This window comes from Pseudomonas sp. NPDC089401 (assembly GCF_044749485.1).
Classification (GTDB): Bacteria; Pseudomonadota; Gammaproteobacteria; order Pseudomonadales; family Pseudomonadaceae; genus Aquipseudomonas.
The window spans coordinates 56,740-113,976 of the sequence record NZ_JBIVIA010000014.1 but is presented as its reverse complement, the minus strand read 5'-3'; the positions used below and the strand labels follow the sequence as shown (position 1 = coordinate 113,976).

General features: G+C 64.6%; 49 protein-coding genes (1 of these 49 only partly in view). 37 read left to right on the top strand and 12 right to left on the bottom strand.

All coding sequences use genetic code 11. The features are described from left to right. Positions 1-22: 22 nt before the first annotated feature. From ACIP21_RS25360 to ACIP21_RS25350, 3 genes are all read left to right on the top strand, one after another. Positions 23-478 (top strand): hypothetical protein, encoded by a 456-nt coding sequence (locus ACIP21_RS25360; RefSeq protein ID WP_400693632.1) that lies wholly within the window; start codon positions 23-25, stop codon positions 476-478. Positions 479-601: 123 nt separating this feature from the next. After that, the gene (locus tag ACIP21_RS25355; RefSeq protein WP_400693629.1) at positions 602-856 is read left to right on the top strand and encodes a YkgJ family cysteine cluster protein; all 255 of its coding nucleotides are present in this window, start codon (positions 602-604) and stop codon (positions 854-856) included. 33 nt (positions 857-889) lie between these two features. Continuing rightward, positions 890-1,495, top strand: coding sequence for an START domain-containing protein (locus ACIP21_RS25350; RefSeq protein ID WP_400693627.1), 606 nt, complete (start codon positions 890-892; stop codon positions 1,493-1,495). A 182-nt stretch (positions 1,496-1,677) separates the two neighbouring features. Here ACIP21_RS25350 and gltA read toward each other — a convergent pair whose 3' ends face one another. Beyond that, a complete protein-coding gene (gene gltA / locus ACIP21_RS25345; RefSeq protein ID WP_400693624.1) occupies positions 1,678-2,967 on the bottom strand; it encodes a citrate synthase in 1,290 nt (429 codons plus the stop codon). 351 nt (positions 2,968-3,318) lie between these two features. Between gltA and sdhC the strand changes: the two genes are divergently transcribed. The 11 genes from sdhC (at position 3,319) to ACIP21_RS25290 (ending at position 17,517) form a co-directional block, all read left to right on the top strand. Then, the gene (gene sdhC, locus ACIP21_RS25340; RefSeq protein ID WP_400693621.1) at positions 3,319-3,705 is read left to right on the top strand and encodes a succinate dehydrogenase, cytochrome b556 subunit; all 387 of its coding nucleotides are present in this window, start codon (positions 3,319-3,321) and stop codon (positions 3,703-3,705) included. Beyond that, positions 3,699-4,067 (top strand): succinate dehydrogenase, hydrophobic membrane anchor protein, encoded by a 369-nt coding sequence (gene sdhD / locus ACIP21_RS25335; protein WP_400693618.1) that lies wholly within the window; start codon positions 3,699-3,701, stop codon positions 4,065-4,067. The genes sdhC and sdhD overlap by 7 nt, the downstream gene beginning before the upstream one ends. A 3-nt stretch (positions 4,068-4,070) precedes the next feature. Beyond that, the gene (sdhA, locus tag ACIP21_RS25330) at positions 4,071-5,843 is read left to right on the top strand and encodes a succinate dehydrogenase flavoprotein subunit (RefSeq protein ID WP_346643265.1); all 1,773 of its coding nucleotides are present in this window, start codon (positions 4,071-4,073) and stop codon (positions 5,841-5,843) included. A gap of 11 nt (positions 5,844-5,854) precedes the next feature. Next, positions 5,855-6,559, top strand: coding sequence for a succinate dehydrogenase iron-sulfur subunit (locus tag ACIP21_RS25325; protein ID WP_172231853.1), 705 nt, complete (start codon positions 5,855-5,857; stop codon positions 6,557-6,559). 246 nt (positions 6,560-6,805) lie between these two features. Further along, complete coding sequence (locus tag ACIP21_RS25320) at positions 6,806-9,637, top strand: 2-oxoglutarate dehydrogenase E1 component (protein WP_400693615.1); 2,832 nt, start codon at positions 6,806-6,808, stop codon at positions 9,635-9,637. A gap of 42 nt (positions 9,638-9,679) precedes the next feature. Further along, positions 9,680-10,903, top strand: a complete 1,224-nt coding sequence (gene odhB / locus ACIP21_RS25315; RefSeq protein ID WP_400693612.1) for a 2-oxoglutarate dehydrogenase complex dihydrolipoyllysine-residue succinyltransferase — start codon at positions 9,680-9,682, stop codon at positions 10,901-10,903. Between the two features lie 93 nt (positions 10,904-10,996). Further along, positions 10,997-12,433, top strand: coding sequence for a dihydrolipoyl dehydrogenase (gene lpdA, locus ACIP21_RS25310; RefSeq protein WP_400693609.1), 1,437 nt, complete (start codon positions 10,997-10,999; stop codon positions 12,431-12,433). A 172-nt stretch (positions 12,434-12,605) separates the two neighbouring features. Next, a complete protein-coding gene (gene sucC, locus ACIP21_RS25305) occupies positions 12,606-13,772 on the top strand; it encodes an ADP-forming succinate--CoA ligase subunit beta (RefSeq protein WP_023629628.1) in 1,167 nt (388 codons plus the stop codon). Further along, positions 13,772-14,656, top strand: a complete 885-nt coding sequence (gene sucD / locus ACIP21_RS25300) for a succinate--CoA ligase subunit alpha (protein WP_016393102.1) — start codon at positions 13,772-13,774, stop codon at positions 14,654-14,656. The genes sucC and sucD overlap by 1 nt, the downstream gene beginning before the upstream one ends. A 481-nt stretch (positions 14,657-15,137) precedes the next feature. Then, positions 15,138-16,451 (top strand): branched-chain amino acid transport system II carrier protein, encoded by a 1,314-nt coding sequence (brnQ, locus tag ACIP21_RS25295; RefSeq protein WP_400693606.1) that lies wholly within the window; start codon positions 15,138-15,140, stop codon positions 16,449-16,451. A gap of 316 nt (positions 16,452-16,767) precedes the next feature. Further along, positions 16,768-17,517: a DUF599 domain-containing protein gene (locus tag ACIP21_RS25290; protein ID WP_400693603.1), complete on the top strand. Its 750-nt coding sequence runs from the start codon at positions 16,768-16,770 to the stop codon at positions 17,515-17,517. 68 nt (positions 17,518-17,585) lie between these two features. On the opposite strand, the gene ACIP21_RS25285 is transcribed toward ACIP21_RS25290, so the two are convergent. Further along, the gene (locus tag ACIP21_RS25285) at positions 17,586-17,858 is read right to left on the bottom strand and encodes a hypothetical protein (RefSeq protein WP_400693600.1); all 273 of its coding nucleotides are present in this window, start codon (positions 17,856-17,858) and stop codon (positions 17,586-17,588) included. A 155-nt stretch (positions 17,859-18,013) separates the two neighbouring features. Here ACIP21_RS25285 and ACIP21_RS25280 point away from each other — a divergent pair, with 155 nt between their 5' ends. From ACIP21_RS25280 to ACIP21_RS25265, 4 genes are all read left to right on the top strand, one after another. Beyond that, entirely contained in the window at positions 18,014-18,490 is a 477-nt protein-coding gene (locus tag ACIP21_RS25280) for a PaaI family thioesterase (RefSeq protein ID WP_400693598.1), read from the top strand. Further along, positions 18,487-18,969, top strand: coding sequence for a PaaI family thioesterase (locus ACIP21_RS25275; protein WP_400693596.1), 483 nt, complete (start codon positions 18,487-18,489; stop codon positions 18,967-18,969). The genes ACIP21_RS25280 and ACIP21_RS25275 overlap by 4 nt, the downstream gene beginning before the upstream one ends. Positions 18,970-19,036: 67 nt before the next feature. After that, positions 19,037-20,941, top strand: coding sequence for a molecular chaperone HtpG (gene htpG, locus ACIP21_RS25270; protein ID WP_400693593.1), 1,905 nt, complete (start codon positions 19,037-19,039; stop codon positions 20,939-20,941). A 79-nt stretch (positions 20,942-21,020) separates the two neighbouring features. Then, positions 21,021-21,746, top strand: a complete 726-nt coding sequence (locus ACIP21_RS25265) for a dienelactone hydrolase family protein (RefSeq protein ID WP_400693590.1) — start codon at positions 21,021-21,023, stop codon at positions 21,744-21,746. Between the two features lie 132 nt (positions 21,747-21,878). Here the strand turns inward: ACIP21_RS25265 and ACIP21_RS25260 are convergent, their stop codons facing one another. Then, the gene (locus ACIP21_RS25260) at positions 21,879-22,742 is read right to left on the bottom strand and encodes a pirin family protein (RefSeq protein WP_400693587.1); all 864 of its coding nucleotides are present in this window, start codon (positions 22,740-22,742) and stop codon (positions 21,879-21,881) included. 116 nt (positions 22,743-22,858) lie between these two features. On the opposite strand from ACIP21_RS25260, the gene ACIP21_RS25255 reads away from it, so the two are divergent. Continuing rightward, positions 22,859-23,863: an amidohydrolase family protein gene (locus ACIP21_RS25255; protein ID WP_400693584.1), complete on the top strand. Its 1,005-nt coding sequence runs from the start codon at positions 22,859-22,861 to the stop codon at positions 23,861-23,863. Between the two features lie 170 nt (positions 23,864-24,033). On the opposite strand, the gene fabB is transcribed toward ACIP21_RS25255, so the two are convergent. The 5 genes from fabB to ACIP21_RS25230 all read right to left on the bottom strand — a co-directional run bounded on the left by fabB (position 24,034) and on the right by ACIP21_RS25230 (position 30,952). Next, the gene (gene fabB / locus ACIP21_RS25250; RefSeq protein ID WP_400693582.1) at positions 24,034-25,251 is read right to left on the bottom strand and encodes a beta-ketoacyl-ACP synthase I; all 1,218 of its coding nucleotides are present in this window, start codon (positions 25,249-25,251) and stop codon (positions 24,034-24,036) included. An 11-nt stretch (positions 25,252-25,262) separates the two neighbouring features. Further along, positions 25,263-25,778 carry a 3-hydroxyacyl-[acyl-carrier-protein] dehydratase FabA gene (fabA, locus tag ACIP21_RS25245; RefSeq protein WP_012315334.1) on the bottom strand — a complete coding sequence of 172 codons (516 nt, stop codon included), beginning with the start codon at positions 25,776-25,778 and terminating at the stop codon, positions 25,263-25,265. Between the two features lie 202 nt (positions 25,779-25,980). Beyond that, positions 25,981-27,918, bottom strand: a complete 1,938-nt coding sequence (locus ACIP21_RS25240) for a response regulator (RefSeq protein WP_400693579.1) — start codon at positions 27,916-27,918, stop codon at positions 25,981-25,983. Next, positions 27,915-28,805, bottom strand: a complete 891-nt coding sequence (locus tag ACIP21_RS25235) for an ABC transporter substrate-binding protein (protein ID WP_400693578.1) — start codon at positions 28,803-28,805, stop codon at positions 27,915-27,917. The genes ACIP21_RS25240 and ACIP21_RS25235 overlap by 4 nt, the downstream gene beginning before the upstream one ends. After that, a complete protein-coding gene (locus ACIP21_RS25230) occupies positions 28,805-30,952 on the bottom strand; it encodes a TonB-dependent receptor plug domain-containing protein (protein WP_400693575.1) in 2,148 nt (715 codons plus the stop codon). The genes ACIP21_RS25235 and ACIP21_RS25230 overlap by 1 nt, the downstream gene beginning before the upstream one ends. Positions 30,953-31,173: 221 nt before the next feature. Here ACIP21_RS25230 and ACIP21_RS25225 point away from each other — a divergent pair, with 221 nt between their 5' ends. From ACIP21_RS25225 to sixA, 3 genes are read left to right on the top strand one after another with little or no spacing between them, the layout of a single operon-like run. Next, entirely contained in the window at positions 31,174-32,199 is a 1,026-nt protein-coding gene (locus tag ACIP21_RS25225) for an NAD(P)H-dependent glycerol-3-phosphate dehydrogenase (protein ID WP_400693573.1), read from the top strand. Between the two features lie 45 nt (positions 32,200-32,244). After that, positions 32,245-32,592: a DUF4389 domain-containing protein gene (locus ACIP21_RS25220; RefSeq protein ID WP_400693570.1), complete on the top strand. Its 348-nt coding sequence runs from the start codon at positions 32,245-32,247 to the stop codon at positions 32,590-32,592. Next, a complete protein-coding gene (sixA, locus tag ACIP21_RS25215) occupies positions 32,589-33,047 on the top strand; it encodes a phosphohistidine phosphatase SixA (protein WP_400693568.1) in 459 nt (152 codons plus the stop codon). The genes ACIP21_RS25220 and sixA overlap by 4 nt, the downstream gene beginning before the upstream one ends. A 161-nt stretch (positions 33,048-33,208) precedes the next feature. Here sixA and ACIP21_RS25210 read toward each other — a convergent pair whose 3' ends face one another. Further along, the gene (locus ACIP21_RS25210) at positions 33,209-34,444 is read right to left on the bottom strand and encodes a hypothetical protein (RefSeq protein WP_400693565.1); all 1,236 of its coding nucleotides are present in this window, start codon (positions 34,442-34,444) and stop codon (positions 33,209-33,211) included. Positions 34,445-34,677: 233 nt separating this feature from the next. Here ACIP21_RS25210 and ACIP21_RS25205 point away from each other — a divergent pair, with 233 nt between their 5' ends. From ACIP21_RS25205 to ACIP21_RS25185, 5 genes are all read left to right on the top strand, one after another. Next, complete coding sequence (locus ACIP21_RS25205; RefSeq protein WP_400693563.1) at positions 34,678-35,046, top strand: hypothetical protein; 369 nt, start codon at positions 34,678-34,680, stop codon at positions 35,044-35,046. Between the two features lie 92 nt (positions 35,047-35,138). After that, entirely contained in the window at positions 35,139-35,927 is a 789-nt protein-coding gene (locus tag ACIP21_RS25200) for an alpha/beta fold hydrolase (RefSeq protein WP_400693561.1), read from the top strand. Next, complete coding sequence (locus ACIP21_RS25195) at positions 35,924-36,778, top strand: alpha/beta hydrolase (protein ID WP_400693558.1); 855 nt, start codon at positions 35,924-35,926, stop codon at positions 36,776-36,778. Before ACIP21_RS25200 ends, ACIP21_RS25195 begins: the two co-directional genes overlap by 4 nt. A gap of 109 nt (positions 36,779-36,887) precedes the next feature. Next, entirely contained in the window at positions 36,888-37,682 is a 795-nt protein-coding gene (locus ACIP21_RS25190; protein WP_400693556.1) for a DUF4892 domain-containing protein, read from the top strand. Between the two features lie 12 nt (positions 37,683-37,694). After that, positions 37,695-38,741 carry an AI-2E family transporter gene (locus ACIP21_RS25185; RefSeq protein WP_400693553.1) on the top strand — a complete coding sequence of 349 codons (1,047 nt, stop codon included), beginning with the start codon at positions 37,695-37,697 and terminating at the stop codon, positions 38,739-38,741. A gap of 142 nt (positions 38,742-38,883) precedes the next feature. Here ACIP21_RS25185 and ACIP21_RS25180 read toward each other — a convergent pair whose 3' ends face one another. Further along, complete coding sequence (locus ACIP21_RS25180) at positions 38,884-39,789, bottom strand: LysR substrate-binding domain-containing protein (protein WP_400693551.1); 906 nt, start codon at positions 39,787-39,789, stop codon at positions 38,884-38,886. Positions 39,790-39,900: 111 nt separating this feature from the next. On the opposite strand from ACIP21_RS25180, the gene ACIP21_RS25175 reads away from it, so the two are divergent. From ACIP21_RS25175 to ACIP21_RS25145, 7 genes are all read left to right on the top strand, one after another. Beyond that, positions 39,901-40,899, top strand: a complete 999-nt coding sequence (locus tag ACIP21_RS25175) for a zinc-dependent alcohol dehydrogenase family protein (RefSeq protein WP_400693548.1) — start codon at positions 39,901-39,903, stop codon at positions 40,897-40,899. 175 nt (positions 40,900-41,074) lie between these two features. Further along, a complete protein-coding gene (gene kdpF / locus ACIP21_RS25170; protein WP_033696222.1) occupies positions 41,075-41,164 on the top strand; it encodes a K(+)-transporting ATPase subunit F in 90 nt (29 codons plus the stop codon). Between the two features lie 9 nt (positions 41,165-41,173). After that, complete coding sequence (kdpA, locus tag ACIP21_RS25165; protein ID WP_400693546.1) at positions 41,174-42,868, top strand: potassium-transporting ATPase subunit KdpA; 1,695 nt, start codon at positions 41,174-41,176, stop codon at positions 42,866-42,868. A 10-nt stretch (positions 42,869-42,878) separates the two neighbouring features. Continuing rightward, positions 42,879-44,933 carry a potassium-transporting ATPase subunit KdpB gene (gene kdpB / locus ACIP21_RS25160; protein ID WP_400693544.1) on the top strand — a complete coding sequence of 685 codons (2,055 nt, stop codon included), beginning with the start codon at positions 42,879-42,881 and terminating at the stop codon, positions 44,931-44,933. A 10-nt stretch (positions 44,934-44,943) separates the two neighbouring features. Further along, positions 44,944-45,495 carry a potassium-transporting ATPase subunit KdpC gene (kdpC, locus tag ACIP21_RS25155; protein WP_400693541.1) on the top strand — a complete coding sequence of 184 codons (552 nt, stop codon included), beginning with the start codon at positions 44,944-44,946 and terminating at the stop codon, positions 45,493-45,495. Positions 45,496-45,663: 168 nt separating this feature from the next. Further along, entirely contained in the window at positions 45,664-48,318 is a 2,655-nt protein-coding gene (locus tag ACIP21_RS25150) for a DUF4118 domain-containing protein (protein WP_400693538.1), read from the top strand. Continuing rightward, positions 48,315-49,010, top strand: coding sequence for a response regulator (locus ACIP21_RS25145; RefSeq protein WP_400693535.1), 696 nt, complete (start codon positions 48,315-48,317; stop codon positions 49,008-49,010). Before ACIP21_RS25150 ends, ACIP21_RS25145 begins: the two co-directional genes overlap by 4 nt. A 132-nt stretch (positions 49,011-49,142) precedes the next feature. Here the strand turns inward: ACIP21_RS25145 and ACIP21_RS25140 are convergent, their stop codons facing one another. Continuing rightward, on the bottom strand, positions 49,143-50,048 hold the full coding sequence (locus ACIP21_RS25140; RefSeq protein WP_400693532.1) for a LysR family transcriptional regulator: 906 nt from the start codon (positions 50,046-50,048) through the stop codon (positions 49,143-49,145). Between the two features lie 62 nt (positions 50,049-50,110). Then, positions 50,111-53,041 carry an aminotransferase gene (locus ACIP21_RS25135; RefSeq protein WP_400693529.1) on the bottom strand — a complete coding sequence of 977 codons (2,931 nt, stop codon included), beginning with the start codon at positions 53,039-53,041 and terminating at the stop codon, positions 50,111-50,113. A 191-nt stretch (positions 53,042-53,232) separates the two neighbouring features. On the opposite strand from ACIP21_RS25135, the gene ACIP21_RS25130 reads away from it, so the two are divergent. The 3 genes from ACIP21_RS25130 to ACIP21_RS25120 form a co-directional block, all read left to right on the top strand. Then, a complete protein-coding gene (locus ACIP21_RS25130) occupies positions 53,233-55,410 on the top strand; it encodes a TonB-dependent receptor (RefSeq protein ID WP_400693527.1) in 2,178 nt (725 codons plus the stop codon). Between the two features lie 387 nt (positions 55,411-55,797). Beyond that, positions 55,798-56,517, top strand: coding sequence for a gluconate 2-dehydrogenase subunit 3 family protein (locus ACIP21_RS25125; protein ID WP_400693524.1), 720 nt, complete (start codon positions 55,798-55,800; stop codon positions 56,515-56,517). Between the two features lie 36 nt (positions 56,518-56,553). Beyond that, a protein-coding gene (locus ACIP21_RS25120; RefSeq protein WP_400693522.1) for a GMC family oxidoreductase crosses the window boundary here: on the top strand, positions 56,554-57,237 show its 5' end (the start). It continues 1,086 nt past the right edge of the window; 684 of the gene's 1,770 nt are visible here — the first part of the coding sequence; it begins with the start codon at positions 56,554-56,556; its stop codon lies beyond the right edge, outside the window.

Genomic DNA, 57,237 nt, shown 5'->3' with positions numbered 1-57,237 from the left:
CAGCCTGCCTTTTCTGGTGTCCATGAGCCTGTTGCGTTGCCTTGCCTTGCTTTTCTGCCTTGCGCCCCTCTGGATATCCCCGGGTATGGCCCAGGCTGCGCAACCGGCCGCCCAGGCCAAGGCGCTCGACAAGAGCAAGTCGGCACAGAAGCCTGTGGCCAAACCTGCCAAACCAAAATCCAAATCCAGGCCTGTGCGCAAGCCGGTCAGCAAGGTGGTGGCGCAGCCACTGCCCAAGGCCAAGCTCGACCTGAGCCTGCCAACCGACATGGTCAAGAACCTGCAGCCCGAGGTTGGTGATGCAACCTTGCGACGCAAACCTTTGCTGCCTGCCATGTTTACCGAAAAGCCAGAGGACAGTGACAGTCCGTTCCAGCTCAACGGCCGGCTGATCAGCAACGAAATGCAACTGCAGTTGCGCAACGACGCCCGCCGTGACGTGGATGGTGCGGCGATCGAATTCCAGTTTCGCAACTAGCCACAGCCAACTGACTGCCGGGTCACGGCAGATTTCATCGGCGGGGCAATTTCAAACGAATGTTTGAGGCGTTACTATCCAGGGACGTTCGTCCCGTTTTGCTTCTGGGAGTCCTGAATCACCATGAATTGCCGAGAGGGTTGCGGTGCCTGCTGCATCGCCCCGTCCATCAGCTCTGCGATGCCGCGCATGCCCGAGGGCAAGCCGGCAGGCGAGCGCTGCCTGCACCTGACCGTCGACAACCTCTGCGACCTGTTCGGCAAGCCCGAGCGGCCGGCCGTGTGTGGTGGCTTCAAGGCGGATATCGAGGTGTGCGGCAATGATCGCGACGAGGCAATCAGGATTCTGGGCTGGTGGGAGCAGATGACGGCGGCGTGACAGGTTGGGTCTTCGACAACAAGGAACAAGACGATGAGATCGATCAAGCGTATTGCACTGCTGTGTGGCCTGGGTGTGGTATTGGCGCCAAGTGCCTGGGCCGAGAGCTGGCAGGTGGCCAAGGACGAGGAGGGGATCAAGGTTTCCCTCAGCGAAGTGGCAGGCTCCAAGTACAAGGCCTATCAGGGCGTGACCCTGATCAAGGCGCCGCTGGCCAAGGTGCAGGCACTGCAGGAGGATGTGGCGGGGGCTTGCAAATGGATTCACGAGTGCCAGTCGCAGAAGCTGCTCAAGCATGAGGGTGACCAGAGCTGGACCTACACCCAGTTCAACACGCCATGGCCGGTGACGCCGCGTGATTCGGTGCTGCACATCACCACCATCAAGGGCGCCGATGGCAGCCTGACCCGTAACCTGGTCGAAGAGCCGACCTATATCCCGGAAGAGAAGGGCTTCGTGCGGGTGGCGAAGGTCGAGGGCTTCTGGAAGCTGGTGCCCAAGGGCGACAGCACCGAGGTGACCTATCAGGTGCACACCGAGCCAGGCGGCAGCGTGCCGGCGATGGTGGCCAACAAGTTCGTGGTCGATGCGCCGTTCAATACCCTCAAAGGGCTGCGTGAGCGGGCCGAGAAAAACTGAGGTTGATGGGTTGGCTGCGCCGGCCTCTTCGCGGGTAAACCCGCTCCCACATTGATCGCGCAAGCCTTGAGTCTAGTGGTATCCCTGTGGGAGCGGGTTCACCCGCGAAGAGGCCGGTACAGGCTGGCACAAATGAAAAAGGCTGCCCGAGGGCAGCCTTTTTGCGTTCGGCTTGTAAAAGCTTACTTGCGGTCTTTCAGCTCGACGATGTCGCGTGCCAGCTCGCCGGTGTACAGCTGGCGCGGACGGCCGATCTTGTACGGGCTGGAGAGCATTTCCTTCCAGTGCGAGATCCAGCCCACGGTACGTGCCAGGGCGAAGATCACGGTGAACATGCTGGTCGGAATGCCGATCGCCTTGAGGATGATGCCCGAGTAGAAGTCGACGTTCGGGTACAGCGAGCGCTCGATGAAGTACGGATCGGTCAGGGCGATCTCTTCCAGGCGCATGGCCAGTTCCAGCTGCGGATCGTTCTTGATGCCGAGCTCGCCCAGGACTTCGTCGCAGGTCTTCTTCATCACGGTGGCGCGCGGGTCGCGGTTCTTGTAGACGCGGTGACCGAAGCCCATCAGCTTGAACGGGTCGTTCTTGTCCTTGGCCTTGGCGATGAACTTGTCGATGTTCGAGACATCGCCGATTTCATCGAGCATGGTCAGCACCGCTTCGTTCGCGCCGCCGTGGGCAGGGCCCCACAGCGCGGCGATGCCGGCGGCGATACAGGCGAACGGGTTGGCGCCCGAAGAGCCCGCCAGGCGCACGGTGGAGGTGGAGGCGTTCTGCTCGTGGTCGGCGTGGAGGATGAAGATCCGGTCCATCGCCTTGGCCAGCACCGGGCTGATCGGTTTGATCTCGCACGGGGTGTTGAACATCATGTGCAGGAAGTTCTCCGCGTACGACAGGTCGTTGCGCGGGTACATCATCGGCTGGCCCATGGAATACTTGTAAACCATCGCGGCCAGGGTCGGCATCTTGGCGACCAGGCGCACCGCGGAAATTTCGCGGTGTTGCGGGTTATTGATGTCCAGGGAGTCGTGGTAGAACGCCGACAGGGCGCCGACCACGCCGCACATCACCGCCATCGGGTGAGCGTCGCGGCGGAAACCGTTGAAGAACGACTTCAGCTGCTCGTGAACCATGGTGTGGTTCTTCACGGTGCTGACGAACTGGGCCTTCTGCTCGGCATTCGGCAGTTCGCCGTTGAGCAGCAGGTAGCAGGTTTCGAGGTAGTCGGATTTCTCGGCGAGTTGTTCGATCGGGTAGCCGCGGTGCAGCAGCACGCCCTTGTCGCCATCGATGTAGGTGATCTTCGACTCGCACGAGGCGGTCGCCATGAAACCTGGGTCGAAGGTGAAGTGACCTGTGGCCCCCAACCCGCGGACGTCGATTACATCAGGACCAACGGTGCCGGTTAAAATGGGCAGCTCGACGGGGGCAGCGCCCTCGATGACCAACTGCGCTTTTTTGTCAGCCATGTGGCCTCCTATTAATGCTTGAAATCATCAGACAGCCCCCCACGCAGGGCCCGCACCACTATAGAGAAGTAAATTCGAATGTCAATTTGCCTAAAGGCTGGTTGAAAGCCCCTCTGAAGCCTGATTTTTCTAGAATTTCTCGCCCGTTTACGCCTTTTGCGCATTAAAGGCAATGCGCTATTTGGGCTACCCCGTCACGTTGTCATGAGCAGCCTAACTGTCTATACTCGGCACCCGACTCCCTGGGGCTTGCAAGCCCGAACTACTGGGGGTCGCCGTTCCCTGGGTGGTGGGTACCTGACCAGTACACTTACCAACAACTTTGCCCTGATTCGCTAGGGGCTCTTCAGTGTGAAAAAAGCCGTGAAAAGCCAACGACCTGTAAACCTAGACCTAAGGACCATCAAGCTCCCCGTCACCGCGTACACGTCCATCCTGCACCGTATCTCCGGCGTCATCCTGTTCCTCGGCCTTGCCATCATGCTTTATGCACTGGGCAAGTCGCTGGGTTCCGAGGAAGGCTTCGGTGAGGTGAAGGCGTGTCTGACCAGTCCGCTGGCCAAGCTTGTGACCTGGGCCCTGCTGTCCGCCCTGCTGTATCACCTGGTGGCAGGCGTACGCCACCTGATCATGGACATGGGCATCGGTGAGACGCTGGAAGGCGGCAAACTGGGCTCGAAAATCGTGATTGTCATCTCCGTGGTGGTGATCGTTCTGGTGGGAGTTTGGGTATGGTAACCAACGTCACGAACCTGTCGCGTTCGGGCCTCTATGACTGGATGGCGCAGCGCGTATCGGCGGTCGTTCTCGCGGCTTACTTCCTCTTCCTGATCGGCTACGTGGTCTGCCACCCAGGCATCGACTACACCCAGTGGCATGGTCTGTTCTCCAACAACGTGATGCGGATCTTCAGTCTGCTGGCCCTCGTTGCCCTGGGCGCTCACGCCTGGGTCGGCATGTGGACCATCGCCACCGACTACCTGACGCCAATGGCGTTCGGCAAGTCGGCGACTGCGATTCGTTTCCTGTTCCAGGCGGTATGCGGCGTTGCGATGTTCGCTTACTTCGTCTGGGGTGTGCAGATTCTCTGGGGTATCTGATCCATGGCTAGCATTCCAACCATTTCCTTCGACGCCATCATCATCGGTGGCGGCGGCGCCGGCATGCGCGCAGCGCTGCAGCTGGCACAGGGCGGTCACAAGACTGCCGTGGTCACCAAGGTCTTCCCGACCCGTTCGCACACCGTATCCGCCCAGGGCGGCATCACCTGCGCCATCGCTTCGGCCGACCCGAACGACGACTGGCGCTGGCACATGTACGATACCGTCAAGGGTTCCGACTACATCGGTGACCAGGACGCTATCGAATACATGTGTCAGGAAGGCCCGGCTGCGGTCTTCGAGCTGGACCACATGGGCCTGCCGTTCTCGCGTACCGAAACCGGCCGTATCTACCAGCGTCCGTTCGGTGGCCAGTCCAAGGACTTCGGTAAAGGTGGCCAGGCCGCCCGTACCTGCGCCGCTTCCGACCGTACCGGTCACGCGCTGCTGCACACCCTGTACCAGGGCAACCTGAAGGCCGGTACTACCTTCCTCAACGAGTACTACGCTGTTGACCTGGTGAAGAACCAGGAGGGCGCGTTCGTCGGTGTGATCGCAATCTGCATCGAAACCGGCGAAACCATGTACATCAAGTCCAAGGCCACCGTTCTGGCCACTGGCGGTGCCGGTCGTATCTACGCCTCCACCACCAACGCCCTGATCAACACCGGTGACGGTATCGGCATGGCCCTGCGTGCCGGCGTGCCGGTGCAGGACATCGAGATGTGGCAGTTCCACCCGACCGGTATCGCCGGTGCCGGTGTACTGGTTACCGAAGGTTGCCGCGGTGAAGGTGGCTACCTGATCAACGCCCACGGCGAGCGCTTCATGGAGCGTTACGCGCCGAACGCGAAGGACCTGGCTGGCCGCGACGTGGTTGCCCGTTCCATGGTCAAGGAAATCATCGCCGGCAACGGCGTGGGCCCGAACAAGGACCACGTGCTGCTGAAGCTGGACCACCTGGGCGAGGAAGTGCTGCACAGCCGCCTGCCGGGTATCTGCGAACTGTCCAAGACCTTCGCCCACGTCGATCCGGTCGTTGCGCCGGTTCCGGTCGTGCCGACCTGCCACTACATGATGGGCGGCGTTGCCACCAACATTCATGGCCAGGCCATCACCATGGACGAAGAAGGCAAGGACCACATCATTCCTGGTCTGTTCGCTGTAGGTGAAGTGGCGTGCGTATCGGTTCACGGTGCCAACCGTCTGGGCGGCAACTCGCTGCTCGACCTGGTGGTATTCGGCCGTGCTGCCGGCCTGCACCTGGAGAAGGCGCTGAGCGACGGCATCGAGCACCTCGACGCCAGCGACACCGACATCGATGTTGCCCTGAGCCGCCTGAACAACCTCAACGGGCGTACCACGGGTGAAGACGTTGCCAGCCTGAAGCGCGAGCTGCAGAGCTGCATGCAGAACTACTTCGGTGTATTCCGTACTGGCGAATACATGCTGAAGGGTATCGAGCAGCTGGCCGGCCTGCGCGAGCGCATCGCCAACGTCAAGATCAACGACAAGTCCCAGGCCTTCAACACCGCGCGTATCGAAGCGCTGGAGCTGCAGAACCTGCTGGAAGTCGCCGAAGCTACCGCCATCGCGGCCGAAGCCCGCAAAGAGTCCCGCGGCGCTCACGCCCGTGAAGACTTCGAAGACCGTGACGACGAGAACTGGCTGTGCCACACCCTGTACTACCCGGGTGAGAAGCGCGTTGCCAAGCGTGGCGTCAACTTTGCGCCGAAGACTGTTCCAGCCTTCGAACCAAAAGTCCGGACTTACTAAGGGTGGCTACTATGTTGAAAGTCGAAGTTTATCGTTACAACCCGGACACCGACTCGGCGCCCAAGATGGAGTCGTTCGACGTCGATACCGGCGGCAAGGACCTGATGGTTCTCGATGTGCTGGCGCTGATCAAGGAAAAGGACGAAGGTTTCTCGTACCGTCGCTCCTGCCGTGAAGGCGTTTGCGGTTCCGACGGCATGAACATGAACGGCAAGAACGGCCTGGCCTGCATCACCCCGCTGTCGGGCGTGGTCAAGGGCAACAAGCTGATCCTGCGCCCGCTGCCAGGCCTGCCGGTCATTCGTGACCTGGTGGTCGACATGAGCATCTTCTACAAGCAGTACGAGAAGGTGAAGCCATTCCTGCAGAACGACACCCCGGCTCCGGCCATCGAGCGTCTGCAGTCGCCGGAAGATCGCGACAAGCTGGACGGTCTGTACGAGTGCATCCTGTGCGCCTGCTGCTCGACCTCCTGCCCATCGTTCTGGTGGAACCCGGACAAGTTCCTGGGCCCTGCCGCCCTGCTGCAGGCCTATCGCTTCCTGGCCGACAGCCGTGACACCAAGACCCAGGAGCGCCTGGCGTCCCTGGATGACCCGTTCAGCGTGTTCCGCTGCCGCGGGATCATGAACTGCGTCAACGTTTGTCCGAAGGGTCTGAACCCGACCAAGGCAATCGGTCACGTACGTAACATGCTGCTGCAAAGCGGCACCTGATCCAAAGCGTTGTAACTGCAGTAAGCCGAGGTGCGGGTGGTGAGCCCGCACTGAGGTAAAACCTGGGCAAGGGCCCACAAAGCCCGCGCTCGATACCTATGAAGATATGAGACCAGCAGGGGCTTTCCGGGCTGGTACCCGGAAAATCAGCAGGATCCAAGTGGCGTGGTTCAGTCGCTTTATTCGGACTTTTCCAGGTTTGCTGTGGCTCTCGCCGATCAGTCCCCTAACCGAGGGTGACCAAGCATGCAAGAAAGCGTGATGCAGCGCATGTGGGATAGCGCCCACCTTTCAGGTGGTAACGCTGCATATGTGGAAGAGCTCTACGAGCTCTACCTGCACGACCCTAACGCTGTGCCAGAAGAGTGGCGCACCTACTTCCAGAAGTTGCCCGCCGACGGCAGCACCGCTACCGACGTTTCGCACTCGACGATCCGCGATCATTTCGTACTGCTGGCAAAGAACCAGCGCCGCGCCCAACCGGTTTCCGCCGGGAGCGTGAGCACAGAACACGAGAAGAAGCAGGTTGAAGTTCTGCGACTGATCCAGGCCTATCGTATGCGCGGCCATCAGGCTGCCAAGCTCGACCCCTTGGGGTTGTGGCAGCGCCCTGCGCCCGTAGACCTGTCGATCAATCACTACGGCTTGACCAATGCCGATCTTGATACGACCTTCCGTGCCGGCGACCTGTTCATCGGCAAAGAGGAGGCGAGCCTACGCGAGATCGTAGAAGCACTCCAGAAGACATATTGTCGCACCATTGGCGCCGAGTTCACCCACATCGTCGATTCCGAGCAGCGCAGCTGGTTCCAGCAGCGTCTGGAAAGCGTGCGTGGCCGTCCGGAATTCTCCGCCGACGTGCAGACCCACCTGCTCGAGCGCGTGACCGCCGGTGAAGGCCTGGAGAAGTACCTGGGGACCAAGTACCCGGGCACCAAGCGTTTCGGCCTGGAGGGTGGCGAAAGCCTGATCCCGATGCTGGACGAAATGATCCAGCGCTCCGGCTCCTACGGCACCAAGGAAGTCGTGATCGGCATGGCCCACCGTGGCCGCCTGAACGTGCTCGTCAACACCTTCGGCAAGAGCCCGCGCGAGCTGTTCGACGAGTTCGAAGGCAAGAAGATGAACGAGCTGGGCTCCGGTGACGTCAAGTATCACCAGGGCTTCTCCTCCAACGTGATGACCTCCGGTGGCGAAGTCCACCTGGCCATGGCGTTCAACCCATCCCACCTGGAAATCGTCTCGCCGGTGGTGGAAGGTTCGGTTCGCGCCCGTCAGGACCGTCGCAACGACACCGTTGGCGACAAGGTACTGCCGATCTCGATCCACGGTGACGCTGCGTTCGCCGGCCAGGGCGTGGTCATGGAAACCTTCCAGATGTCGCAGACCCGCGGTTTCAAGACCGGCGGTACCGTGCACATCGTGATCAACAACCAGGTCGGTTTCACCATCAGCAACCCGCTGGACTCGCGCTCCACCGAGTACGCCACCGACGTCGCCAAGATGATCCAGGCGCCGATCCTGCACGTGAACGGTGACGATCCGGAAGCCGTGCTGTTCGTGACCCAGCTGGCGGTCGACTACCGCATGCAGTTCAAGCGTGACATCGTCATCGACCTGGTCTGCTACCGTCGTCGCGGCCACAACGAGGCCGACGAGCCGAACGGCACCCAGCCGCTGATGTACCAGCAGATCACCAAGCAGCGCACCACCCGTGAACTGTACGCCGAGTCCCTGATCCAGGCCGGTCGCATCGACGCCGAGCGCGCTCAGGCCAAGATCGACGAGTACCGCAACGCCCTGGACAACGGCCTGCACGTGGTCAAGAGCCTGGTCAAGGAGCCGAACCGCGAGCTGTTCGTCGACTGGCGTCCATACCTGGGCCATGCCTGGACTGCGCGTCACGACACCCGCTTCGACCTCAAGACCCTGCAGGACCTGTCGGCCAAGCTGCTGGAGCTGCCGGAAGGCTTCGTCGTACAGCGTCAGGTCGCGAAGATCTACGAAGACCGCCAGAAGATGCAGGCCGGTGGCTTGCCGATCAACTGGGGTTATGCAGAGACCATGGCCTACGCCACCCTGCAGTTCGAAGGTCACCCGATCCGCATGACCGGCCAGGACATCGGCCGTGGCACCTTCTCGCACCGTCACGCGGTGCTGCACAACCAGAAGGACGCCAGCACCTACGTACCGCTGAAGAACCTGTTCCCGGGCCAGCCGCGTTTCGACCTGTACGATTCCTTCCTCTCGGAAGAAGCCGTGCTGGCGTTCGAATACGGCTACTCGACCACCACGCCAAACGCGCTGGTGATCTGGGAAGCCCAGTTCGGCGACTTCGCCAACGGTGCGCAAGTGGTGATCGACCAGTTCATCACCAGCGGCGAGCACAAGTGGGGCCGCCTGTGCGGTCTGACCATGCTGCTGCCACACGGCTATGAAGGGCAGGGCCCGGAGCACTCCTCCGCGCGCCTGGAGCGTTACCTGCAGCTGTGCGCCGAGCACAACATCCAGGTCTGCGTACCGACCACCCCGGCACAGATCTACCACCTGCTGCGTCGCCAGGTCATTCGCCCGCTGCGCAAGCCGCTGGTGGTCCTGACGCCGAAGTCGCTGCTGCGCCACAAGCTGGCCATCTCGACCCTGGAAGACCTGGCAGAAGGCTCGTTCCAGACCGTGATCCCGGAAATCGACGCGATCGATCCGGCCAAGGTCGAACGCCTGGTCCTGTGCAGCGGCAAGGTCTACTACGACCTGCTGGAAAAACGCCGTGCCGAAGGCCGCGAAGACATCGCGATCCTGCGTCTGGAGCAGCTGTACCCGTTCCCGGAAGACGACCTGGTCGAAATCCTGGCGCAATACAGCAACCTCAAGCACGCCGTCTGGTGTCAGGAAGAACCGATGAACCAGGGCGCCTGGTACAGCAGTCAGCACCACATGCGCCGTATCCTGGGCCGCCACAACAAGGCACTGGTCCTGGAATACGCCGGCCGCGACGCTTCCGCCGCGCCAGCCTGTGGTTACGCTTCGAAGCACGCCGAACAGCAGGAAAAACTGCTGCAAGACGCCTTCACTGTCTAACGCCTTCGCGCACCTGAAACCGAATTTAAGGAAACACAGATAATGGCTATCGAGATCAAAGCCCCAACCTTCCCGGAATCGGTTGCCGACGGCACCGTTGCCACCTGGCACAAGCAGCCGGGCGAAGCCGTCAAGCGTGACGACCTGATCGTCGACATCGAGACCGACAAGGTCGTCCTGGAAGTGCTGGCCACTGCCGACGGCGTGCTGGGCGCGATCGTGAAAGGCGAGGGCGACACCGTCCTGTCCGACGAAGTGCTGGGTTCGATCGTTGAAGGTGGCGCTGCCGCCGCCGCACCAGCTGCCGCTCCGGCCGCTGCTGCCCCGGCTGCCGCTGCCGCCGACGCTGGCGAAGACGACCCGGTCGCCGCTCCAGCCGCGCGCAAGCTGGCTGAAGAGAACGGCATCGACCTGGCCACCGTTGCCGGCACCGGCAAAGGCGGTCGCATCACCAAGGAAGACGTCGTCGCTGCCGTCGCCAACAAGAAGTCGGCCCCGGCTCCGGCTGCCAAGCCTGCCGCCGCCGCTGCTGCCGCTGCCCCGGTTGTCGTCGCCGCTGGCGACCGCACCGAGAAGCGCGTGCCGATGACCCGCCTGCGCGCCAAGATCGCCGAGCGTCTGGTCGAAGCCCAGTCCAACATGGCGATGCTGACCACCTTCAACGAAGTCGACATGACCGAAGTCATGGCCCTGCGTTCGAAGTACAAGGACCTGTTCGAGAAGACCCACAACGGCGTGCGCCTGGGCTTCATGTCGTTCTTCGTCAAGGCCGCCACCGAAGCCCTGAAGCGCTTCCCGGCGGTCAACGCCTCGATCGACGGCAACGACATCGTCTACCACGGCTTCGCCGACGTCGGTGTTGCGGTTTCCAGCGACCGTGGCCTGGTGGTACCGGTACTGCGTAACGCCGAATCGATGAGCCTGGCTGAGATCGAGAACGGCATCGCCACCTTCGGCAAGAAGGCTCGTGACGGCAAACTGTCGATCGAAGAAATGACCGGCGGCACCTTCACCATCACCAACGGTGGTACCTTCGGTTCGATGATGTCGACCCCGATCGTCAACCCACCGCAGGCTGCGATCCTCGGCATGCACAACATCATCCAGCGTCCGATGGCCGTCAATGGCCAGGTCGTGATCCGCCCGATGATGTACCTGGCGCTGTCCTACGACCACCGCCTGATCGATGGCAAGGAAGCGGTAACCTTCCTGGTCACCATCAAGAACCTGCTGGAAGATCCGTCTCGCCTGCTGCTGGACATCTAACCCTCTGGCTGCGTACCGTGCCGGGCCTGGCTTCGCGAGAAGCCATGCCGCGCGGTTCGCGGCTTGTAGCTTGTAGCTGATAAGGAATCTTTTATGACCCAGAAATTCGATGTAGTGGTGATTGGTGCAGGTCCTGGCGGCTATGTTGCTGCCATCAAGGCCGCACAACTTGGTCTGAAGACTGCCTGTATCGAGAAGTACACCGACGCCGAGGGCAAGCTGGCCCTGGGCGGCACCTGCCTGAACGTAGGCTGCATTCCTTCCAAGGCGCTGCTGGACAGCTCCTGGAAATACAAGGAAGCCAAAGAGAGCTTCAACGTCCACGGTATCTCCACTGGCGAAGTGAAGATGGACGTGGCTGCGATGGTTGGCCGCAAGGCCGGCATCGTCAAGAACCTGACCGGTGGCGTTGCCACCCTGTTCAAGGCCAATGGCGTCACCTCGATCCAGGGCCACGGCAAGCTGCTGGCCGGCAAGAAGGTCGAAGTCACCAAGCCTGACGGCACCACCGAAGTCATCGAAGCGGAAAACGTGATCCTGGCTTCCGGCTCGCGCCCGATCGACATTCCGCCGGCTCCGGTCGACCAGAACGTCATCGTCGACTCCACCGGCGCCCTGGAATTCCAGGCCGTACCGAAGCGCCTGGGCGTGATCGGTGCTGGCGTGATCGGCCTGGAGCTGGGCTCGGTATGGGCTCGCCTGGGTGCCGAAGTCACCGTCCTGGAAGCCCTGGACACCTTCCTGATGGCTGCCGACACCGCCGTGTCGAAAGAAGCCCAGAAGACCCTGACCAAGCAAGGCCTGGACATCAAGCTGGGCGCGCGCGTCACCGGCTCGAAAGTCAACGGCAACGAAGTCGAAGTGACCTACACCAACGCCGAAGGCGAGCAGAAGATCACCTTCGACAAGCTGATCGTCGCGGTCGGCCGTCGCCCGGTGACCACCGAGCTGCTGGCTTCGGACAGCGGCGTGACCATCGACGAGCGTGGCTACATCTTCGTCGACGATCACTGCGCCACCAGCGTTCCAGGCGTATTCGCCATTGGTGACGTGGTGCGCGGCATGATGCTGGCGCACAAGGCCTCGGAAGAGGGCATCATGGTCGTCGAGCGCATCAAGGGCCACAAGGCCCAGATGAACTACGACCTGATCCCTTCGGTCATCTACACCCACCCGGAAATCGCCTGGGTCGGCAAGACCGAACAAGCCTTGAAGGCCGAGGGTGTTGAGGTTAACGTAGGCACCTTCCCGTTCGCGGCCAGCGGCCGTGCGATGGCTGCCAACGACACCGGTGGTTTCGTCAAGGTCATCGCCGACGCCAAGACCGACCGCGTCCTGGGTGTGCACGTGATTGGCCCGTCCGCTGCCGAGCTGGTACAGCAGGGCGCAATCGCAATGGAATTCGGCACCAGTGCCGAGGATCTGGGCATGATGGTCTTCAGCCATCCAACCCTGTCCGAAGCGCTGCATGAAGCAGCGCTGGCAGTGAATGGCGGCGCCATTCACGTAGCCAACCGTAAGAAGCGTTAATTATAAGAAACCACGGCGGGCTGCCCGTCGTGAGTCTTGCGTGCATGACTCACCGCGGAACGTTCGCCGGACCGGACTACACGGGTAAACCCGGGGTCAATGGTCACAGGTGGTGCGGCGCCAGCAATGGCGCAGCGCCGAAGCGCAGTACCTAACGAAGACGGTAAAAAGCATGAATCTTCACGAGTATCAGGGTAAGCAGCTGTTCGCTGAATACGGCCTGCCAGTTTCCAAGGGTTTCGCAGTCGACACCCCTGAAGCTGCAGCAGAAGCCTGCGACAAGATCGGCGGTTCCGAGTGGGTTGTAAAAGCCCAGGTTCACGCAGGTGGTCGCGGTAAAGCGGGCGGCGTCAAGCTGGTTCGCAGCAAGGAAGACGCCAAGGCGTTCGCTGCACAGTGGTTGGGCAAGAATCTGGTGACCTACCAGACTGATGCCAACGGTCAACCCGTCTCCAAGATTCTGGTCGAGTCCTGCACCGACATCGCCAAAGAGCTGTACCTGGGCGCTGTCGTCGACCGCTCGAGCCGCCGTATCGTGTTCATGGCCTCCACCGAAGGTGGCGTGGACATCGAGAAAGTCGCTCACGACACTCCTGAGAAGATCCTCAAGGCTACCATCGACCCACTGGTTGGCGCTCAGCCGTTCCAGGGTCGCGAGCTGGCATTCCAGCTGGGCCTGGAAGGCAAGCAAGTTCAACAGTTCGCCAAGATCTTCGTAGGCCTGGCCAAGCTGTTCAAGGATCACGATCTGGCCCTGCTGGAAGTGAACCCGCTGGTGATCAAGGCCGATGGCGACCTGCACTGCCTCGATGCCAAGATCAACATCGACGCCAACGCCATGTACCGTCAGCCGAAGCTGAAAACCTTCCACGACCCGTCCCAGGACGACGCCCGTGAAGCCCACGCCGCCAAGTTCGAACTGAACTACGTTGCCCTCGAAGGCAACATCGGCTGCATGGTCAACGGTGCCGGCCTGGCCATGGGTACCATGGACATCGTCAACCTGCACGGCGGCAAGCCAGCCAACTTCCTCGACGTGGGCGGCGGTGCTACCAAGGAGCGCGTTACCGAAGCGTTCAAGATCATTCTGTCCGACAGCAATGTCGCGGCCGTTCTGGTCAACATCTTCGGCGGCATCGTTCGCTGCGACATGATTGCCGAAGGCATCATCGGTGCAGTGAAAGAAGTCGGCGTGAAAGTTCCGGTCGTCGTTCGCCTCGAAGGCAACAACGCCGAACTGGGCGCTAAAGTACTGGCAGAAAGCGGTTTGAACATCATTGCGGCCACCAGCCTGACCGACGCTGCTCAACAAGTTGTCAAAGCTGCGGAGGGCAAGTAATGAGCGTCCTGATCAATAAAGATACCAAAGTCATCTGCCAGGGCTTCACCGGCTCGCAGGGTACTTTCCACTCCGAACAAGCCATCGCCTACGGCACCAAGATGGTTGGCGGCGTGACCCCAGGCAAAGGTGGCACCACCCACCTGGGCCTGCCAGTGTTCAACACTGTGAAAGAAGCCGTGGAAGCTACCGGCGCTGACGCTTCGGTCATCTACGTTCCGGCTCCTTTCTGCAAGGACTCGATCCTGGAAGCGGCCTTCGGCGGCATCAAGCTGATCGTCTGCATCACCGAAGGCATTCCTACCCTGGACATGCTGGATGCCAAGGTCAAGTGCGACGAGCTGGGCGTGACCCTGATCGGTCCTAACTGCCCAGGCGTGATCACTCCGGGCGAGTGCAAGATCGGTATCATGCCAGGCCACATCCACCTGCCAGGCAAGGTCGGTATCGTTTCGCGTTCCGGCACCCTGACCTACGAAGCTGTGAAGCAGACCACCGACGCCGGCTTCGGCCAGTCGACCTGCGTCGGCATCGGCGGTGACCCGATCCCGGGCTCCAACTTCATCGACATCCTTAAGCTGTTCCAGGAAGACCCGAAGACCGAAGCGATCGTCATGATCGGTGAGATCGGCGGTTCGGCTGAAGAAGAAGCCGCGGCCTACATCAAGGCCAACGTGACCAAGCCAGTGGTTTCCTACATCGCCGGTGTTACCGCACCTGCGGGCAAGCGCATGGGCCACGCTGGCGCCATCATTTCCGGCGGCAAGGGAACTGCGGACGAGAAGTTCGCTGCGCTGCAGGACGCCGGTGTGAAAACCGTGCGTTCCCTGGCTGACATCGGCAAGGCCTTGGCCGAGCTGACTGGCTGGGAAGCCAAGAAGTAATTTAGCGACACCCCCCACGCGCACAGAGGCCACCTTCGGGTGGCCTTTGTCGTTTCTGGGTGTTGCGTATGCCTGTGCCGGCCTCTTCGCGGGTAAACCCGCTCCCACAGGGATCACCACCTTCAGGTCGGGTGGTTATTCCTGTGGGAGCGGGTTTACCCGCGAAGAGGCCGGGCCTGCAAAGAGGATTTTTCGATGGGTTAGATAGGAATTTTGAAGCAGACGATTGTTTCAATCCGAGGATAATTCCCACAGTCATCGGTCACGCAGACGACAAACATGTACGCACATCGGACAAGCAGCACTGTATCAGTGCGTTTACCGGGTAAAACGGTTAATCTACGCGTTCACTCTGTGCCCGTACCCCAAAAGGGAACGACACGCTAAACGGGTCTGGCCTACCAAGCCGGGCAGCATTTCCCCTCATCCAAAGGGAAATCCCCTCTCGAATCCCGATTTCAGCAGTGTGGTACTACCCTAAATGAAAGTTCTGAAAGGCCAGGATATCCTGGCGCTTGGCTTTATGACGTTTGCGCTTTTCGTAGGCGCCGGCAACATCATCTTCCCGCCTATCGTCGGTCTGCAGTCTGGCCCGCACGTATGGATGGCGGCCCTGGGCTTCCTGGTCACTGCGGTTGGCCTGCCGGTCATCACCGTGGTCGCCCTGGCCAAGGTCGGTGGCGGCATGGATGCCCTGAGCAGCCCGATCGGCAAGTTCTTCGGTGGCCTGCTGGCGGCCGTGTGCTACCTGTCGGTCGGCCCGCTGTTCGCCACCCCGCGTACCGCGACCGTGTCGTTCGAAGTGGGCGTCGCGCCGCTGACTGGTGAAAGCCCGACTGCGCTGTTCATCTACAGCCTGGTGTACTTCGCCGTGGTGCTGGCCGTGTCCATGTACCCGGGCAAGCTGCTCGACACCGTCGGCCGCTTCCTCGCGCCGTTGAAAATCATCGCCCTGGCGGTGCTGGGTATCGCTGCCTTCGCGCTGCCGGCCGGGACCATTGGCGAAGCGCAGCCGGCCTATGCCGCCGCAGCGTTCTCCAAGGGCTTCTCCGATGGCTACCTGACCATGGACACCCTGGGTGCCCTGGTGTTCGGGATCGTCATCGTCAACGCCATCCGCTCGCGCGGCGTCGAGTCGCCGAAACTGATCACCCGCTACGCCATCATCGCCGGCCTGATCGCCGGTGTCGGCCTGGCCCTGGTCTACATCAGCCTGTTCCGCCTCGGTGCCGGCAGCCACGACATCGCCGCCGATGCCACCAACGGTGCCGCCGTCCTGCATGCCTACGTGCAGCACACCTTCGGCTCCCTGGGCAGTGGCTTCCTCGCCGTGCTGATCGCCCTGGCGTGCCTGGTGACCGCGGTCGGCCTGACCTGCGCCTGCGCCGAGTACTTCAGCCAGATCCTGCCGCTGTCGTATCGCGCCCTGGTGGTGATCCTGGCCGGCTTCTCGCTGCTGATCTCCAACCTCGGCCTGACCAAGCTGATCATGTTCTCGATCCCGGTGCTCACCGCCATCTACCCACCCTGCATCGTGGTGGTCGGCCTGAGCTTCGTGAAGGACCTGTGGAACTCGCCGACGCGCATCCTGGCGCCGGTGATGCTGGTGTCGCTGGTGTTCGGCGTGGTCGATGCAATCAAGGGCAGCGACATTGCCCATGTCCTGCCGGACGTCCTGGCCCACCTGCCGCTGAGCGACCAGGGCCTGGCCTGGCTGGTGCCTTCGGTGGTGACGCTGGTGGCAGCCGTGGCCTGCGATCGCATGCTCGGCAAGCCGCGCGAGGCGCTGGCCTGATGGCCTAGGTCGAAGCCCGAGGGCGGCACCGGCCACAAGCCGAAGGGTGCTCTCCAAGGGTCTAGACTCGAAAGCCCCGTATCCGCAAGGATGCGGGGCTTTTTGTTACCTGTGCCGGCCTCTTCGCGGGTGAACCCGCTCCCACAGGTGCAGTGCTGCCTGTGAGGCTTGCACGGTCCCTGTGGGAGCGGGTTCACCCGCGAAGAGGCCCTCAGCACAAGTGCAAATTTCCGCGCACAGGGTGTGCCTTTTGCCGCTAGCCAACGTCGAATCCCGGACTCTACCCTTTGTGCACTTGGCCCCTCCGGAACCCTGCATGAACTTCATCCAAAGCAACCTCCACAACCTCCTGGCCGCCTGCTGGTTCGCGCTGTGCTGGGGCGGCTACACCCGTTACGCCATCTGGAAGGGCCGCGACACCGCGTGCCTGGCCAGCGTGCTGCACCTGTACCGGGAAGACTGGATGCGCCGCATGCTGCTGCGCGACAACCGCATCGCCGACGCCAGCGTGATCGGCAACCTCGAGCGCAACGCCTCGTTCTTCGCCTCCAGCACCCTGATCATCCTCGCCGGCATCCTTACCGTGCTCGGCGCCTCGGACCGTGCCCTGTCGCTGCTGGCTGACCTGCCGCTGGTACAGCAGGCCTCCCAGGGCATGTCGGAAATCAAGCTGCTGTGCCTGGCCATGGTGTTCGTCTATGCCTTCTTCACCTTCAGCTGGTGCATGCGTCAATACAACTTTGCGGCCGTGGTGCTCGGCTCGGCGCCGATGATCGGCGAGCGGCTGGTCAACGAACTGGAGCGCAAGGCCTTCGCCATGCGCGCGGCGCGGGTGTTGTCGCTGGCGGCCAACCAGTTCAACTTCGGCCTGCGTTCTTACTATTTCGGCATGGCCATGCTCACCTGGTTCATCAGCCCCTGGTTGTTCATGGTCGTAAGTGTCGGTGTGGTGCTCATTCTTTATCGCCGCGAGTTTCATTCCGATGTGCTGGACGTGATGGTATTCACGCCGACTGAAAGTGCCCCGACAGAAGGGCTCAAGGAAAGTTCCAATACGGTTAACTGAAACGTTTAATCGTTAAATGCCAGGCACAAAAAAACCCGACAGATGTCGGGTTTTTTTGTGTGGGCTTATTACTGCTTGGCAGGTTCAGCCGGGGTGGCAGGCGCCGGAGTAGCCGGGGCGGCTTCTTCAGCGGCTTTCTGCTCGGCTTCGGCCTGATCTTTGGCGGCTTCGGCGTTTTCCTTGGCGGCGTCGTTCATCTTATCCTGAGCATCACCCATCTTTTCCTGGGCTTGTTCACGGTGTTCTTGTGCGTCCTGGGCTTTGTCTTCGCTCGCTTTATCGCAAGCAGCCAGGCCCATGGCAGCAGCCAGCATCAGAGCAAAAGCAAAAGGTTTACGCATGGGGGTGTTTCTCCTTGGTGGAATAACTTGAGTTGTTCCTTCGAGTTCGGCCCCGGGGGATAAGTTCCGTGTGTTTGAAAGATATATAACGCAGTGTGCCAGATAGACTTTCCAGCGATTTTATGCCACAGCGGCGCTCATCACGGAAACAGCCTATGAACGATTCAAACTTGCAGGCCATGGCCGAGCGATTTCTCTCGGCGCTCAAACACTGTCAACGGCTGCAGATGCGTGTGGCCCATGCCGATGCCGATGGCATGACCCTGATACTGCCCTGGTCACCCGCGATCGTCGGCAACCCGCAGACCGGCGCCGTACACGGCGGCGCCTTGACCACGCTGATGGACACCACCTGCGGCATGGCCACCCTGTGCGTGCTACCGCGTTTCGAGGTGTGCCCGACCCTGGACTTGCGCATCGACTACATGCACCCGGCACAAGCCGGCAAGGACATCCATGGCCATGCCCAGTGTTACCGGGTAACCCGCGATGTGATCTTTACCCGTGGCAGCGCCTACCAGGACGACCCCGAGCAGCCGATCTGCCAGGTGGTCGGCACCTTCATGCGCCTGGGCCAGGAGATCAAGGGCGGCATCCGCTTCGGCAACAGCCTGAAGGAGGGCGGTGCATGATCCCTGAAGACATTCGCCGGCAGTTGAATGCCGCCCACGCCGTTGGTGATTACGGCCCCTTGCTGGCGTTGATCCCGTATGCCGGCCTGATCGGCATCGAGTGCCAGCGCCAGGGCGACGACCTGCTGTTTCGCCTGCCCGCCAATGCGGACAACATCGGCAACCCGTTGCTGCCGGCCATCCACGGCGGTGTCATCGCCGGTTTCATGGAGCTGTCCGCGGCGCTGTACCTGCTGATCTACAGCGAAAGCGCGAGCATCCCGAAAATCATCGATTTCTCCATCGATTACCTGCGCGCCGGGCACTTTCGCGACACCTACGCCCAGTGCCAGCTGTGGCGCCAGGGCCGGCGGGTGACCAACGTCGCGATCACCGCCTGGCAGGGCGACCGCCAGTCGCCGATCGCCACCGCCCGCGCGCATTTCAAGATCGAACCGGAAAAGCCCTTGAAATCGTCCGGGCAGCCCCCATCTGAATGACATCCGCCAAACGCAGGCCATACCGGCCGCCCGGCGCCACTGCCATCAGATCGGAGTTTTGAAGACCATGAGTGTGGAGACTCAAAAAGAAACGCTGGGCTTCCAGACCGAGGTAAAGCAGCTGCTGCACCTCATGATCCATTCGCTGTACTCGAACAAGGAAATCTTCCTGCGCGAGCTGATTTCCAACGCCTCCGACGCTGCCGACAAGCTGCGTTTCGAGGCGCTGGCCAAGCCGGAACTGTTCGAGGATGACGCCGACCTGAAGATCCGCCTGAGCTTCGACAAGGACGCCGGCACCGTGACCCTCGAGGACAACGGCATCGGCATGAGCCGCGAAGACGTGATCGCCCACCTGGGCACCATCGCCAAGTCCGGCACCGCCGACTTCATGAAGAACCTCACCGGCGACCAGAAGAAGGATTCGCACCTGATCGGTCAGTTCGGCGTGGGCTTCTACTCGGCCTTCATCGTCGCCGACAAGGTCGATGTCTACAGCCGTCGCGCCGGCCAGCCGGCCGCCGAGGGCGTGCACTGGTCGTCGAAGGGCGAGGGCGAGTTCGAGGTCGCCACCCTCGACAAGCCAGCGCGCGGTACCCGTATCGTCCTGCACCTGAAGAAGGAAGAGCAGGAGTTCGCCGATGGCTGGCGCCTGCGCAACGTGGTCAAGAAGTACTCCGACCACATCGCCTTGCCGATCGAGCTGCCCAAGGAGGCCGAGGCCGCCGAAGGCGAACAGGCGCCTGCGCAGGAATGGGAAACCGTCAACCGCGCCAGTGCCCTGTGGACCCGTTCCCGTTCCGAAGTGAAGGACGAGGAATACCAGGAGTTCTACAAGCACATCGGCCATGACTTCGAAAACCCGCTGGCCTGGAGCCACAACAAGGTCGAAGGCAAGCTCGAATACAACTCCCTGCTGTACGTCCCGGCCCGCGCGCCGTTCGACCTGTACCAGCGCGAAGCACCACGCGGCCTGAAGCTGTACGTGCAGCGCGTGTTCATCATGGACCAGGCCGAGTCGTTCCTGCCGCTGTACCTGCGTTTCATCAAGGGCGTGGTCGATTCCAACGACCTGTCGCTGAACGTGTCCCGCGAGATCCTGCAGAAAGACCCGATCATCGACTCGATGAAGACCGCGCTGACCAAGCGCGTGCTGGACATGCTGGAGAAGCTGGCGAAGAACGAGCCCGAGCAGTACAAGGGCTTCTGGAAGAACTTCGGCCAGGTGCTGAAGGAAGGCCCGGCCGAAGACTTCGCCAACAAGGAGAAGATCGCAGGCCTCCTGCGCTTCGCTTCCACCCAGGACGACAGCGGCGAGCAGAGCGTCGCCCTGGCCGACTACCTGGCCCGCGCCAAAGAAGGCCAGGACAAGATCTACTACCTCACCGGCGAGTCGTACGCGCAGGTCAAGAACAGCCCGCACCTGGAAGTCTTCCGCAAGAAAGGCATCGAGGTCCTGCTGCTGACCGACCGCATCGACGAGTGGCTGATGAGCTACCTCAGCGAATTCGATGGCAAGCAGTTCGTCGACGTCGCCCGTGGCGACCTGGACCTGGGCAAGCTGGACTCCGAAGAGGACAAGAAGGCCCAGGAAGAAGTCGCCAAGGACAAGGAAGGCCTGGTCGAGCGCCTCAAAGGTGCCCTGGGTGACAGCGTCGCCGAAGTGCGTGTGTCGCATCGCCTGACCGACTCGCCGGCGATCCTCGCCATCGGCGAGCAGGACCTGGGCCTGCAGATGCGCCAGATCCTCGAAGCCAGCGGGCAGAAGGTGCCGGATTCCAAGCCGATCTTCGAATTCAACCCGACCCACCCGCTGATCGAGAAGCTCGACAACGAGCAGAGCGAAGACCGCTTTGCCGAGCTGTCGCACATTCTCTTCGACCAGGCCGCGCTTGCGGCCGGTGACAGCCTGAAGGACCCGGCGGCCTACGTTCGTCGCCTGAACAAGCTGCTGGTCGAGCTGTCTGCTTGAGTTGATGCACATGAAAGCCCGCTTCGGCGGGCTTTTTTCATGGCGGATCGTTTAATGAAAGTGCCTTAAGGAGTGCTTGATGAGCAAGGTAATCGTCGAATCGCTGGTCTATCACCTGTCTGGCAAAACCTATGAAAGCCGCCTGGTCTATGAGCCGGGCGCGCTGGGTCGTCCGGCCCTGGTGATGGCGCCGAACTGGATGGGCATTGGCGAGGGCGCCGAGCGCATCGCCAAGGAAGTGGCCGAGAAGGGCTACGTGGTACTGATTGCCGACCTGTACGGGCAATCGGTGCGTCCGTCCAATGCCGACGAGGCAGGGGCGGCGATGATGCCGCTGAAGAACGACCGTGGCGAGCTGCGCAAGCGCATGCAGGAAGCCCTGGCGCAGTTGCTGGGGCAGTCCAAGGCGCTGCTGGAGCCAGGCCAGGTGGCGGCGTTCGGTTTCTGCTTCGGTGGCTGCTGTGCCCTGGAATTGGCGCGCGCGGGTGCCGACCTGAAGGCGGCGGTGTCGTTCCACGGCAACCTGGATACGCCAACCCCGGAAGATGCCAAGCGCATCAAGGGTTCGGTGCTGGTGCTGCACGGGGCTTCCGACCCGCTGGTGCCAGGCGAGCAGCTGCCGGCGTTCGAGGCCGAGATGAATGCCGCCAAGGTCGACTGGCAGTTGGTCAGCTACGGCGGCGCGGTGCACTCGTTCACCGACCCGCATGCCAATGTGCCGGGCAAGATGCAGTATGACCGCCGCACCTCGGAGCGAGCGTTCCGCGCGATGCACAACCTGCTGAGCGAAGTGTTCCCACGCTGAGGCCGCAGGGGGCCGCTGTGCGGCCCATTCGCGGGTAAACCCGCTCCCACAAGTACAGTGCAACCCTTGACGGCGATGCGTTCCCTGTGGGAGCGGGTTTACCCGCGAATGGGCTGCAGAGCAGCCCCAAAATCAGCGGGGCAGCTCGATCCGGGAGGTCTCCCCCGGCACCACCGGCCAATCCCCCGCAGCCCACCTGGCCCGAGCCCGCTCGATCAACTCCCCATCACTGGCCACGAAATTCCAGTTCATCCGCCGCGGCCCATCCAGCGGTGCCCCGCCAATCAGCACCAGCTGGCACTCCTCGTCCGCATACAATGTCACGTCCTCACCCTCCGGCAGCACCACCAGGCTGCAAGGTTCGACCTGCTCGTCGTCCATCAGCAAATCGCCATCGAGCAGGTACAGCGCCCGCTGCGCATGCTCGGCAGGCACCACCAGAGTGGTCGCCGGCTGCATCTGCACCTTCGCATAGAGGGTAGGGGAGAGGACTGGCACCGGTGATTCCAGGCAGAAACCGCTGCCGGCAATCATGCAGATCCGCACCCCCAGGCTGTCGCTGACCGGCAAGCTGGCGGCCGGATGGTGGCTGTAGCTCGGCTCGCCCTGCTCATGTTCGCGCGGCGACGCCAGCCACACCTGCAGCCCATGCAGGCGCGAGCCATGGGCCAGTGCATCCTCCGGGGTGCGCTCGACATGCGCCACGCCGTGGCCGGCAGTCATCCAGCTCACATCCCCTGGCAGTACATGCTGTTCCGAGCCCAGGCTGTCCTTGTGCAGAATGGCCCCTTCGAACAGATAGGTCAGGGTCGACAGGCCGATATGCGGGTGCTGGCGGATGTCCATGCCATGCCCGGGCGCATAGTCGGTCTCGAGCATGTGATCGAAGAACACGAACGGCCCGACGCTGCGACACTGGGCCGAGGGCAGTGGCCGCAGGATCGGCTGGCCCTCGACCGATTCGGCGCGTGGGCGGATGACCAGGGGGCTGCTCATGGGAGGCTCCAGCAAGGGTGGCAGATGCGCCCAGCATAGCGTTTTGCCGCGCATTGCTGAACCGTTGCGGGTGGGTGCCGGTCTACCCTGCTGAGGCTACCGACAGGAAACTGCCCATGATCGCCAGAGCGCTGGCCTGCATGTTGTTGTCCGCCTGGCTATGCCCGATGGCAGAGGCCCGTGACTACCGCTTCAGTGACGCCCACCTGCATTACCTGGACTTCTTCCAGGAAACCGAAGGCATGCCGGCGCTGCTCAAGGCCATGGACGAGGCCGGTGTGGAGCACTCGATGATCTCGGGCATCCCCGTGGCCAAGAAATGGCACGAAGACGAGCCCAAGCGCCCACGCTACTATGCCGGCGACGATGCCGATGCCTACTGGTACAGCGCCACGGATACCTATGTGGCGGCGGCGCTGGAAAAGCTGCCTGCCGATCAGAAAAAGCGTTTCCATCCGTTTCTGACTGGTTTCAACCCGGTGGACAAGAATGCCGTCAGCCATATCGAGCGCATGCTCGAACTCAACCCGGGCCTGTGGCAGGGCATCGGTGAAGTGTTCACCCGCCATGACGACCTGACCGCACTGACCAGTGGTGACACGCCACGGGCCAACAACGAGGCCATGACCCGCATCTATCACCTGGCCGCCGAGCGCGACATGCCGGTGCTGGTGCATTCCAACATCACCTCCAAGCGCGAACGCAATCCGCTGTACCTGGCGGAGATCGAGGAGCCTTTGCGCAATCACCCGCATACCCGCTTCATCTGGGCGCATGCCGGGAGCAGCATGGAGATCCACCGGCACCAGACGCAGATGGATTTTCTCCTGCCGGTGCTGACGCGGTTGCTGGCGGATTACCCGAACTTGTATGTGGATCTGTCGTGGAGCGTGCTGCAGCCATATTTGCTGGATGAGCAGGGCGTGCCGCGCCAGGAATGGCTGGCGCTGGTCGAGCGCTTCCCGGAGCGGTTCATGCTGGGGTCGGATGTGGTGGGGCGGTTTGGCAGTGTGGGCGAGCAGATGCACGGTTTCAGGCCGTTTCTGGATGCCTTGCCGGAAGATGTTGCCAACAAGGTAGCCCGGGATAACTTCCTGGCCGTCTTGCCCAAGCCGCGTTGACCTGTGCCGGCCTCTTCGCGGGTAAACCCGCTCCCACAGGAATAGCACAGGGCCTGAGGGCAATGATATCCCTGTGGGAGCGGGTTTACCCGCGAAGAGGCCGGCACAGGCAGGCACAAAAGAAAACGCCCCGAACCAGTCGGGGCGTTTTCATCTACCGCAGCAGCGTCTTACTTGCCTTCCCAGCGCTTGAGCACCAGGGTGGCGTTGGTGCCGCCGAAGCCGAAGCTGTTGCTCATCACAGTGGTGAGCTTGGCGTCTTCGGTCTTGCGCACGATCGGCAGGTCGGCCACTTCAGGGTCCAGTTCGTCGATGTTGGCGGAGCCGGCGATGAAGTCGTTTTCCATCATCAGCAGGCAGTAGATCGCCTCGTGCACGCCCGCGGCGCCCAGCGAGTGGCCGGACAGGCTCTTGGTCGAGCTGATCTTCGGTGCGTTGGCGCCGAACACTTCACGCACACCTTTCATTTCCGCAACGTCACCGACCGGAGTCGAGGTACCGTGGGTGTTCAGGTAGTCGATCGGGGTGTCGACGGTGGACAGCGCCTGCTGCATGCAGCGGATGGCGCCTTCGCCGCTCGGGGCGACCATGTCGTAGCCGTCGGAGGTCGCGCCGTAGCCGACGATTTCGGCATAGATCTTCGCGCCACGGGCCAGAGCGTGCTCCAGCTCCTCGACCACCACCATGCCGCCGCCGCCAGCGATGACGAAGCCATCACGGTCGGCGTCGTAGGCGCGCGAAGCCAGTTCCGGGGTTTCGTTGCGCTTGGTCGACAGGGCGCCCATGGCATCGAACAGGAACGACTGGCTCCAGTGCTCTTCTTCACCGCCACCGGCGAAGACGATGTCCTGCTTGCCCCACTGGATCTGCTCCAGGGCGGTGCCGATGCAGTGTGCGGAGGTGGCGCAGGCCGAGGAGATCGAGTAGTTGATGCCCTTGATCTTGAACGGCGTGGCCAGGCAGGCCGACACGGTGCTGCCCATGGTGCGGGTGACGCGGTACGGGCCGACGCGCTTGACGCCCTTCTCGCGCAGGGTGTCCAGCGCTTCCATCTGGTTCAGGGTCGAGGCGCCGCCGGAGCCGGCAACCAGGCCGGTACGCGGGTTGGAAACCTGCTCTTCGCTCAGGCCGGCGTCCTTGATCGCGTCCTGCATCGCCAGGTAGGCGTAGGCAGCGGCGTGGCCGACGAAGCGGTAGACCTTGCGGTCGATCAGTTCTTCGAGGTTGAGGTCGATGGACCCGGAAACCTGGCTACGCAGCCCCATTTCCTTGTATTCCGGGTTGTAGCGGATACCCGGACGGCTGTTGCGCAGGTTTTCGGTGACAGTAGCTTTGTCATTGCCCAGGCACGATACGATGCCCAGACCAGTGATAACGACGCGGCGCATGCGAATAACCCTTAGAAATTGTCAGTGGAGGTGAACACGCCGACCCGCAGGGCTTCGGCCGTGTAGATCTCGCGGCCGTCGACGCTGACCGAGCCATCGGCGATGGCCATGTTCAGCTTGCCCTTCAGGACGCGCTTGATGTGGATGTTGTAGGTGACTTTCTTGGCGGTAGGCAATACCTGGCCGAAGAATTTCACTTCGCCCGAACCCAGTGCCCGGCCACGGCCCGGCAGGCCTTGCCAGCCGAGGAAGAAGCCGACCAGCTGCCACATGGCGTCGAGGCCCAGGCAGCCCGGCATCACCGGGTCGCCTTCGAAGTGGCAGGCGAAGAACCACAGGTCCGGGGTGATATCCAGCTCGGCGACCAATTCACCTTTGCCGTACTTGCCGCCTTCTTCGCTGATGTGGGTGATGCGATCGACCATCAGCATGTTCGGCGCGGGCAGTTGCGCATTACCTGGGCCGAACAGCTCACCGCGACTGCAGCGCAGCAGGTCTTCCCGAGTAAAGGCGTGTTGTTTGGTCATGCGAGCTCCTCAATAACCCCCTGTGGCAGGGGACGAATCTTCCCGACCGGCCCGATACGAGTCCGGGGCGGTAGCCTACAGGTAGACTATTGCGTTGTGGTGAAAGTCACAGCGCACCTGGCGAAAGAAGTACAGGTGTGCACTGAAACGTCTATTTTCAGGGCCGAAGAAGGTCCTGTCCAGTGTTTAAGACTGCCGCACTTTAGCATTTATCGCCAGTCGCGGCTGTCCGGCCGGGTAACCAGCGCTGTAAAACCCGCTGCAACTCGGTGCGGCGGAACGGTTTGCTCAGGTAATCGTTCATGCCGGCGGCCATGCAGCGCTCGCGGTCGCCCTGCAAGGCATTGGCGGTCAGGGCGATGATCGGCAACTCGCCACCCCCCGGGAGCTGGCGGATGCGCCGGGTGGCTTCGTAGCCGTCCACTTCCGGCAGGCGGCAATCCATCAGCACGGCGGCGAAGCGCTGCTGGCCGACCTGGTCGATGGCCTGCTGGCCATCGTGGGCGACGCTGACTTCCAGCCCCAGGCTGCGCAACATGGCCTCGATGACGCTCTGATTGACCGGATTGTCCTCCACCAGCAGGATCCGCGCGCCGACCTCCACCAGGCCGCCGGCCAGCGGCGCGCCCGGCACCGCGGCCGGCGCCGGGGTGGCCAGGGGCAGCGGCATTTCCAGGGTGAAGGTCGAGCCCAGCCCCTCGCGGCTCTCGCCACGCAGCTTGCCGCCCATGCGCTCGGCCAGGGTGCGGGCGATCGACAGGCCCAGGCCGGTGCCGCCATAGCGCCGGGAAATCGAGCTGTCGGCCTGCTGGAAGGCGACGAACATCATCTCCAGGCGCTCGCTGTCGATGCCGATGCCGGTGTCGCGCACGCTGCAGGTGAACCACAGCAGCTCGCGGTCCAGCGCCTGCCAGTGGGCTTGCACCTGGACCTGGCCGCGCTCGGTGAACTTCAGCGCATTGCCCACCAGGTTCAGGAGGATCTGGCGGATCCGCGTCGGGTCGCCCGTCACCAGGGTCGGGGTGTCGCCGGCAGGCAGTTGCAGGTGCAGGTCCAGGCCGCGCTGCTGGGCGCTGTGCTGGAACGACAGCACGCTGCTGGCGATCAGCTCGCCGAGGTTGAAATCGATGTGCTCCAGTTGCAGGGTGGTGCGCTCGATCCGCGAGAAGTCGAGGATGTCGTTGATCACCTTCAGCAGGTGCCCGGTGGACTCGCTGGCCACCGCCGTGTAGTCGGCCTGCTCGCTGGTCAGCTGGGTGGTTTCCAGCAGTTGCAGCATGCCCAGCACGCCGTTCATCGGCGTGCGCAGCTCGTGGCTCATCATCGCCAGGAATTCCGACTTGGCGCCGTTGGCCTGTTCGGCCTCCTCGCGGGCCTGGATCAGCTCGGCGATGGCCTGTTTCTGTTCGGCGCTGGCCTGGTCCAGGGCGGCGGCCAGGTTGTTGATGTGGCGCGCCAGGTGGCCCAGTTCGCTGTCATCGACCACCGGTAGCGGGGCGTTGTACTCGCCCTGCTGGATGGCCTTCACCGCATGGCCCATGTCGCTGATCGGCTTGGCCAGGCTCAGGGCCAGGCGGCGCGCCAGGAGGAAGGTGAACAGCAGGGCGAACAGCGCCAGGATCGCCGCCTTGATGACGATTTCCTGCTGGCGCTGGCTGAAGGCATCGTCGGACATGCCGACGATCACCCGGCCCAGGTAGTCGTCGCCGATGGCCGGGGCCGGGGCAGGGGCCTTGCCCTGTTGCAGGAAGTCGCTGTCCAGGCGGATCTGTTGCAGGCGGATCGGCGCCTGGAACACTTCCACCTGCTGCGCGCGGTTGCTGCTTTCATCCGACTGCTCGACATACACCAGGATGTGGTTGCGGCTGTCCTGCACTTCCAGGAAGCGTACATGGGGGATGCTCAGGGTGGCGCGCATCAGCCCTTCGAGCACTTCATTGTTACCGGAGATGACACCGTATTCGGACGCCGGCGCCAGCTGGTTGGCGATCAGTTGCCCGGTGTGGTTCAGCTCCTGGCGCAAGTCCTGGATGCGCACGAAGGTGAAGAAGCTGATCAGCAGCAAGGTCAGCAGCAGCGCCGGGCCCAGGCTGATGATCTGGGTGCGGGTGTGGATGTCCCAGCTCAGGCGTTTGCTCATGGGGTGGGCTCTCCTTCGGCCAGGGCCTTGGCAGTGGCGGTCGGGTCGATCGGCTCGAGGCCCAGGGCGCGTGCCACCTGCTGGTTGCCGCTGACGCCGAAGCGCGCCGGGTACAGGCTGCGCGGCCAGCGCGCCGGGGGCTGGTCGAGCAACTGGTCGAGTACCGCCAGCCAGTCGTCCTGGTCGCTGAAGGTGCTGGCCAGGGCACCGGCGCGGACGAACCCGGCGTTGGGGCCGATCAATGCCATCTGCCGGCCGTAGCTGCTGAGCAGCACGTTCTTCGCGGTGGTGGAGTTGTACAGGTCGGGATCATCGATGCCCAGCAGCACGTCGCTGCCGCCCAGCAGGTGCTGCAACGGGCGGCTGTCGCGCTGGTCGGGCCAGTCCTGGGCGACGATCTCCAGGCCCAGCGGGCGGGCGGCCTGGCGCAGTTCGTCGAGCAGGAAGTGGCTGTGCTCACCGTACAGCACGCCAATGCGCTGGGCCTGTGGCAAGAGGTAGCGCGCCAGGCGCAGCTGGCGCGCCAGCGGCGGATCGCTCCACAGCAGGGTCAGGTAGGCGGGCCGCGACTTTCCCAGGCGCTGTTCGGCCTGCACCCGGTTGATGCGCATGGCCAGGGCCGGTGGCCCGGCGTTTTCGCCCAGGCGCCAGTCGAGGGCGGCATTGTCGAGCAGCACCAGGCGCAGGTCGGCCTTGAGCTGGCCGGGGCGGGGCAGTTCGGCGACCGTCTGGAAGCGCACCTGGTCGTGGCCCCGGCGTTTTTCCAGGGCCACGACGAAGCTGCGGATGCCGGGCTGGTCTTCGCCGCCGACCAGGAGGATTTCGCTGGCAGACAGCGAACCCAGTGGCCACAGGCAGAGCAGCAGCACCCGCAGCAGGCGGGCCATCAGAATTCCAGCTCCGCGCTCACGCTCAGGCGGTGGCGGCTGTCGTAGCGGTTCTGCTCGACCGTGGTCGGCTGGTCGTCCAGGCGCTGTTGCCACAAGGCCGCCAGCTCGAGGTTGCTGCCGGCGACCTTGAAGCGCTTGGCCACGCGCAGGTCAATGCGTTCGTAGCGGTAGGTGTTGAGGGCGTCGTCGCCGTAGTAGAACAGCGCGCTCGACCAGCCCGCGCCCCATTCGCGCATCCACCCGGCCGAGCCGCTGTTGCGCGCGCTGAGGCGGCGGTCGGCCGGGTTGCTGGCCCAGGCATCGACGTAGGCGTAGGTCAGGCGCAGGCGGTCCTGCTGGGTGGCGCGCCAGTCGAACTGCGCCTCGCTGCCGGTGAAGCGCGACTTGTTGGCATTGCTGGCGATGTACTGGTTGTTCTTCAGCGGCTCGCTGATCATGCCGGTGATTTCGTCGTAGAACAGCTTCACGTCCATGCTCAGGTCGATATCGCTGAAATAGCCGTTGTAGCCGAGCTCGCGCGAGCGCATGCGTTCCTGGTCGAGGTTGCCCGGGCCGCGGGTCTTGACGAAGTACTGGGCGTTGTTCTGGCCGAACGCGGCCGGGGTCAGGTTGCGGACCGTGTAGCTCCAGTTGACGTTGTTCTCGAACATGTCCGGCGACCGTACCGCCTCGGAGTACACCGCGCGCAGGCCATGGCGCGGGGTGATCAGGTAGTTGACCGCCATGCGCGGGGTCAGCGAGCTGCCCGAGAGCTGCGAATCCTCGAACATCGCCCCGCCCTGGACGATCCAGTGCTCGTCGGCGCGCCATTCCAGCTGGCCGAACAGGCGCCAGGTGCGGTCGTCGATGCTGCCGTTGAAGTAGGTCTGCGAATCGGCGCGGTCATAGCGGTAGTTCATGCCGCTGAGCAGGCGCAGGTTGTCGGTGAGGCTCAGGGTGTCCTGGATTTCCAGGTCGTAGCGGGTTTCCCGGGTGCTCTGGTCGACGTCGCCGCAGACCACGTTCTTGCCGCCCTGGTTGTTCCACTGGTCCTTGATCGCATCGACCAGCGCCTGTTCCACCGGGTTGCTGCTGTTGGGCGGGTTGTTGGCGCCGCGCGCGACCTTTTCGGCGAAGTCCGGGTTCAACTGCCACAAGCGCGTCAGCTCCGGGCTGAACGACAGCGCCGCGTCGCAGGCACGCCACACCTGCTGGCGGTCGAAATGCTGGGCCGAGCCCTGCACGTACAGGCTGTGCTCAGGGTTGAAGTCGATGTTCCAGCGCACCGAGCCGGCGTAGTCCTTGGCGTTGACGTCGGCGTTGTCGCCGCGCTGGGTGACGTAGGGGAACACCGCCTGGTAGGTGTAGGGCCGCTGGTTGCTGCCTTCCTTGGCCGCCAGCTGCCATTCCAGGGTCTGGTCCGGCGCCAGGGTGTGGCTGACGCTGAGGTTGAAGCGGTTCGCCCGGCGGCTGTCGCGGTAGTCCTGGCCGTACTGGTTGCTGTCGAAACCGTCGTCGCGCTGGCCCGACACCGACAGGCGCAGGTCGCCGCCGTCCCAGCCCAAGCCGTGGCTGAGGTAGTAGTCGTCGATGCCATCCTGGCCGCGGGTCAGCTTCATCCGCGTGCCGTGGCTGTCGGCCGGGTTGCGGGTGAGGATGTTGACCACCGCCATCAGCGCGTTGGCGCCGTAGCTGACGGTGTTGGGGCCGCGGAACACCTCGATGCGCTCGATGTCCTCGATCGCCACCGGGATGTCGCTCCAGTCCACCGTGGCCAGGCCCGCGCGGTACACCGAGCGGCCGTCGATCAGCACCTGCATGCGCCGGGCGTCGCTGACGTTGCTGCCGTGGTAGTTGACCGTCGGCTGGTTGCCGGCGCCGTAGCCGATCATCATGCCTGGCACCAGGCGCAGCAGCTCGGGAATGTCGCGGGCGCCGCTGGCACGGATCAGCTCGCTGTCGAGCACGGTCATGCTGCCCGGTACCGCCGCCGGGGATTGTTTCAGGCGCGTGGCGGTCAGAACCTGCGGCAGGTCGGTGTTGTCGACGAACAGGTCATCGGCCACGGCCGAGCCGCCGAGCAGGGCGGTCAGCAACAGCAGGCGAGGGTACGGGGGCGTGCCAGGGAACACAGGACAGCCTTGTCTCAGGATTGAAACAGGCATGGTAACTGACCTTGGGGGTTTTTCCAGTGATCTGCAGCGGATTTGCCGGCCTCTTCGCGGGTGAACCCGCTCCCACAGGTCATTCACAGGTTTTGAAACATGTGCAGGCTCTGTGGAAGCGGGTTTACCCGCGAAGGGACCGGCACTGATACTGGCTCTGTAGCAGGCGAGCCGTATAATGAGCGGGTCGCCACTTCATCAATGGCTTTAACGGATCGATTATGACTGAACAGCAACCTGTTGCAGTTCTGGGAGGCGGCAGCTTCGGCACCGCCGTGGCGAACCTGCTGGCCGAGAACGGTGTGCCGGTGCGCCAATGGATGCGCGACCCGGAGCAGGCCGAGGCGATGCGCGTCAACCGCGAGAACCCGCGCTACCTCAAGGGTATCCGCCTGAAGGACGGCGTCGAGCCGGTCAACGACCTGCTGGCTACCTTGCAGGCCAGCGACCTGGTCTTCGTCGCCCTGCCATCGAGCGCCCTGCGCAGCGTGCTGGCGCCCCACGCCGAGCTGCTGCGCGGCAAGTACCTGGTCAGCCTGACCAAGGGCATCGAGGCGCAGAGCTTCAAGCTGATGAGCCAGATCCTCGAGGAAATCGCCCCCCAAGCGCGCATCGGCGTGCTCTCCGGCCCCAACCTGGCCCGCGAGATCGCCGAGCATGCGTTGACCGCCACCGTGGTCGCCAGCGAAGACGAGATGCTTTGCCAACGCGTGCAGGCCGTGCTGCATGGCCGCACCTTCCGCGTCTACGCCAGCAGCGACCGCTTCGGCGTCGAGCTGGGCGGGGCGCTGAAGAACGTCTACGCGATCATCGCCGGCATGGCCGTGGCCCTTGGCATGGGCGAGAACACCAAGAGCATGCTGATCACCCGCGCCCTGGCCGAGATGACCCGCTTCGCCGTGAGCCAGGGCGCCAACCCCATGACCTTCCTGGGCCTGGCCGGGGTCGGCGACCTGATCGTCACCTGCTCCTCGCCCAAGAGCCGCAACTACCAGGTCGGCCATGCCCTCGGCCAGGGCCTGACCCTGGACGAGGCGGTCAGCCGACTGGGCGAGGTGGCCGAAGGGGTCAACACGCTCAAGGTGCTCAAGGCCAAGGCCCAGGAGGTGCAGGTGTACATGCCGCTGGTGGCCGGCCTGCACGCCATCCTGTTCGAAGGCCGCACGTTGAACCAGGTGATCGAGCACCTGATGCGTGCCGAGCCCAAGACCGACGTCGATTTCATTTCCATCAGCGGCTTCAACTGAGCCATCAGCGGCTTCAAATGAGCCGCGCAGAGCAAGGAGCGAGACATGAACGATACCCCCGAGCGCGCCCAGCGCGAGTCGATCATCCTGCGGGTGCTGTGGATGCTGGTGTTCCTGGTGGTCTGGCAACTGGCCGAGATCCTCCTGGCCGGCCTGGTGCTGGTGCAGCTGGTCTACCGACTGGTCTATGGCGCGCCCAGCGCCAGCCTGATGAACTTCGGCGACAGCCTCAGCCAGTACCTGGCGCAGATCGGCCGTTTCGGCACCTTCCACACCGATACCAAGCCATGGCCGTTCGCCGACTGGCCGGCACCGCGTGCACCGGAAGGCGAGGCACCGCACGCCGTGGCCCCGGCGCCGCATCCGGTGCGTGACGAGGAGCCCAAGCTGTGAAGCTGTGGGTGCTGCGCCATGGCGAGGCCGAAGCACGCGCCAATACCGATGCTGAACGACGCCTGACCGCGCATGGTCGCGAGCAGGTGTTGCACAGTGCGGCGCATCTGTTGGGGCAGCCGTTGCAGGCGATCATTGCCAGTCCCTATGTAAGGGCGCAGCAGACGGCGGCATTGGTGCATGACACTTTGGGGTTCGCCGAGCCGGTGCGAACGGTGCCCTGGCTGACGCCGGAGAGCAATGTGCAGCAGGTGATCGGGCAGCTCGAACGGCTGGGGCTGGAGCATGTGCTGCTGGTCAGCCACCAGCCGCTCGTGGGGACGCTGGTCGGCCTGTTGGAACACGGTCACCTTCAGCAGCCTGCGCCGTTGGGTACAGCAAGCCTGGCTGAACTGGAGGGGGACTGGCCGCTGGCGGGGCTGATGCAGGTGTGCAATGTGCATCATGCGCCTTGACCGAAGGCTGATCGGCTTTGGCTGAGGAGGGTTGGGCGTGACGGTAGAATCAGCACATGCGCGGGGCATGTGCTGATGGGGGCAGCGTAAATCTTGCCTGTCCAGTCATGCACCGTGAAGTGCCAGGCAGATCCATGGCGGGGCGCTGCTGTCCGGAAATGCTATTTTGTCCAACTGAACTTCATGATGAAAAACCCAGCATCTACGTCATTGCCAGCATTTATCACGGCGCGATGTATGAATTTGCCGGCGGGGGCTGTGAACGTTTCCGTTCTTCCTGGCCCTGGATTTTCGCCACCCGTGTATATCGGCAGGGGAAGCAGTCCGATGGAACCGAGGTGATCAAAAAACTCAATGAAATGTCCCGTTTTATGAACTTCCCGGTATTCAATCGATAAACTTCTGAATCGGTGGCCCAAACTTAACTCGACAATTGCATGGTTGATGATTGTGAGTGGCATCCAAGGCTGCGAATGGTTCCAGAAGCCTGTCTTCCACTGCCCCATTGAAGTCGCGCGTATAGGGTTGAATCGCATGCCTGTAGGTGACGTCATGACCACGCCGCTGACAAAATCCGTGCGTGAGAAGGACCTGAAGTCTTCAGGGCTGGTTGAGTTTCTAGCTATCTCAACGTCCAGTGGCGGAGCAGTGAGTGCTCTGGTTTCGTCGTTTGCCGAGTCGAACGCGACGGCGAGCGTCACCGTCAGTAGCGTCAAGCCTCCCAGTTTTTCCAACTCGCTACGAAGCAGGGACGCTGTTACGCCATTGATTATTTCTGCGGGAACGACCAGTTTCCCTTCGGCCGGGTAGAAGTCATGGCGCGTGCCATTGTCCAGAAACCCACTTGCCTTGATCCAGTACCGTTGATTCTCGGCCATTAGTGGCCAGGGTCTGGCCGTCACCGTCGCGTCAAGGGGAAATGTCGAAAGGTCCAGCACATCGCCAGTGGCTTGAGGTACGACAGGTATCGGGAGGTCGGTCTGTGCCAGTGTTCCTACATCTAGAGTCAGCGGCAATGATGGCTTCCCAGGATTGCCAGTCGTCACTACGACGTAGTGTACCTCGATGAGCTTGCTCTGGCTGGCCGCCACCACTCCCACCGGGACCTGGAACCTCACCCCACCGGCATTACCATTCTGCGGCGCGCTGCTCCAGGTATCTGTCGGATCATTGCCGATCCAGTTCACCGTGATCGAGTCGGTTTCCCTCATGCCGTCATATATCACTTGCACGGTTGCACCTGAGGTCGCATCGATCGGGTTCAGTTTGCCGGTTGGTGCCTGGGTTACCGATGGCGGAGGGTAGTCCTGTTGGGGCTGGCGACGCACTTTGAACATCAGGGGCTCGGAGGTCCGTAGCGCAGAGGATCGACTGGTGAGCGCGTTGAAATTTGTCATGGTGGCTTCTCAGTGCGGGGTGGAGGAGCCCAAAGTATCAGTCGGGTACAACCGAAGCGGAACTGGCATAAATGCCAGGTACGTGCGATACACAGGGAAGTTGAACTGCGGGTAGACCGATGCTCCGCAGCGCCAGGCAACTGTCATTTCTGCCAGTTGTCTGGTTTTCGACCCCACTGCTAGGGTTACCCTTATGACAGGCGCATGAACGTGCCAGGAAATGAGGACGCGCAATGGCTGGTCGGCGGTTGGAACTGGTGGCATCGCTGGACTTGCAGCCCACGGTGGACAAGGTGCGGAACGGCGTGGCGCTGGATTTTACCGAGTACAGCCTGCTGCGCGAAGCGACGGACGCCAAGCTCTATCAACTGCTGGCGCGGATTCCGCGCGCCCCGGCGCCACAGGCAGCGGAGGATCTGCACAGGCTGCAGGACGCCTGCCTGCGTGTCGCCCACCTGCTGCAGACCAGTTGCCTGGCCCTGCGCCGCCTGCGCCTGGAACACCAGGACCAGCGCCTGGCCCGCGACGCCCTGGAGGGTCAGTTGGCCTACATGCAGGCCTGCCTGCGCCGCTCCCTGGCCAGTTTCGACGACCTGGCATGACCTGATCACCCTTGCCGATGACCTATCCGGACGTTGCCGAGTGGCCAGGCAACACTGACAATGAGCCATCATCGCCGCCCGGACCCGCCGCCATGTCGCAGCAGATCTTCTTCGCCCATGCCAACGGCTTCCCTTCTGCCACCTACGGCAAACTGTTCGCGGCCCTGGCGCCGGATTACCAGGTGGCGCACCTGGACCAGCATGGTCATGACCCGCGCTTCCCGGTGGGCGAGAACTGGCAATTGCTGGTGGATGAACTGTTGCATCACCTGGCGCGACAGGACGCGCCGGTGTGGGGCGTCGGCCATTCCTTGGGCGGGGTGCTGCACCTGCATGCCGCGCTACGCCGGCCCGAGTACTACCGCGGCGTGGTGATGCTCGATTCGCCGGTGCTGACCCGCGCCGACCAGTGGCTGCTGCGCACCGCCAAGCGCTTCGGCTTCATCGACCGCATCACCCCGGCCGGGCGCACCCTCGGCCGGCGCGAGGCGTTCGTCGACCGTGACAGTGCCCGCGCCTACTTCGCCACCAAGTCGCTGTTCCGGCATTTCGACCCGGATTGCCTGGAGGCCTACCTGGAGCATGGGCTGCAGGCCGTGGAGCAGGGCTTGCGCCTGCGCTTCGACCCCGCCACGGAAATCAGCATCTACCGCAACATCCCCCACGCCAGCCCGGCCCCGGCGCGGCAACTGCAGGTACCGCTGGCCATGGTGCGCGGCGAGCGCAGCACGGTCATCCGCCGCCACCATGCGCTGGCCGTGCGCGGCATGCCCCTGGGTGAGTACCACAGCGTGCCGGGCGGGCACATGTTCCCGCTGGAGCGGCCCACCGACACCGCCAGCCTGATCAAGGGCCTGTTCGACCGCTGGAGCCAGGCGTGAGCGCGCAGGTCGAGGAAATCCGCCTGAGCCTGGGCCATATCGAGCTGGCCGCGCACCTGTTCGGCCCCGAGGATGGCCTGCCGGTGATCGCCCTGCACGGCTGGCTCGACAACGCCAACAGTTTTGCGCGCCTGGCGCCCCTGCTCAAGGGCGTGCGTATCGTCGCACTCGATCTGGCCGGTCATGGCTATTCCGAGCACCGCCCGCCGGGCGCCAGTTATGCATTGCCCGACTATGCCCACGACGTGCTGCGCGTCGCGGAGCAGTTGGGCTGGCAGAAGTTTGCCCTGCTCGGGCACTCGCTGGGCGCGATCATTTCCGTGCAACTGGCGGGAGCCTTGCCGGACCGGGTCAGCCACCTGGCGTTGATCGATGGCGTGATCCCGCCCACCGGTGCCGAGCAGGATGCCGGCGAGCGCCTGGGCATGGCCCTGCAGGCCCAGCTGCGCCTGGATGGCAAGCGCAAGACGGTCTATGCGAGCCTGGAAGAGGGCGTGCAGGCGCGCATGAAAGGCATGGTCGCGGTCAGCCGCGAGGCCGCCGAACTGCTGGCCCGACGCGGGCTGATGCCAGTGCCCGGAGGCTACAGCTGGCGCAGCGACAGCCGCCTGACCCTGCCATCGCCAGTGCGCCTGACCCAGGCCCAGGCCATGGCCTACGTGCGCCGTGTCAGTTGCCCGACCAGCCTGGTGGTGGCGGCCGATGGCATGCTGGCGCGCCACGGCGAGCTGCTGGAGCAGCTACCCTTCGAGCAGACCGTGCTGCCCGGCGGGCATCACCTGCACCTGAACGACGAACAGGGCGCGGCCCTTGTCGCAGACTGTTTCAATCGCTTCCTTGGCTTTGCTTGACTTGCACCGGCCAAGTGTCGAGGCTTGGCGGGTTGAACAGGGAGACAACCATGCAATTGCCAGACATCCTGGAGCTCTATTTCGGCGCTGAGCGCCGCCCGGGCCGCCGATGAGCGCCCCCGTTGCCATCCGCACCGCCTTCGCCGCCTGCCTGGCGCTGGCCAGCCCCTTGCTGTGGGCCGGTAGCCTGCCGGTACCCGCCGACGCCAAGGTGGTCGATCAGCGCCCTGCCGTGGAGCAGGAGCGCGTCTACCCACTGGGCCCACTGCGCAAGATCAGCGGCCGCCTGCGCGTCGAGGACAAGGTCGAGAGCCGCGGCCAGGTCAGCTCGGTGACCTACGAACTGCCCGTCGAGCGCACCGCCCGCGAAGCCTTCACCAGTGCCCGCGAGGCGCTCCAGCACGATGGCGGCTACCCGCTGTTCTGGTGCCAGGGCCGCGACTGCGGCGAGGCCAGCCTGTGGGCCAACGATGTGTTCGCCAACGCTCGCCTCAACGGCGGTGACGAGCAGCAGGCGTTCATCCTCCTGCGCCGCTCGGCCGAGCAGGCCGATACCCTGGTCGCGCTGTACAGCGTTACCCGCGGCAACCGTCGCGCCTACCTGCACGTCGAGGAGTTCGTCGCCGCCAGCCCGCTGGGTGAAATCCTGCCCACCGCGGCCACGGTGCTGCGCGAAATGCGCGACACCGGCAAGCTCGACTACCCTGATCTTGCCGCGCCCCAGGCCAGCTGGGTGTCGCTGCTGGCGCGCAGCCTGAACCTCGACAGCACCTTGCGCGCGAGCCTCAGTGGCGCCCAGGCCGAAGCCTGGCGCGAGCAGCTGGTCAAGGCCGGCGTGCGTGACGGCCGGCTCGAAGTCGGCAATGCGCCCACCGATGGCCTGCACCTGGAACTGATTCGTTGAGTGAGCGTGATCATGCCCAACAATGACCGCCTGCTGGTCCAGATCCTCCTGCTGGCGTTGCTCGGGGCTGCGCTGTGGGTGATGGCCCCGTTCATTTCCGCGCTGCTGTGGGGGGCGATCCTGGCCTTTGCCAGCTGGCCGCTGATGCGCCTGCTCACGCGGGTACTGGGCGGGCGCGAAACCCTGGCGGCGAGCCTGCTGACCACCGCCTGGATCCTGATCGTGGCATTGCCGCTGGTGTGGCTGGGCTTCAACCTGGCCGATCACATCCGCGATGCCACTGCCTTCGTGCGTGACGTGCAGGTCGACGGCCTGCCGGATGCGCCGGACTGGCTTGGCACCATTCCCTTCGTCGGCGAGCGGCTGGTCGGCTGGTGGCAGTCCCTCGACCAGCAGGGCGCCGCGCTGCTGACCACGGTCAAGCCCTACCTGGGCCAGGTCGGCAACTGGCTGCTGGCGCGCAGCGCGCAGATCGGCAGCGGCGTGCTGGAGCTGACCTTGAGCCTGGTCTTCGTGTTCTTCTTCTACCGCGACGGCCCGCGCCTGTCGGCCTTCGTGCTGAGCCTGCTGAACCGCCTGGTGGGCGAGCGTGCGGACTACTACCTGGAGCTGGTCGCCGGGACCGTGCAGCGGGTGGTCAACGGCGTGATCGGCACCGCGGCGGCCCAGGCGCTGCTGGCGCTGATCGGCTTCCTCATCGCTGGCGTGCCGGGGGCGATCGTGCTGGGGCTGGTGACCTTCATGCTCAGCCTGATCCCGATGGGGCCGCCGCTGGCGTGGATTCCGGCAACCGGCTGGCTGGCGTGGAAGGGCGAATACGGCATGGCGGTGTTCCTCGGTATCTGGGGCACCTTCGTCATCAGCGGCGTGGACAACGTGCTCAAGCCATACCTGATCAGCCGCGGCGGCAACCTGCCGCTGGTGATCGTGCTGCTGGGGGTGTTCGGCGGCTTGATTGCCTTCGGTTTCATCGGCCTGTTCATCGGCCCGACCTTGCTGGCGGTGGGCTACAGCCTGTTGCTGGACTGGAGCCGAAATTCGGCGCAGGTACAGTCTTGAGCCTGTACCGGCCCTTTCGCGGGTGAACCCGCTCCCACAACCCGAAGCCGGTGCATGCTCAATTTCTAAAAGCTGGCGCGAATCCCTGTGGGAGCGGGTTTACCCGCGAACACGGGCGTAGCCCGTGCCAGGCCGCGCGAAGTCAGCTCGGCTCCGCCAAGCGCCCATGAATGAACTCCACCGCCGCACGGATTTTTCCAATGGCGTACCGCGATTGCAGGTACAGCATGAAAATCCCGATCTGCTCGCTTCGCGTGACCGACAGCGGGCTCTCCAGCTCGATCGCAAGCAACTCGCCCGAATCCAGGTAGTGGCGCAGGCTCCATTCGGGCAGCAGCACCAAGCCACGGTGCCGGCAAGCCATCGTCAGCAGGCTGGCGCCGTCATTGCTGACGAAGGCGGGCGTGAGCGCCGGGTACACCCAGTCGCCGCCGTCGAAGGCCATCCATTTGAGGATGCTGTTCGGGCCGCGGTAGAGGAGCGCCGAATGACCTGCCAGGTCGGCCAGTGATCTGGGTGTCCCTCGGGCCGCCAGGTAAGCGGGCGAGGCCGCCAGGACAAAGCGATTGGGGTCGAGCCGGCGCGCCACCACACGGTGTTCCGGCTCGGCACCGCCACGGATGGTGATGTCGAACTGATCCCCACCCAGGTCCACCAGCTCGTCGCTCAAATGGACGTCGAGGAGGATATCCGGGTACTGCTCGCAAAAGTCCTGCAACACAGGCATGAGCTTCACCCGGCCGTAGCCCGGCATGCAGCTGATGCGCAGCGTGCCGCTGGGCGTGCTGCCTCGCTCCCTGACCAGCGCCTCGGCTGCGTCCAGCTGGGCCATGCCCATGCGGATGTGTTCGAGATAGAGCTGGCCTGCCTCGGTAAGCCTGACCGTGCGCGTGGTCCGGTGCAGCAGCTGCGCCCCCAGGGAGGCTTCAAGCTCGGCGACCCTGCGCGAAATCGACGAAGCCGGCACATCGAAGGCCTTTGCCGCTTCGGTAAAGCTGAGGGTTTGCGCAACCTTCAGGAAGTAGTTCAGGGCTCGCAGCTTGTCCATCGAAAGGGCCATTGTTGTCTTAAAGACAAAACATATTACTGATTATGACCATTTCGTGGGGTGGTTTTCCTGCTTAGCCTAGGCACCAACCCTGAACACGAGGAACACCCCATGCCAGCTCTGCTGCAAGCCCGTTACGCCGAACGTGGCGCCGTCCCGCAAGCCGTGATTGAAGCCGTGCCATTCGAACTGCCGGCGCTCAAGGCCGGTGAAGTGGTGCTTGAGGTCCTGGCGGCGCCGATCAACCCCAGCGATGTGCTGACCCTGACCGGGCAGTACGGGTCGTTGCCGCCACTGCCGGCAGTGGGCGGCAACGAGGGTGTGGGCCGGGTGGTGGAGCTTGGGCCGGACACCACCGCCATCGCGGTCGGCCAGGTGGTCCTGCTGCCGGTGGGTAGCGGCACCTGGACCACCCACATGATCGCCGAGGCGGCGCGCCTGATTGCGCTGCCGGATGTCGCGGACTACCAGCAACTCTCCATGCTGGCCGTGAACCCACCGACCGCTGCGCTGTTGCTGAGTGATTTCGTCGATCTGCAGCCCGGCGACTGGATCATCCAGAACGCTGCAAACTCGGCTGTCGGCAGCTACGTGATCCAGCTGGCAGCGATGCGCGGCATCCGCACGGTCAACGTGGTTCGCCGGGATTCGGCGGTCGCCGGCGTCAAGGCGCTGGGTGGCGATGTGGTGGTGGTCGAGGGGGAAGACCTGGTGGCCCAGGTCAAAGCCGCCACGGGCGATGCCGCCATCAAGCTGGCGATCGATGCCGTGGGCGGCGCCTCGACTCGGCGCCTGGCCGCCACACTGGCGCAAAGCGCCACGGTGGTCACCTACGGCGCCTTGAGCGGGGCGCCAGCCGAGCTGTCGGCGCGGGACCTGGTGTTCAATGACGTCACCGCCAAGGGCTTCTGGCTTGCCCGCTGGTTCCGCACCACCAGCCCGGCGCAGCAGGGCAAGTTGTTTGCCGAGCTGGCCGGGCTGGTGGCGCAAGGGAAGCTGAGTGCGCCTGTCGAAGCGAGCTACGGCCTGTCCCGCATCAAGGAAGCGGTCGCCGCGGCGGCGAAAGGCGAGCGGGGCGGCAAGATCCTGCTGACACCGAACATCGAGTGAGCCAGGCCAGGTCATTGAAAACCACCGGAGGAGTACGCATGTACTCTTCTGCGTGATCCCGTGATCTTTACGCATTCTTTATTCCCACCCCCATCCCCCGATCTCGCCCCTTTACGCCCCACCCCCGGACAATTCCCCAAAGCGGTAAAAAACCGCACACAGGGGAGTTTCACTCATGTACATGCTCGACGGTCTGTCACTGCTGCTGGCAGTGGCCTTGGCGGTTTACCTGCTGGTGGCGCTGCTGCGCGCCGATCGCAGCTAGGGAGCGGCCATGCACAGTTACGATTACGCATTGTTGCTGGCCTTCTTCGCCCTGGTGCTGCTGCCGGCACCTTGGCTCGGACGCTTCTATTACAAGGTCATGGAAGGCCAGCGCACCTGGCTGAGCCCTGTGCTCGGCCCCGTGGAGCGGGGCTGCTACCGCCTGGCCGGGGTGCGTGCCGACCAGGGGCAGAACTGGCAGCAGTATGCCCTGGCCCTGCTGGCCTTCAACCTGGCGGGCTTTGTGCTGTTGTTCGCCGTGCTCCTGCTGCAAGGCTATCTGCCGCTCAACCCGCAGCACCTGCCCGGCCAGGAATGGTCGCTGGCCTTCAACACGGCGGTGAGCTTCGTCACCAACACCAACTGGCAGGCTTATAGCGGCGAAGCTTCGCTCAGCTACCTGAGCCAGATGCTCGGCCTGACCGTGCAGAACTTCGTCAGCGCCGCCACCGGCCTGGCCGTGCTGGTCGCCCTGTGCCGCGGCATCGCCCGCCGTTCCAGCGCCAGCCTGGGCAACTTCTGGGTCGACATGACCCGCGCCACCCTCTACGGCCTGCTACCGCTGTGCCTGCTGCTGGCGCTGCTGCTGGTGTGGCAGGGCGTGCCGCAGACCTTCGCCGACTACGCCCACGCCGTGACCCTGCAAGGCGCCGACCAGACCATCCCGCTGGGTCCGGCCGCCAGCCAGATCGCCATCAAGCAGCTGGGCACCAATGGCGGCGGCTTCTTCGGCGTCAACTCGGCGCACCCGTTCGAGAACCCCACGGCCTGGAGCAACCTGTTCGAGGTGGCCTCGATCATCCTGATCCCGGTGGCGCTGGTGTTCACCTTCGGCCACTACGTCAAGGACCTGCGCCAGAGCCGCGCGATCATTGCCTGCATGCTCAGCCTGTTTTTGATCGGCGCTGCCACCGCGCTGTGGGCCGAGTACCAGCCGAACCCGGCACTGGAAAGCGCCCAGGTGCAGCAAGGCGCGCCGCTGGAAGGCAAGGAAAGCCGCTTCGGCACCACCGGTTCGGTGCTGTGGACGGTGACCACCACCGCGGCTTCCAACGGCTCGGTCAACGCCATGCACGACAGCCTCAACCCGCTGACCGGCATGGTCGCGATGGTCAACATGATGGTCGGCGAGGTGATTTTCGGTGGTGTCGGTGCCGGGCTTTACGGGATGTTGCTGTTCGTGCTGATCGCCGTGTTCCTGGCCGGCCTGATGATTGGCCGCACCCCGGAGTACCTGGGCAAGAAGCTGCAGGCGCGGGAAGTGCAGCTGTTGGTGGCGACGCTGCTGGTGATGCCGGTCGGCGTGCTGCTGCTAGGTGCCATCGCCGCCTGCCTGCCCGGGCCCGCCGGTGCGGTCAGCAACCCCGGCGCCCATGGCTTCAGCCAGTTGCTGTACGCCTACACCTCGGCCACCGGCAACAACGGCTCGGCGTTCGCCGGGTTCGGCGCCAACACGGTGTTCCATAACCTGATGATCGGCCTGGCCATGCTGATCGGGCGCTTCGGCTACATCCTGCCGATCCTCGCCCTGGCCGGCAGCCTGGCGGCCAAGCAAAGCGCGCCCCAGGGCCTGAACAGCTTCCCCACCCACGGCCCGCTGTTCACCAGCCTGTTGCTGGTGACCATCCTGCTGGTCGGTGGCCTGACCTTCCTGCCGACCCTGGCCCTCGGGCCGGTCGCCGAACACCTGAGCCTGGGTTTCTGAGGAATCATCCATGAACATGCCCATTCCTGAAGTGAAAGCCACGCACAGCGCCAAGGACCAGACCCGCTTCGCTGCCCTGTGGCGCCCGGCACTGGTGCAGGCCTTCGTCAAGCTCGACCCTCGCCAGCTCAAGCGCGCGCCGGTGATGCTGGTGGTCGCCCTGACCGCCGTGCTCACCACCGCGCTGTGCTTCGCCCCGGGCAATGGCGTCAGCCCCGGCGTCGCCGCGCAGATCGCCCTGTGGCTGTGGTTTACCGTGCTGTTCGCCAACTTCGCCGAAGCCCTTGCCGAGGGCCGCGGCAAGGCCCGCGCCGACAGCCTCAAGGCCGGCAGCCAGGGGCTGACCGCACAACGCCGCAAACGTGACGGCAGTTTCGAGAGCGTCGCCGCCGCAGCCCTGCGCAAGGACGACGTGGTGCGTGTGGTGGCCGGCGAGATGATCCCCGGCGACGGCGAGGTGCTCGAAGGCATCGCCGCGGTCAACGAGGCGGCCATCACCGGCGAGTCCGCGCCGGTGATTCGCGAATCCGGCGGCGACCGTTCGGCGGTCACCGGCAATACCCGGCTGGTCTCGGACTGGCTGCTGATCCGCATCACCAGCAACCCCGGCGAGTCGACCCTGGACCGCATGATCGCCCTGGTCGAAGGCGCCAGGCGGCAGAAGACCCCCAACGAGATCGCCCTGGACATCCTGCTGATCGGCCTGACCCTGATCTTCCTGATCGTGGTGGTGACCCTGCAGCCGTTCGCCCATTTCGCCGGTGGCAGCCTGCCGCTGATCTTCCTCGCCGCGCTGCTGGTGACGCTGATCCCCACCACCATAGGGGGGCTGCTCTCGGCCATCGGCATCGCCGGCATGGACCGCCTGGTGCGGCTGAACGTGATCGCCCGCTCCGGCCGTGCAGTGGAAGCGGCCGGCGACGTGCATACGCTGATGCTCGACAAGACCGGCACCATTACCTTCGGCAACCGCCGCTGCAGCGCGCTGCATGCCGCCCAGGGCGTAACCGCCAAGGAGTTGGGGGAGGGCGCCTTGCTCGCCTCGCTGGCCGACGACACCGCCGAGGGCAAGTCGATCGTCGAGTACCTGCGCCAGCTGCACGACTTCATCGAGCCGTCTGCCGGCCAATACACCGCTGTCGCCTTCAGTGCCGAAACGCGCCTGTCGGGCATCGACTTCCAGCAGCACCGCTACCGCAAAGGCGCCGTCGATGCGGTGCTGGCCTTCGTCGGCATGCAGCGCCTGGACATGCCTGCCGCGCTGGCCCGCGAGGTGGAGCGCATCGCCCAGAGCGGCGGCACCCCGTTGCTGGTGTGCCTGGACAAGCGCCTGCTCGGCGTCATCCACCTCAAGGACGTGGTCAAGCCCGGTATCCGCGAGCGTTTCGCCGAATTGCGCAAGCTGGGCATCCGCACGGTGATGGTGACCGGCGACAACCCGCTGACCGCTGCCGCCATTGCCGCCGAAGCCGGGGTGGACGATGTGCTCGCCGAAGCCACCCCGGAGAAGAAACTGGCGCGCATCCGCCAGGAGCAGAACGACGGCCGCCTGGTGGCCATGTGCGGCGATGGCGCCAACGACGCCCCGGCGCTGGCCCAGGCCGATGTCGGCATGGCCATGAACGACGGCACCCAGGCCGCGCGCGAGGCGGCCAACATGGTCGACCTGGACAGCGATCCGACCAAGCTGCTGGACGTGGTGCAGGTGGGCAAGGAACTGCTGGTGACCCGTGGCGCGCTGACCACCTTCTCGATCGCCAACGACGTGGCCAAGTACTTCGCCATCCTGCCGGCGCTGTTCGCTGCCATCTACCCGCAGTTGGGGGTGCTCAACCTGATGCACCTGGCCAGCCCGCAGAGCGCGATCCTTTCGGCCATCGTGTTCAACGCGCTGATCATCATCGTGCTGATCCCGCTGGCCCTGCGCGGCGTGCGCGTGCAGGCGGCGAGCGCGGCGCAGCTGCTGCGGCGCAACCTGCTGATCTATGGGCTGGGCGGCATCGTCGTGCCGTTTGCCGGGATCAAGCTGATCGACATGCTGCTCAATGCCTTGCACCTGGTCTGAGGAGGCCATCATGAACACATACCTACGCCCGGCGTTGAGCCTGATCCTGCTGATGACCGTGGTCACCGGCGCGCTGTACCCGCTGGCGGTGACCGGGGTCGCCCAGCTGGCCTTCCCCGAGCAGGCCAACGGCAGCCTGGTCCGCGACGCCCACGGGCAGGTGCGCGGCTCTGCGCTGATCGCCCAGGATTTCCAGGGTGATGGCTGGTTCCATTCGCGGCCCTCGGCGGGGGCCTTTGCCACCGTGGCCAGCAGCGCGAGCAACCTGGCCCCGAGCAACCCGGCGCTGGCCGAGCGGGTCAAGGGCGATGCGGCGGCGCAGTACCAGGCACGATTGGGCCCGGTGCCCCAGGCCCTGCTGACCACTTCGGGCAGCGGCTTGGACCCGCACTTGCCACCCGAGGCCGTGGCTTACCAGATCCCACGGGTCGCGGCGGCGCGGCAGGTACCGGAGGCGCGCTTGCAAGCCTTGCAGGAAGAGGCCACCCTCCACCCATTGATCGGGCCACCAGTGGTCAATGTGCTGGCCCTGAACCAGGCGCTGGAACAGTTGAGCCGCTGATCCAGAGCTACCCTCGATCCCGGTAGGAGCGGCCTTGTGTCGCGAAAGGGGTGCGAAGCGCCCCCTGAATTTCAGCTTCGCAGCAGAACTCGCCGGGGCCGCTTTGCGGCCCTTTCGCGACACAAGGCCGCTCCTACAAGGCATGAGTTGCCCCCAGAAGGATGAAACATGAGTGACTCCACCCGCGCAGACGCGCTGCTGGCCACGCTGCCGCGCGCCGGCCGTGGCCGGCTGAAGGTCTTTCTCGGCGCCGCCCCTGGCGTTGGCAAGACCTTCGCCATGCTCCAGGCCGCCCATGCCCAGCAACGCCAGGGCGTGCAGGTGCTGGCCGCGGTGGTCGAGACCCACGGCCGCAGCGAAACCGAAGCACTGCTCGGCGGCTTGCTGCAGCAACCCTTGCTGCGCAGCGAACATCGTGGCGTCACCCTCGAGGAAATGGACCTCGACGGCCTGCTCGGCGCCGCCCCGGCCCTGGCCCTGGTGGACGAGCTGGCCCACACCAACGCCCCCGGCAGCCGCCACGCCAAGCGCTGGCAGGACGTGCAGGAACTGCTCGCCGCCGGCATCGACGTGTACACCACGGTCAACGTCCAGCACCTGGAAAGCCTCAACGACAAGGTCCGTGGCATCACCGGCGTGCAGGTGCGCGAAACCCTGCCGGACTGGGTACTGCAGGAAGCCTTCGAGCTGGTGCTGATCGACCTGCCGCCGCGCGAGCTGCTCGAACGCCTGCGCGAAGGCAAGGTGTACGTGCCCGAGCAGGCCCGGGCCGCCATCGATGCGTTCTTCTCGCCCACCAACCTCACCGCCCTGCGCGAACTGGCCATGCAGACCGCCGCCGCCCAGGTCGACGCCGACCTGGCCCACGGCTACCGCCTGCGCGGTGAAGCGGCGCCGGCCCTGCGCGGGCGCCTGCTGGTGGGCGTGGATGGCGACGAACAGGCCGAGCGACTGGTGCGCCACGCCAGCCGCGTCGCCCTGCGCCGCCACCTGCCATGGAGCCTGGTGCACGTCGACAATGGCCGGCTGCGCGACGAAGCCGCGCGCCAGCGCCTGCAGGCCGCCCAGCAACTGGCCGAGCGCCTGGGCGGCGAGGTGGTGCTGCTGCGCGCCGGCGAGGTGGCGCGTACCCTCATCCAGCACGCCAGCGAGCGCCGCGCCAGCCTGGTGCTGGTCGGCCAGTCCCGCGACCGCCTGCGCCGGCGCCTGTTCGGTGCCGGCGTCGCCACCCGGCTGCTGCGCGAAAGCCATGGCCTGGAGATCAACGTGCTCGACCGCGACAGCCAGGCACGCCCGGCGCGCGCGGCGGTGAACCGGGTGTGGGTGTGGCGCCACTACCTGCTGGCGCTGCTGGCCACCGGGCTGGCGGCAGGCCTGGCCTGGGGCGTGTCGAGCGTGCTGGCGCTGCCGAACATCTCGCTGGTGTTTCTCGCCGCCGTGCTGCTGGTGGCGGTGCGCAGCAGCCTGGGCCCGGCGCTGGCGTGCGCGGCGCTGTCGTTCCTGGCCTACGACTTCCTGTTCATCCCGCCGAACTTCTCGTTCAGCATCCAGCGCGAGGAAGACGTGCTGACCCTGGTGTTCTTCCTGCTCATGGCGGCGCTCACCGGCAACCTCGCCGCACGCCAGCGCAGCCAGCTGCAGGCCCTGCGTGAAACCCAGGCGCAGACCAGCCAGCTGCTCGACCTGTCCCGCCGGCTGACCGTGGCCACCGATCGCCAGGCCGTGTTCAACGCCGCCGGCCGCCACCTCAATGGCTGGCAGGAGGTGCAGGTGTGCCTGCTGGAGCGCAACGGCGAAGGCCTGCTGCAACTGGCCAGCGGCGAAGCCCAGGGCCTCAGCGACAACGAGCGCGCCGCCGCCGAGTGGGCCTGGCAGCATGGCCAGGCCGCCGGCCATGGCAGCGATACTTTGCCCAATGGCCGCTGGTGGTGGTGGCCCCTGGCCGTCGAGGATCAGCCCCTGGCGCTGCTCGGTGTGCGCCCACGCTCGGGCGAGCCGCTGAGCGGCCAGCGCCGCCGCCTGCTGATGGCGCTCGGCCAACCCCTGGCCCAGGCCCTGGCCCGCGCACGCCTGGCCGAACAGCTCGAGGCCGCCCGCCTGCACGGCGAAACCGAGCAGTTGCGCAGCGCCTTGCTGGCCTCGGTGTCCCACGACCTGCGTACCCCGCTGACCGCCATGCGCGGCAGCATCGACAGCCTGTTGGCGCTGGGCGCGGCGATCCCGGCGGACGACCGCCGGGAGCTGCTCGAAGGCACGCGCAACGAAGCCGAGCGCCTCGATCGCTACATCCAGAACCTGCTCGACATGACCCGCCTCGGCCATGGCAGCCTCAAGCTCGCCCGCGACTGGGTCGCCCCCGCCGACATCGTCGGCAGCGCCCTCAACCGCCTGCGCGTGGTGCTGGCGCCGCTGCGCGTGCACACCGAGGTGCCCGCCGAGCTGCCACTGCTGTTCGTGCATGCCGCGTTGATCGAGCAGGCGCTGGTCAATGTGCTGGAGAACGCCGCGCGCTTCTCGCCGGCCCAGGGCCGCCTGGCCTTGCAGGTATCGGTGCACGACGCCCAGTTGCACTTCGCCGTCAGCGACCAGGGCCCCGGCATTCCGGTGGCGGAACGGGAAAAGATCTTCGACATGTTCTACACCGCCGCCCGCGGTGATCGCGGCGGCCAGGGCACCGGGCTGGGCCTGGCGATCTGCCAGGGCATGATCGGCGCCCACGGTGGGCAGATCCGGGTCGGCGAAGGCATCGATGGCCAGGGCACCTGCATCACTCTATGCTTGCCGCTGCCCCAGCAACCCGAAGCCGAAAGCGAAGCCCCATGAGCCAGTCCGCCACCCTGTTGGTCATCGATGACGAACCGCAGATCCGCAAGTTCCTGCGCATCAGCCTGAGCTCCCAGGGCTACAAGGTGATCGAGGCGGCCACCGGTGGCGAAGGCCTGGCCCAGGCGGCGCTGGCCAAGCCCGACCTGGTGGTGCTCGACCTCGGCCTGCCGGACATGGACGGCCAGCAGGTCTTGCGCGAACTGCGCGAGTGGAGCGCGGTGCCGGTGCTGGTGCTGTCGGTGCGGGCCAGCGAGGTGCAGAAGGTCGATGCGCTGGATGGCGGCGCCAATGACTACGTGACCAAGCCGTTCGGCATCCAGGAGTTCCTGGCGCGGGTGCGGGCCTTGTTGCGCCAGGTGCCCCAGGCCGGCGGCGGCGAGGTGACCGCGAGTTTCGGCCCGCTGCTGGTGGACTTTGCGTTTCGCAAGGTGACGCTGGAAGGCGTCGAGGTCGCGTTGACGCGCAAGGAGTACGCGCTGCTGGCGCAGTTGGCCGGGCACCCAGGGCGGGTGATCACCCAGCAGCAGCTGCTCAAGGATATCTGGGGGCCGACCCATGTGGACGACACCCATTACCTGCGCATCGTGGTCGGGCATCTGCGCCAGAAGCTCGGCGATGACCCCACGGCGCCACGGTTCATCATCACCGAGGCGGGGGTCGGCTACCGCCTGGTGGTCCCGGTTTCATGAATGACGCAGAACCCGTGTAGGAGCGGGTTCACCCGCGAACACCGGCGAAGCCGGTGCCAGCGACCGTGTTGGATTCTTCGCGGGTAAACCCGCTCCCACAGGGGAGGAGCGAAAGGGCATTTGAAGGTGTGCTCAGGCCCTCGGGGGCTCTTTTTCGAACAGCTGGCGCATGACCTCCAGGTAGCGCCTGGCGCCCAGACCCAACGGCCGTGGCTTCAGCCAGATGATGTCCACCCACAAGCGCAACCGGCTGGCCATGTTGTCGAAGCGCACCTCGGCCAGCGCCCCCGAAGCAATCAGCGGCTCCACCAGCGGCTGCGGCAAATAGGCCCAGCCCAGCCCGGACTGCACCAGATCCAGGGTCGCCAGGTAGCTGTCGGTCAGCCAGATCCGTCGCGACAGCACCATGCGCGGGTCCGAGCCGGTGGCCTTGCCCGAGGCCACGATGATCTGCCGCTGTTCGGCAAAAGCCTCTTCCGGCAGCGGCGTGCCGCTGTGGCTACCCGCCGGATGGCGCGGCGAGGCGACCGCCACCAGCAACTGGCTGCCGGCTTCGAGAAACGACTCGCGCTCATCGATCCCAGGCCGTTCGAACACCAGCGCCAGCTGCACGCTGCCGTCGTGCAGCAGGCGCACGGCCTCGGTCTGGGTGGCGGAACGCACTTCGATCTCCAGGCTCGGGAATTCCTGTGCGAGGACTTCCAGTGGCTGGCTCCAGCGCCCGGTCTGCAGCTCGGGGGCCATGGCGATGGTCAGGCGCTTCTCCAGGCCCTGGTGCAGCTGCAGGGCCTGGGCATCGAGCAGGTTGAGCTGGCAGATCACCTGGCGTGCCTGGGGCTCCAGGGCCAGGGCGGCGCTGGTCGGCAAGGCCTTGCGCGTGGCCCGGTCGAACAGCACCAGGTCCAGCTCCGCTTCCAGTTGGCCGATGGCCATGCTCACCGCCGACGGCACGCGCCCCAGCTTGCGTGCGGCGGCGGAGAACGAGCCGGCCTCCAGCACCGCGAGGAAGATTGCCAGGGAGTCGCTGGAGAAGGCCATGTCCGTTAACCTGATGACGAGGCCGGAAAGTATGAACACTTGCCGGCGCGCTTCACAGCCCCCTACAACCCTTCGCCCAGCACCCGGTCGATACTGTCGACGAAGTAGTCGACGCTGGCCCGGGTGGTGCACATCGGCGGCTTGATCTTGAGGATGTTCAAGTCGTCGCCGGTAGGTTGCATGAAGATACCCAGCTCGCGCAGGCGGTCGCACAGGATCAGGGTTTCCTCGCTGGCCGGCTCCAGGGTCTGGCGGTCGCGCACCAGCTCCAGGCCCAGGTAGAAGCCCGAACCGTGGGCCGCGCCGGCCAGCGGATGCTTGTCGACCAGGGCTTGCAGGCGCGCCTTGAAATAGCGCCCGGTGTCGCGGGCGTTGTCCCACAGGCCTTCCTTGTCCATCACATCCAGCACCGCCATGCCGATGCGGCAACTGACCGGGCTGCCGCCGGCGGAGGAGAAGAAGTAGCCCTCGGCTTCCAGCGCCTCGGCGATCTCGCGGCGGGTGATCACCACGCCCAGCGGCTGGCCGTTGCCCATGCCCTTGGCCATGGTGATGATGTCCGGCACCACGCCCTGTTCCTCGAAGCCCCAGAAGTACTCGCCCAGGCGCCCGTAACCGACCTGCACCTCGTCGGCGATGCACACCCCGCCACGGGCGCGGACCTTGGCGTAGGCCTCGCGCAGGTAGCCGGCCGGCAGCGCGATGCCGCCGGCATTGCCGTACACCGGCTCGCAGAGGAAACCGGCCAGCTGGCGGCCACGGGCGTCGAGGTCGGCCAGCTTGGCATCGACGTCGCGCAGGTAGTCGGCGGCGCTGTCGGCACCGCGGAAGCGGCCACGGAAGGTGTTCGGCGCCTCTACCGGGTGCACCCAGTCCGGGCGGGTTTCCAGGGCTTGCGGGTTGTCGGCGATGGACGTGGAGATGGCGTCGGTGGCCACCGACCAGCCGTGGTAGGCCTCCAGCACGCTGAGCAGGTCGCGCCCACCGCTGTAGGCCCAGGCCAGGCGGATCGCCAGGTCGTTGGCTTCGGTGCCGCTGTTGACCATGAATACCCGGTCGAAGCCCGCGGGGGCGAGGGCCAGCAAGCGCTCGGAGAACTCGGTGACGGCGGCGTAATGGAAGCGCGAGTTGGTGTTGAGCAGCGACCATTGGCGCGCCGACTCGGCGACCATGCGCGGGTGGCCGTGGCCAAGCACGGCGACGTTGTTGAGCATGTCCAGGTACGAGCGGCCCTGCAGGTCGATCAGGTAGTTGCGCCAGCCACGCTCGATCTGCGGTGGTTGCGCGTAGTAGTGCTTCTGCGAGCGGGCAAAGCTGGCGTCGCGGCGGGCCAGCAGGGCCTGCGGGTCGGGCAGCGGCTCGGCATCGCAGTCGAAGCCCAGCAGCGCGGCGGGCGACGGGCACAGGGCCAGCCAGGCGGCGGCCTGGGACGGCGTGGCGAAGAACGGCGGCTGGAGGCCGGTGTCCAGGCACAACTGCACACTGAGGAAGCCGCAACTGCTGCCCAGCGGTTGGCCTTTGCCGACGGCCTGGCCATCTGCCGGGGTGTCTTCCAGGCCCTGCAACCACAGCGCCCAGCCTTGCGTGCGCAGGCAACCGCGGCCATCTCCCAGGCGTTGCCAGGTGCCGGCTTGCGGTGCCTGCACCCGGCTGCCGTTGGCCACATGCAGCTCCACGCCCAGGGCGCAGGTGGCCGGCTCTTCGGGGCGGTCGATGTGGGTTTGCGACAGGCGATACTGCCCATGCAGGCTGCAGGCTGGCGCCGGCTGCGAGGACAGCAGGTGCTGGTCGAAGCCTGGCTGTTCCCAGTTGCCGGCTTCGCAATGCTCGCTGAGCACGCCCAGGTCGACGCGGGTGACCGGCTGCCCATCCCACTCCGCCAGCAGCGGCGCGCAGTTGCCAAAGTCCGGCGCGTCGGCCTGAAGGCCCGCGGCCTGCAGGATGGCGGCTTGCATCAGGGCGAAAGGCACGGCGCTGGCGGTGTCGAAGATTTCCCATTCATGGGCGACGTTGTCACGGGTGTACTGGTTGTGCGGGTCCACGGCCAGCTGCTGGGCGCTGCTCAGCACCAGCACCGCCGCGCGGTTGAGCACCAGCGGCCAGAGCGCGCGCAGCTCGGCTTCGGTCAGTGGGTTGAGCGCCTGGTAGGCACTGACTGCCGGCAGGATGCGCAGCGGGTCGCCTTCGGCGTGGTGCAGCAGCGCCGCGCAGGTCACCGACAGGTCGGCGATGCGCCAGGTGCGCGACAGGTCGCCGAAGTCGATCACGCCCTGCAGTTGCCACTGGCGCTGGTCGTCGCGGGCCCACACGGTGTTGTCGTCGGTGATGTCCAGGTGCACGGCCTGGCTCGGCAGTTGCTCGGCCAGCGGCGCCAGGCGCTCGTTGGCCAGGCGCGTGGCCTGTTCGAGGCGAGCGCGCTGGTTGGCGTCCTGGAGCACCGGCAGCAGGTGCTCGATCAGCGCCTGGGCGTGTTGCGGGTCCCATTGCAGGGTGCGCGCAAGGCCCGGGTGGTCGAAGCCGGCCAGGGCCTTGTCGAGCCGTGCGCAGAGCCTGCCCAGCTCGGCCATCAGGCGCGGCGGCAGGTGCGCGAGGCGGGTCAGCGGCTGGCCGTCGATGTAGTCGAGCAGGCGAACGCGCAACGGCTGGCCGTCGATGTCCAGGGCCAGCAAGCTGTCGCCGTTGTTCGCCGGTTGCACGGCGGGCACCGGCAGGCCTTGATCGCGCAGGTAGGCGAGGGCGGCGTGCTGCGCCTGCAGTTCGACTTCGGCGTAGCTGCCGTGGCAGGCCTTGAGCACATGGCGCGTATGCGCTGCGTCTACCCGGTAGTTGAGATCTTGCTGGCTGCCCAGCGCGGTCAGCTCGCCATCGAGCCCATAGTGAGCCTGCAGCAGTGCATGTGCCTGGGCTTCATCGAGCGCAGGACGGGGCAGGCCGGAGCGCTGGATCAGCGTATCAAGGGCAGCGGAGACGGGCTTTGGGGGTTGGCTGGGCATGGGCTCTACCATTGGCGCTTGAATGACTGGAGCGACTGTATGCGTGTTCTGGCTGATGATGAAAGACGATCATGATCAGATTTTCTGACAAAGGCTGGCACTTTGCCGCAAGACGCGATTGATGTTTGGAGTTAGGAAGCATTACCATTTACGTTGTTTTCCAAACTTTCAGCCCTGTCAGGACTTACTCAATGCCGTCCCGTTTTCCTTCACGCCCCGCATTACTGGCGATCTGCTGCTCCGTAACGCTGATGGCGCACGCCGCCGAGCCGATCCAACTGGAGGCGACCGATGTCAACGCCGACGCGCTGAAGGCGCGCCCGGGTGCGCTGCCCGAAGCGTTCGCTGGCGGCCAGGTGGCCCGTGGTGGCCAGATGGGCGTGCTGGGCAACCAGGACAACATGGACGTGCCGTTCACCATGACCAGCTACACGTCCAAGCTGATCGAGGACCAGCAGGCCGAGGACATCGGCGACGTACTGGCCAACGACCCGTCGGTGCGCGAGTCGTTCGGCTTTGGCAACCAGTCCAAGGTCTTCGTCATCCGTGGCCTGCCGCTGGCGGGGGACGACATTTCCTTCAACGGCCTATACGGCATCCTGCCGCGGCAGATCATGTCCACCGACGGCGTCGAGCGGGTCGAAGTGTTCAAGGGCCCCAACGCCTTCCTCAACGGCGTGAGCCCGACCGGCACCGGCCTGGGCGGCAACGTCAACCTGCAGCCCAAGCGCGCCGGTGATGTGCCGACCCGCCGCTACACCCAGGACATCAGCTCCGACGGGCGTATCGGCGAGCACCTGGACATCGGCCAGCGCTTCGGCGAGGACAACCGCTTCGGCGCGCGCCTGAACCTCAGCCAGCGCGAAGGCGAAACCGCCATCGACGATCAGGATCAACGCTCCAAGCTGTTCACCGCAGGCCTCGACTACCGCGGCGACAACTTCCGCGTGTCGACCGATATCGGCTACCAGAAGCAGCGCATCAACCACCTGCGCAACTCGGTGCGCCTGGGCACCACCACGACCCAGGTGCCAACCGCGCCGGACGCCAGCCACAACTATGGCCAGAGCTGGAGCTACAGCGAGTCGGAAGACACCTTCGGCATGATCCGCGGCGAATGGGACCTGAGCGACAGCTGGACGGCCTACCTGGCCGGTGGCGCGCGGCACACCCGCGAGCAGGGCACTTACGGTACGCCGGTGCTGAGCGGCAACAGTGGCGCGGCCACCATCACGCCATCCGACATCGTCCATGGCGAAGACAACACCAGCTTCAGCGCCGGCCTGAACGGGCGATTCCAGACCGGCCCGGTCAGCCACCAGGTCGCCCTGGGCGCCAACACGATGTGGACCCAGGCTGAAAACGCCTACACGTTCTATTCGCCGATCACCACCAACCTCTACAACACCGTGCAGCAGGCCAAGCCCTCCAATGTCACCAGCTGGGGCGGCGACATGGGTGACCCGGGCGTGACCGGCAAGACCCGCGCCCGCAGCATCGCCATTTCCGACACGCTTGGCCTGTTCGACGACCGCCTGTTGCTGACCTACGGCCTGCGCCGCCAGCAACTGCGCGTGGAGAACTACTTCTACGATGGCACCTCCAAGCTGCCGAGCAAGGATGGCAGCCGCAACGGCGACCCGTACGACAAGTCGATCACCACCCCGGTGTACGGCGTCGTGTTTAAGGCTACCGACAGCGTCTCGCTGTACGCCAACCGCATCGAAGGCCTGGCCCAGGGGCCGACCGCCGCGGCCGGTACCGATAACGCCGGCACCCTGTTCCCGCCAGGGCGCACCAAGCAGCTCGAGGCCGGTATCAAGCTCGACAGGCAGACCTACGGTGCCAACCTGGCGGTGTTCCGCATCGAGAAGCCATCGGATGGCTACACCTTGGGCAACCACTTCTACCGTGATGGCGAGCAGGTCAACAAAGGCCTGGAACTGAGCGTCTTCGGCGAACCCGTCGAGGGCCTGCGCCTGATGGCTGGCGGCACCCGCATGACCTCGGAACAGAAGAAAACCGCCAATGGCAGCAACGATGGCAACCACGCCATCGGTGTGCCGACCTTCCAGCTCAACGCCAGTGTCGACTGGGATGTACCGGGTGTGCCTGGCCTGGCGCTGAATGCGCGCATGCTGCGCACCGGCGGCCAGTATCTCGATGCGGCGAACAACGTCAGCCTGCCGACCTGGAACCGCTTCGATGCCGGTGCCCGCTACAAGCTGAAAGTGGCGGAGAAGGACCTGACCTTGCGGGTCAATGTGGAGAACCTGACCGACAAGAACTACTGGGCGTCTGCCAACGGCGGTTACCTGACCCAGGGCGACCCACGCCTGGTGAAGTTCTCCGGCACGATCGATTTCTGAGTACCTACCTCCCAGCCTCAACACAGCACCCTGTGGGAGCGGGTTTACCCGCGAACACCGGCAAAGCCGGTGCCATGCGCCGCGTCGCCTGTTTCGCGGGTGAACCCGCTCCCACAGGGATCGCGCACGCATCCCAAATGCTGTGTTGAGCCTCCACTCCAGTCGCCTCGGCCTGCGACATTCGTGCGGTTGACAAAGCCTGCATAAATAATTTGTTACCTATTCGATAGGCTGCTACCATTCGCGCCCCCGTGAGATACGATGACTGTCATCCATATGACTGCCGGGTGCTAGCAGCGCATCCACCGCCGTCACACAAGAGCAGGCCCAAAGCCCGCCGTCGCCAACATTTCACGGGTCTGAGTGATTAGTCATAGGTAGACCTGCATGTTGTTAGCCAAACAAACCTCGCGAAGGAAGTTCCTGCTTTCGTCGCTGATCGCCTTGCCCGCGATGGGCATCACCGTCAACGGCCTCAGTGCCGCGATGGCGGCGGAAATGGCGGCGCCGAGCCTCGACAGCTACACCCCGTGCTTCTTCACCCCGGCCGAATGGACCTTCATTCTCGCCGCCTGCGATCGCCTGATCCCCGCCGACGGCCGTGGCCCCGGTGCGCTGGAAACCAACGTGCCGATCTTCATCGACCAGCAGCTGGCCGGTGACCTGGGCAGCGAGATCTACCTGGAAGGGCCGTTCGACCTGAATGCCCCGGCCACCCTGGGCTACCAGCTGCCGTACACCCCGCAGCAGATCTACCGCAAAGGCATCGCCGCGCTGGAGAGCTGGTGCCAGGCCACCCACGGCCAGCACTTCGCCCTGCTGGAACTGGGCAAGCGCGATGACGTGCTGAAGAAGCTGCAAACCGGCCAGGTCGACTTCGCCGCCCATGGCGAAGACATCGTCAAGGCCAAGCTGTTCTTCGGCGAACTGCTCAACCACAGCCGTCAGGGCTGGCTCGCCGACCCGATCTACGGCGGCAACAAGGGCATGAAGGCGTGGATTGCCATCGGCTTCCCCGGTGCCCGGGCCAGCTACCTGGAATGGGTCGCCCAGCACAACGTCCCGTACCCCCTCGGCCCGGTCAGCCTGACCGGCCAACGCGGTTGATCCCTTCGCTTCGAGTTACAGCATTCAAGGTTTTTTATGGCACACATTACCAATGACGAAGTCGACGTCGCCGTCGTCGGCCTGGGCTGGGCCGGCTCGCTGATGAGCATCGAGCTTGCCCAGGCAGGCTTGAAAGTGCGCGCCTTCGAGCGCGGTGAAGACCGCACCAATGCCGATTTCGCCTACCCGAAACCGGCAGACCAGTACGCCTACGGCGTGCGCAACAAGATCATGGTCACGCCGAAAGATGGCGCGCTCACCGTGCGCCACAACCTCAACGGCACCGCCTTGCCGACCCGTCAGTGGGGCGCCTTCGTGCCCGGCACCGGCGTCGGCGGCTCGGGCCTGCACTGGACCGGCGTGCTGATCCGCCCGACGCCGACCGACATCAAGCTCAAGACCTACGCCGACCAGGCCTATGCGCCGGGCGTGCTGCAGAGCGACATGACCATCGGCGACTTCCCGTTCACCTGGGACGAGATCGAACCGTATCTCGACAAGTTCGACAAGATCTGCGGCCTGTCGGGCAACACCGGCAACCTCAACGGCCAGATCCTGGTGGGCGGCGACCCGTTCGAAGGCCCGCGCTCCAACCCCTACCCGCTGCCGGCACTGGAAGATACGCTGAACAATAAAATGTTCGCCGACGCCGCACGCAAGCTGGGTTACCACCCGTTCCCCAACCCGTCGGCCAACGTGTCGCGGGCCTGGAAGAACCCG

Bases quoted from the DNA above. Each gene is read 5' to 3' on its own strand.
- ACIP21_RS25360 (WP_400693632.1), top strand. From the start codon at position 23: ATGAGCCTGTTGCGTTGCCTTGCCTTGCTTTTCTGCCTTGCGCCCCTC.
- ACIP21_RS25150 (WP_400693538.1), top strand. From the start codon at position 45,664: ATGAGTGACTCCACCCGCGCAGACGCGCTGCTGGCCACGCTGCCGCGC.
- sdhD (WP_400693618.1), top strand. From the start codon at position 3,699: ATGGTAACCAACGTCACGAACCTGTCGCGTTCGGGCCTCTATGACTGG.
- kdpB (WP_400693544.1), top strand. From the start codon at position 42,879: ATGAACATGCCCATTCCTGAAGTGAAAGCCACGCACAGCGCCAAGGAC.
- htpG (WP_400693593.1), top strand. From the start codon at position 19,037: ATGAGTGTGGAGACTCAAAAAGAAACGCTGGGCTTCCAGACCGAGGTA.
- ACIP21_RS25175 (WP_400693548.1), top strand. From the start codon at position 39,901: ATGCCAGCTCTGCTGCAAGCCCGTTACGCCGAACGTGGCGCCGTCCCG.
- kdpF (WP_033696222.1), top strand. From the start codon at position 41,075: ATGTACATGCTCGACGGTCTGTCACTGCTGCTGGCAGTGGCCTTGGCG.
- ACIP21_RS25290 (WP_400693603.1), top strand. From the start codon at position 16,768: ATGAACTTCATCCAAAGCAACCTCCACAACCTCCTGGCCGCCTGCTGG.
- ACIP21_RS25255 (WP_400693584.1), top strand. From the start codon at position 22,859: ATGATCGCCAGAGCGCTGGCCTGCATGTTGTTGTCCGCCTGGCTATGC.
- lpdA (WP_400693609.1), top strand. From the start codon at position 10,997: ATGACCCAGAAATTCGATGTAGTGGTGATTGGTGCAGGTCCTGGCGGC.
- ACIP21_RS25240 (WP_400693579.1), bottom strand. From the start codon at position 27,918: ATGAGCAAACGCCTGAGCTGGGACATCCACACCCGCACCCAGATCATC.
- ACIP21_RS25140 (WP_400693532.1), bottom strand. From the start codon at position 50,048: ATGGCCTTCTCCAGCGACTCCCTGGCAATCTTCCTCGCGGTGCTGGAG.
- ACIP21_RS25355 (WP_400693629.1), top strand. From the start codon at position 602: ATGAATTGCCGAGAGGGTTGCGGTGCCTGCTGCATCGCCCCGTCCATC.
- ACIP21_RS25210 (WP_400693565.1), bottom strand. From the start codon at position 34,444: ATGACAAATTTCAACGCGCTCACCAGTCGATCCTCTGCGCTACGGACC.
- ACIP21_RS25325 (WP_172231853.1), top strand. From the start codon at position 5,855: ATGTTGAAAGTCGAAGTTTATCGTTACAACCCGGACACCGACTCGGCG.
- sucD (WP_016393102.1), top strand. From the start codon at position 13,772: ATGAGCGTCCTGATCAATAAAGATACCAAAGTCATCTGCCAGGGCTTC.
- fabA (WP_012315334.1), bottom strand. From the start codon at position 25,778: ATGACCAAACAACACGCCTTTACTCGGGAAGACCTGCTGCGCTGCAGT.
- ACIP21_RS25200 (WP_400693561.1), top strand. From the start codon at position 35,139: ATGTCGCAGCAGATCTTCTTCGCCCATGCCAACGGCTTCCCTTCTGCC.
- ACIP21_RS25265 (WP_400693590.1), top strand. From the start codon at position 21,021: ATGAGCAAGGTAATCGTCGAATCGCTGGTCTATCACCTGTCTGGCAAA.
- ACIP21_RS25130 (WP_400693527.1), top strand. From the start codon at position 53,233: ATGCCGTCCCGTTTTCCTTCACGCCCCGCATTACTGGCGATCTGCTGC.
- ACIP21_RS25230 (WP_400693575.1), bottom strand. From the start codon at position 30,952: ATGCCTGTTTCAATCCTGAGACAAGGCTGTCCTGTGTTCCCTGGCACG.
- sucC (WP_023629628.1), top strand. From the start codon at position 12,606: ATGAATCTTCACGAGTATCAGGGTAAGCAGCTGTTCGCTGAATACGGC.
- fabB (WP_400693582.1), bottom strand. From the start codon at position 25,251: ATGCGCCGCGTCGTTATCACTGGTCTGGGCATCGTATCGTGCCTGGGC.
- kdpC (WP_400693541.1), top strand. From the start codon at position 44,944: ATGAACACATACCTACGCCCGGCGTTGAGCCTGATCCTGCTGATGACC.
- ACIP21_RS25125 (WP_400693524.1), top strand. From the start codon at position 55,798: ATGTTGTTAGCCAAACAAACCTCGCGAAGGAAGTTCCTGCTTTCGTCG.
- gltA (WP_400693624.1), bottom strand. From the start codon at position 2,967: ATGGCTGACAAAAAAGCGCAGTTGGTCATCGAGGGCGCTGCCCCCGTC.
- odhB (WP_400693612.1), top strand. From the start codon at position 9,680: ATGGCTATCGAGATCAAAGCCCCAACCTTCCCGGAATCGGTTGCCGAC.
- ACIP21_RS25220 (WP_400693570.1), top strand. From the start codon at position 32,245: ATGAACGATACCCCCGAGCGCGCCCAGCGCGAGTCGATCATCCTGCGG.
- ACIP21_RS25205 (WP_400693563.1), top strand. From the start codon at position 34,678: ATGGCTGGTCGGCGGTTGGAACTGGTGGCATCGCTGGACTTGCAGCCC.
- ACIP21_RS25285 (WP_400693600.1), bottom strand. From the start codon at position 17,858: ATGCGTAAACCTTTTGCTTTTGCTCTGATGCTGGCTGCTGCCATGGGC.
- ACIP21_RS25135 (WP_400693529.1), bottom strand. From the start codon at position 53,041: ATGCCCAGCCAACCCCCAAAGCCCGTCTCCGCTGCCCTTGATACGCTG.
- ACIP21_RS25145 (WP_400693535.1), top strand. From the start codon at position 48,315: ATGAGCCAGTCCGCCACCCTGTTGGTCATCGATGACGAACCGCAGATC.
- ACIP21_RS25185 (WP_400693553.1), top strand. From the start codon at position 37,695: ATGCCCAACAATGACCGCCTGCTGGTCCAGATCCTCCTGCTGGCGTTG.
- ACIP21_RS25280 (WP_400693598.1), top strand. From the start codon at position 18,014: ATGAACGATTCAAACTTGCAGGCCATGGCCGAGCGATTTCTCTCGGCG.
- brnQ (WP_400693606.1), top strand. From the start codon at position 15,138: ATGAAAGTTCTGAAAGGCCAGGATATCCTGGCGCTTGGCTTTATGACG.
- ACIP21_RS25190 (WP_400693556.1), top strand. From the start codon at position 36,888: ATGAGCGCCCCCGTTGCCATCCGCACCGCCTTCGCCGCCTGCCTGGCG.
- ACIP21_RS25235 (WP_400693578.1), bottom strand. From the start codon at position 28,805: ATGGCCCGCCTGCTGCGGGTGCTGCTGCTCTGCCTGTGGCCACTGGGT.
- ACIP21_RS25350 (WP_400693627.1), top strand. From the start codon at position 890: ATGAGATCGATCAAGCGTATTGCACTGCTGTGTGGCCTGGGTGTGGTA.
- ACIP21_RS25275 (WP_400693596.1), top strand. From the start codon at position 18,487: ATGATCCCTGAAGACATTCGCCGGCAGTTGAATGCCGCCCACGCCGTT.
- ACIP21_RS25180 (WP_400693551.1), bottom strand. From the start codon at position 39,789: ATGGACAAGCTGCGAGCCCTGAACTACTTCCTGAAGGTTGCGCAAACC.
- sdhA (WP_346643265.1), top strand. From the start codon at position 4,071: ATGGCTAGCATTCCAACCATTTCCTTCGACGCCATCATCATCGGTGGC.
- ACIP21_RS25320 (WP_400693615.1), top strand. From the start codon at position 6,806: ATGCAAGAAAGCGTGATGCAGCGCATGTGGGATAGCGCCCACCTTTCA.
- ACIP21_RS25225 (WP_400693573.1), top strand. From the start codon at position 31,174: ATGACTGAACAGCAACCTGTTGCAGTTCTGGGAGGCGGCAGCTTCGGC.
- kdpA (WP_400693546.1), top strand. From the start codon at position 41,174: ATGCACAGTTACGATTACGCATTGTTGCTGGCCTTCTTCGCCCTGGTG.
- ACIP21_RS25260 (WP_400693587.1), bottom strand. From the start codon at position 22,742: ATGAGCAGCCCCCTGGTCATCCGCCCACGCGCCGAATCGGTCGAGGGC.